At 67.3% G+C, this 45,126-nt stretch carries 50 protein-coding genes and 2 tRNA genes (1 of these 52 cut by a window edge); 27 read left to right on the forward strand and 25 right to left on the reverse strand.

From position 1 onward, the window contains the following. The 3 genes from AC1DGW_RS03635 to AC1DGW_RS03645 all read left to right on the forward strand — a co-directional run. Positions 1-301 carry the end of a LysR family transcriptional regulator gene (locus AC1DGW_RS03635; RefSeq protein ID WP_478019468.1) on the forward strand. Its footprint begins 605 nt before the window's first position, so 301 of the gene's 906 nt are visible here — the last part of the coding sequence; its start codon lies off the left edge, out of view; the stop codon is at positions 299-301. A 24-nt stretch (positions 302-325) separates the two neighbouring features. After that, positions 326-2,221 carry a ribosomal protection-like ABC-F family protein gene (gene abc-f, locus AC1DGW_RS03640; RefSeq protein WP_478019471.1) on the forward strand — a complete coding sequence of 632 codons (1,896 nt, stop codon included), beginning with the start codon at positions 326-328 and terminating at the stop codon, positions 2,219-2,221. Positions 2,222-2,408: 187 nt separating this feature from the next. Next, positions 2,409-2,846 (forward strand): VOC family protein, encoded by a 438-nt coding sequence (locus AC1DGW_RS03645; RefSeq protein WP_478019473.1) that lies wholly within the window; start codon positions 2,409-2,411, stop codon positions 2,844-2,846. Between the two features lie 7 nt (positions 2,847-2,853). On the opposite strand, the gene AC1DGW_RS03650 is transcribed toward AC1DGW_RS03645, so the two are convergent. After that, positions 2,854-3,300, reverse strand: a complete 447-nt coding sequence (locus AC1DGW_RS03650) for a barstar family protein (protein WP_478019475.1) — start codon at positions 3,298-3,300, stop codon at positions 2,854-2,856. Then, positions 3,297-3,755: a guanyl-specific ribonuclease gene (locus AC1DGW_RS03655; protein WP_478019477.1), complete on the reverse strand. Its 459-nt coding sequence runs from the start codon at positions 3,753-3,755 to the stop codon at positions 3,297-3,299. Before AC1DGW_RS03655 ends, AC1DGW_RS03650 begins: the two co-directional genes overlap by 4 nt. Positions 3,756-4,002: 247 nt before the next feature. Here AC1DGW_RS03655 and AC1DGW_RS03660 point away from each other — a divergent pair, with 247 nt between their 5' ends. Further along, the gene (locus AC1DGW_RS03660) at positions 4,003-4,614 is read left to right on the forward strand and encodes a superoxide dismutase (protein WP_478019480.1); all 612 of its coding nucleotides are present in this window, start codon (positions 4,003-4,005) and stop codon (positions 4,612-4,614) included. A gap of 91 nt (positions 4,615-4,705) precedes the next feature. Here the strand turns inward: AC1DGW_RS03660 and AC1DGW_RS03665 are convergent, their stop codons facing one another. Further along, positions 4,706-5,515 carry an endonuclease/exonuclease/phosphatase family protein gene (locus tag AC1DGW_RS03665; RefSeq protein WP_478019482.1) on the reverse strand — a complete coding sequence of 270 codons (810 nt, stop codon included), beginning with the start codon at positions 5,513-5,515 and terminating at the stop codon, positions 4,706-4,708. A gap of 148 nt (positions 5,516-5,663) precedes the next feature. Here AC1DGW_RS03665 and AC1DGW_RS03670 point away from each other — a divergent pair, with 148 nt between their 5' ends. Further along, the gene (locus AC1DGW_RS03670; protein WP_478019484.1) at positions 5,664-7,259 is read left to right on the forward strand and encodes a POT-type proton-dependent oligopeptide transporter; all 1,596 of its coding nucleotides are present in this window, start codon (positions 5,664-5,666) and stop codon (positions 7,257-7,259) included. 2 nt (positions 7,260-7,261) lie between these two features. Beyond that, positions 7,262-7,882 carry a rhomboid family intramembrane serine protease gene (locus AC1DGW_RS03675; RefSeq protein WP_478019486.1) on the forward strand — a complete coding sequence of 207 codons (621 nt, stop codon included), beginning with the start codon at positions 7,262-7,264 and terminating at the stop codon, positions 7,880-7,882. Between the two features lie 19 nt (positions 7,883-7,901). Here AC1DGW_RS03675 and AC1DGW_RS03680 read toward each other — a convergent pair whose 3' ends face one another. Then, on the reverse strand, positions 7,902-8,069 hold the full coding sequence (locus tag AC1DGW_RS03680) for a hypothetical protein (protein ID WP_478019491.1): 168 nt from the start codon (positions 8,067-8,069) through the stop codon (positions 7,902-7,904). A gap of 202 nt (positions 8,070-8,271) precedes the next feature. Between AC1DGW_RS03680 and AC1DGW_RS03685 the strand changes: the two genes are divergently transcribed. From AC1DGW_RS03685 to cfa, 3 genes are read left to right on the forward strand one after another with little or no spacing between them, the layout of a single operon-like run. Beyond that, entirely contained in the window at positions 8,272-8,565 is a 294-nt protein-coding gene (locus tag AC1DGW_RS03685) for a GNAT family N-acetyltransferase (RefSeq protein WP_478019494.1), read from the forward strand. Between the two features lie 57 nt (positions 8,566-8,622). Next, on the forward strand, positions 8,623-9,456 hold the full coding sequence (locus tag AC1DGW_RS03690) for a DUF3298 and DUF4163 domain-containing protein (RefSeq protein ID WP_478019496.1): 834 nt from the start codon (positions 8,623-8,625) through the stop codon (positions 9,454-9,456). A gap of 16 nt (positions 9,457-9,472) precedes the next feature. Then, positions 9,473-10,588 carry a cyclopropane fatty acyl phospholipid synthase gene (gene cfa / locus AC1DGW_RS03695; RefSeq protein WP_478019498.1) on the forward strand — a complete coding sequence of 372 codons (1,116 nt, stop codon included), beginning with the start codon at positions 9,473-9,475 and terminating at the stop codon, positions 10,586-10,588. Between the two features lie 137 nt (positions 10,589-10,725). On the opposite strand, the gene AC1DGW_RS03700 is transcribed toward cfa, so the two are convergent. Continuing rightward, entirely contained in the window at positions 10,726-12,894 is a 2,169-nt protein-coding gene (locus AC1DGW_RS03700; RefSeq protein WP_478019500.1) for a M3 family metallopeptidase, read from the reverse strand. A 153-nt stretch (positions 12,895-13,047) separates the two neighbouring features. Between AC1DGW_RS03700 and AC1DGW_RS03705 the strand changes: the two genes are divergently transcribed. Then, a complete protein-coding gene (locus AC1DGW_RS03705) occupies positions 13,048-13,530 on the forward strand; it encodes a glutathione peroxidase (RefSeq protein ID WP_478019502.1) in 483 nt (160 codons plus the stop codon). 1 nt (position 13,531) lies between these two features. On the opposite strand, the gene AC1DGW_RS03710 is transcribed toward AC1DGW_RS03705, so the two are convergent. From AC1DGW_RS03710 to AC1DGW_RS03750, 9 genes are all read right to left on the reverse strand, one after another. Further along, entirely contained in the window at positions 13,532-13,822 is a 291-nt protein-coding gene (locus tag AC1DGW_RS03710) for a HigA family addiction module antitoxin (RefSeq protein ID WP_478019504.1), read from the reverse strand. Next, positions 13,822-14,058 (reverse strand): type II toxin-antitoxin system RelE/ParE family toxin, encoded by a 237-nt coding sequence (locus AC1DGW_RS03715; RefSeq protein WP_478019506.1) that lies wholly within the window; start codon positions 14,056-14,058, stop codon positions 13,822-13,824. The genes AC1DGW_RS03710 and AC1DGW_RS03715 overlap by 1 nt, the downstream gene beginning before the upstream one ends. A 141-nt stretch (positions 14,059-14,199) precedes the next feature. After that, complete coding sequence (locus tag AC1DGW_RS03720) at positions 14,200-16,611, reverse strand: AAA family ATPase (RefSeq protein WP_478019508.1); 2,412 nt, start codon at positions 16,609-16,611, stop codon at positions 14,200-14,202. A 109-nt stretch (positions 16,612-16,720) separates the two neighbouring features. Then, positions 16,721-17,503, reverse strand: a complete 783-nt coding sequence (locus tag AC1DGW_RS03725) for a ferredoxin--NADP reductase (protein WP_478019510.1) — start codon at positions 17,501-17,503, stop codon at positions 16,721-16,723. A gap of 186 nt (positions 17,504-17,689) precedes the next feature. Continuing rightward, positions 17,690-19,561 (reverse strand): ABC transporter ATP-binding protein, encoded by a 1,872-nt coding sequence (locus AC1DGW_RS03730; protein ID WP_478019512.1) that lies wholly within the window; start codon positions 19,559-19,561, stop codon positions 17,690-17,692. Positions 19,562-19,610: 49 nt separating this feature from the next. Beyond that, positions 19,611-19,928, reverse strand: coding sequence for a BON domain-containing protein (locus AC1DGW_RS03735; RefSeq protein ID WP_478019514.1), 318 nt, complete (start codon positions 19,926-19,928; stop codon positions 19,611-19,613). Positions 19,929-19,989: 61 nt separating this feature from the next. After that, the gene (locus AC1DGW_RS03740; RefSeq protein ID WP_478019516.1) at positions 19,990-20,634 is read right to left on the reverse strand and encodes a trimeric intracellular cation channel family protein; all 645 of its coding nucleotides are present in this window, start codon (positions 20,632-20,634) and stop codon (positions 19,990-19,992) included. 92 nt (positions 20,635-20,726) lie between these two features. Further along, a complete protein-coding gene (locus AC1DGW_RS03745; RefSeq protein WP_478019518.1) occupies positions 20,727-21,173 on the reverse strand; it encodes a carboxymuconolactone decarboxylase family protein in 447 nt (148 codons plus the stop codon). 37 nt (positions 21,174-21,210) lie between these two features. Further along, positions 21,211-22,110 carry an RNA polymerase sigma-70 factor gene (locus tag AC1DGW_RS03750; RefSeq protein ID WP_478019520.1) on the reverse strand — a complete coding sequence of 300 codons (900 nt, stop codon included), beginning with the start codon at positions 22,108-22,110 and terminating at the stop codon, positions 21,211-21,213. Between the two features lie 229 nt (positions 22,111-22,339). On the opposite strand from AC1DGW_RS03750, the gene AC1DGW_RS03755 reads away from it, so the two are divergent. The 3 genes from AC1DGW_RS03755 (at position 22,340) to AC1DGW_RS03765 (ending at position 24,965) form a co-directional block, all read left to right on the forward strand. Next, on the forward strand, positions 22,340-23,857 hold the full coding sequence (locus tag AC1DGW_RS03755; protein ID WP_478019522.1) for a fumarate hydratase: 1,518 nt from the start codon (positions 22,340-22,342) through the stop codon (positions 23,855-23,857). Between the two features lie 75 nt (positions 23,858-23,932). Then, the gene (locus AC1DGW_RS03760; protein WP_478019524.1) at positions 23,933-24,253 is read left to right on the forward strand and encodes a hypothetical protein; all 321 of its coding nucleotides are present in this window, start codon (positions 23,933-23,935) and stop codon (positions 24,251-24,253) included. Positions 24,254-24,329: 76 nt separating this feature from the next. Next, on the forward strand, positions 24,330-24,965 hold the full coding sequence (locus tag AC1DGW_RS03765) for a glutathione S-transferase family protein (RefSeq protein WP_478019526.1): 636 nt from the start codon (positions 24,330-24,332) through the stop codon (positions 24,963-24,965). A 52-nt stretch (positions 24,966-25,017) separates the two neighbouring features. Here the strand turns inward: AC1DGW_RS03765 and AC1DGW_RS03770 are convergent, their stop codons facing one another. The 4 genes from AC1DGW_RS03770 to AC1DGW_RS03785 form a co-directional block, all read right to left on the reverse strand. Next, the gene (locus AC1DGW_RS03770; RefSeq protein WP_478019529.1) at positions 25,018-26,127 is read right to left on the reverse strand and encodes a sterol desaturase family protein; all 1,110 of its coding nucleotides are present in this window, start codon (positions 26,125-26,127) and stop codon (positions 25,018-25,020) included. Between the two features lie 165 nt (positions 26,128-26,292). Continuing rightward, positions 26,293-26,640, reverse strand: a complete 348-nt coding sequence (arsC, locus tag AC1DGW_RS03775; RefSeq protein WP_478019531.1) for an arsenate reductase (glutaredoxin) — start codon at positions 26,638-26,640, stop codon at positions 26,293-26,295. A gap of 5 nt (positions 26,641-26,645) precedes the next feature. After that, entirely contained in the window at positions 26,646-27,785 is a 1,140-nt protein-coding gene (locus AC1DGW_RS03780; protein WP_478019533.1) for a phospholipase A, read from the reverse strand. A 117-nt stretch (positions 27,786-27,902) separates the two neighbouring features. Then, complete coding sequence (locus tag AC1DGW_RS03785; protein ID WP_478019536.1) at positions 27,903-28,388, reverse strand: DUF456 domain-containing protein; 486 nt, start codon at positions 28,386-28,388, stop codon at positions 27,903-27,905. 232 nt (positions 28,389-28,620) lie between these two features. Between AC1DGW_RS03785 and AC1DGW_RS03790 the strand changes: the two genes are divergently transcribed. Further along, the gene (locus AC1DGW_RS03790; RefSeq protein WP_054665365.1) at positions 28,621-28,830 is read left to right on the forward strand and encodes a cold-shock protein; all 210 of its coding nucleotides are present in this window, start codon (positions 28,621-28,623) and stop codon (positions 28,828-28,830) included. 81 nt (positions 28,831-28,911) lie between these two features. On the opposite strand, the gene AC1DGW_RS03795 is transcribed toward AC1DGW_RS03790, so the two are convergent. After that, entirely contained in the window at positions 28,912-29,394 is a 483-nt protein-coding gene (locus AC1DGW_RS03795; RefSeq protein WP_478019538.1) for a glycine zipper 2TM domain-containing protein, read from the reverse strand. A 109-nt stretch (positions 29,395-29,503) separates the two neighbouring features. Continuing rightward, positions 29,504-29,935, reverse strand: coding sequence for a hypothetical protein (locus AC1DGW_RS03800; RefSeq protein ID WP_478019540.1), 432 nt, complete (start codon positions 29,933-29,935; stop codon positions 29,504-29,506). 72 nt (positions 29,936-30,007) lie between these two features. Here AC1DGW_RS03800 and AC1DGW_RS03805 point away from each other — a divergent pair, with 72 nt between their 5' ends. Then, a complete protein-coding gene (locus AC1DGW_RS03805; RefSeq protein ID WP_478019542.1) occupies positions 30,008-30,802 on the forward strand; it encodes a tRNA threonylcarbamoyladenosine dehydratase in 795 nt (264 codons plus the stop codon). A 106-nt stretch (positions 30,803-30,908) separates the two neighbouring features. Here AC1DGW_RS03805 and AC1DGW_RS03810 read toward each other — a convergent pair whose 3' ends face one another. Further along, positions 30,909-31,688 carry a TatD family hydrolase gene (locus AC1DGW_RS03810; RefSeq protein WP_478019544.1) on the reverse strand — a complete coding sequence of 260 codons (780 nt, stop codon included), beginning with the start codon at positions 31,686-31,688 and terminating at the stop codon, positions 30,909-30,911. A gap of 3 nt (positions 31,689-31,691) precedes the next feature. Then, positions 31,692-31,922 (reverse strand): DUF6116 family protein, encoded by a 231-nt coding sequence (locus AC1DGW_RS03815; protein ID WP_478019546.1) that lies wholly within the window; start codon positions 31,920-31,922, stop codon positions 31,692-31,694. Positions 31,923-32,079: 157 nt separating this feature from the next. Between AC1DGW_RS03815 and AC1DGW_RS03820 the strand changes: the two genes are divergently transcribed. Then, positions 32,080-32,910 (forward strand): glycine zipper 2TM domain-containing protein, encoded by an 831-nt coding sequence (locus AC1DGW_RS03820; protein WP_478019548.1) that lies wholly within the window; start codon positions 32,080-32,082, stop codon positions 32,908-32,910. Positions 32,911-33,110: 200 nt separating this feature from the next. Here AC1DGW_RS03820 and ppsA read toward each other — a convergent pair whose 3' ends face one another. After that, positions 33,111-35,489 (reverse strand): phosphoenolpyruvate synthase, encoded by a 2,379-nt coding sequence (gene ppsA / locus AC1DGW_RS03825; protein WP_478019550.1) that lies wholly within the window; start codon positions 35,487-35,489, stop codon positions 33,111-33,113. A gap of 194 nt (positions 35,490-35,683) precedes the next feature. Between ppsA and ppsR the strand changes: the two genes are divergently transcribed. The 10 genes from ppsR to AC1DGW_RS03875 all read left to right on the forward strand — a co-directional run bounded on the left by ppsR (position 35,684) and on the right by AC1DGW_RS03875 (position 44,191). Beyond that, the gene (gene ppsR, locus AC1DGW_RS03830; RefSeq protein WP_478019552.1) at positions 35,684-36,505 is read left to right on the forward strand and encodes a posphoenolpyruvate synthetase regulatory kinase/phosphorylase PpsR; all 822 of its coding nucleotides are present in this window, start codon (positions 35,684-35,686) and stop codon (positions 36,503-36,505) included. A 46-nt stretch (positions 36,506-36,551) separates the two neighbouring features. After that, the gene (locus tag AC1DGW_RS03835; protein ID WP_478019554.1) at positions 36,552-37,058 is read left to right on the forward strand and encodes a DUF1249 domain-containing protein; all 507 of its coding nucleotides are present in this window, start codon (positions 36,552-36,554) and stop codon (positions 37,056-37,058) included. Positions 37,059-37,113: 55 nt separating this feature from the next. Further along, entirely contained in the window at positions 37,114-37,602 is a 489-nt protein-coding gene (locus AC1DGW_RS03840) for an NUDIX hydrolase (protein WP_478019556.1), read from the forward strand. Between the two features lie 153 nt (positions 37,603-37,755). Beyond that, positions 37,756-38,370 carry a CDP-alcohol phosphatidyltransferase family protein gene (locus tag AC1DGW_RS03845; protein ID WP_055769224.1) on the forward strand — a complete coding sequence of 205 codons (615 nt, stop codon included), beginning with the start codon at positions 37,756-37,758 and terminating at the stop codon, positions 38,368-38,370. Between the two features lie 55 nt (positions 38,371-38,425). Further along, entirely contained in the window at positions 38,426-39,463 is a 1,038-nt protein-coding gene (gene phaE / locus AC1DGW_RS03850) for a class III poly(R)-hydroxyalkanoic acid synthase subunit PhaE (RefSeq protein ID WP_478019558.1), read from the forward strand. Beyond that, the gene (locus tag AC1DGW_RS03855) at positions 39,460-40,524 is read left to right on the forward strand and encodes a class III poly(R)-hydroxyalkanoic acid synthase subunit PhaC (RefSeq protein WP_478019560.1); all 1,065 of its coding nucleotides are present in this window, start codon (positions 39,460-39,462) and stop codon (positions 40,522-40,524) included. Before phaE ends, AC1DGW_RS03855 begins: the two co-directional genes overlap by 4 nt. After that, positions 40,521-40,889 (forward strand): YfeK family protein, encoded by a 369-nt coding sequence (locus AC1DGW_RS03860; RefSeq protein WP_478019562.1) that lies wholly within the window; start codon positions 40,521-40,523, stop codon positions 40,887-40,889. Before AC1DGW_RS03855 ends, AC1DGW_RS03860 begins: the two co-directional genes overlap by 4 nt. A 57-nt stretch (positions 40,890-40,946) precedes the next feature. Next, entirely contained in the window at positions 40,947-41,384 is a 438-nt protein-coding gene (locus AC1DGW_RS03865) for a hypothetical protein (RefSeq protein ID WP_478019638.1), read from the forward strand. Between the two features lie 133 nt (positions 41,385-41,517). Next, the gene (locus tag AC1DGW_RS03870; RefSeq protein ID WP_478019564.1) at positions 41,518-41,733 is read left to right on the forward strand and encodes a hypothetical protein; all 216 of its coding nucleotides are present in this window, start codon (positions 41,518-41,520) and stop codon (positions 41,731-41,733) included. A gap of 124 nt (positions 41,734-41,857) precedes the next feature. Further along, positions 41,858-44,191, forward strand: a complete 2,334-nt coding sequence (locus AC1DGW_RS03875; RefSeq protein WP_478019566.1) for a Tex family protein — start codon at positions 41,858-41,860, stop codon at positions 44,189-44,191. Between the two features lie 140 nt (positions 44,192-44,331). On the opposite strand, the gene AC1DGW_RS03880 is transcribed toward AC1DGW_RS03875, so the two are convergent. Then, a tRNA-Leu gene (locus AC1DGW_RS03880) sits at positions 44,332-44,418 on the reverse strand. 120 nt (positions 44,419-44,538) lie between these two features. On the opposite strand from AC1DGW_RS03880, the gene AC1DGW_RS03885 reads away from it, so the two are divergent. Beyond that, entirely contained in the window at positions 44,539-44,904 is a 366-nt protein-coding gene (locus AC1DGW_RS03885; protein ID WP_478019568.1) for a response regulator, read from the forward strand. A gap of 73 nt (positions 44,905-44,977) precedes the next feature. Here AC1DGW_RS03885 and AC1DGW_RS03890 read toward each other — a convergent pair. Beyond that, positions 44,978-45,053: transfer RNA gene (locus AC1DGW_RS03890), tRNA-Glu, on the reverse strand. Positions 45,054-45,126: the final 73 nt, after the last annotated feature.

Genomic DNA, 45,126 nt, shown 5'->3' on the forward strand with positions numbered 1-45,126 from the left:
TTCCGGCACCCGCGAAGCGGCCGAGCAGGCATTGCTGCCGCACCTGCACGGCTTCGCCGAAGTGCTGCAGCTTGGCGGTACCGAGGCGATCAAGCAGGGCGCCGTGGCCGGGCTCGGTCTGGCCTGCCTGTCGCGGCACGCGGTGGCCGACCTGGTCGCGCTGGGGCGGCTGCACGAACTGGTCACGCCATTGCCGCCGCTGCACCGCCACCTGTGGGTGGTGCGGCATCCGGGCAAGCGGGTGCCCGCCAGCCTGCGCCATCTGCTGGCGCTGGATGAGGACACGTTCGCCGACGCCTGAGCGTGGCTCCCGTACAATGCGCGCATGCCTTTGATCACCCTGCAGAACGTCGACTACAGCGTCGGCGGCCCGTTGTTGCTGGAAAAAGCCGAACTGTCGATCGAAAGCGGCGAGCGCATCGCCCTGATCGGCCGTAACGGCGCCGGCAAATCCACCCTCATGAAGCTGATGGCCGGCGAGTTGAAGCCGGACGACGGCGAAGTGCGCGTCCAGCAGGGCGTGCGCGTCACCCGCCTGGAGCAGGAGGTGCCGCATGGCGCCGCCGGCAGCGTGTTCGACGTGGTCGCCGACGGGCTGGGCGAGCTGGGCCACTGGCTGGCCGAGTTCCACCGCCTGAGCCATGCCGAAGTGTTCGATGGCGATGCCATGGGCAAGGTGCAGGCGAAGATCGACGCCGCCGATGGCTGGGCGCTGGACCAGCGCGTGTCCGAGACACTGACCAAGCTGGAACTGGACGGCGATGCCGAATTCGGCCGCCTGTCCGGCGGCATGAAGCGCCGCGTGCTGCTGGCGCGTGCGCTGGTCGCCAGCCCGGACGTGCTGCTGCTGGACGAGCCGACCAACCACCTGGACATCGAAGCCATCGATTGGCTGGAAACCTTCCTCAAGGGCTGGAATGGCTGCGTGGTGTTCGTCACCCACGACCGTCGCTTTCTGCGCGCGCTGGCCACCCGCATCGTCGAGATCGACCGCGGCCAGGTCACCAGCTGGCCGGGCGACTGGGACAACTATGAGCGCCGTCGCGAAGAGCGCCTCAACGCGCAGGCGCAGGAAAACGCCCGCTTCGACAAGCTGCTGGCGCAGGAGGAAGTGTGGATCCGCCAGGGCATCAAGGCCCGCCGCACCCGCGACGAAGGCCGCGTGCGCCGGCTCAAGGCAATGCGCAACGAGCGCAGCCAGCGCCGCGAACTCAGTGGCAACGTCAAGCTGGAAGCGGCCGGTGGCGAGAATTCCGGCAAGAAGGTCATCGACATCAAGAACATCTCCTTCGCCTTTGGCGAGCGGGTGATGGTCAAGGATTTCGAAACCACCATCCTGCGCGGCGACCGCATCGGCCTGATCGGCCCCAACGGCAGCGGCAAGACCACCCTGCTGAAGCTGCTGCTGGGCGAACTGCAGCCGGACAGCGGCGAGGTGCGCCAGGGTACCAACCTGCAGATCGCGTATTTCGACCAGTATCGCGCCACCCTGCGCGAAGACTGGAGCGCGATCGAGAACGTGGCCGAAGGCGCGGATTTCATCGACCTCAATGGCAAGCGCAAGCACGTGCATGCCTACCTGCAGGACTTCCTGTTCACCCCGGAGCGCGCGCGCGCGCCGATCACGCGGTTGTCCGGCGGCGAGCGCAACCGCCTGCTGCTGGCCAAGCTGTTCGCGCAGCCGTCCAACCTGCTGGTGATGGACGAACCGACCAACGACCTGGACGTGGAAACCCTGGAGCTGCTGGAAGAACTGCTGGGCGACTACACCGGCACCCTGCTGCTGGTCAGCCACGACCGCGACTTCCTCGACAACGTGGTCACCTCCACCCTGGTGCTGGAAGGCGCGGGCAAGGTGGGCGACTACGTCGGCGGTTACAGCGACTCGCTGCGCCAGCGCCCGGCGCCGGCGCAGAGCGCGATGGCCGTGGCCAAGGCGTCGGCCACCGCGGTGCCTGCCGCGCAGCCGGCGGCCGTGCCGGTCGCCGAGGCCGCGCCGGCCAAGCGCAAGCTCAGCTTCAAGGACGCGCGCGAACTGGAACAGCTGCCGGCGAAGATCGAGCAGCTGGAACGGGACGTGGAAGGCCTGACCGGCGCGATGAACGACCCTGCGTTCTATACCCGCTCCAGCGCCGAGGTCACCGCGCATACGCAGCAGTTGAGCAGGGTGCAGGCCGAACTGGACGCCGCTTACGTGCGCTGGGAAGAGCTCGACGGCTGACGCAGGCTTCCGTGGAACCCGTAGGAGCGCACTTCCGTGCGCGATGGGGCTTTGCCGGGAAGGCCGGTCGCGCACGGAAGTGCGCTCCTGCGCGCTGTCCTCCCGGCGCCCACCGGTCGGCTGTTGCTGTGTGACAATCCGAGCGCGGAAGAACCGCGCCGTCGGCCGCGTTTCCCCCGGTTTCTTCATGGAGCATGCGATGGACACGCCTTTCTCGGTGCAGCGCATCGACCACGTGGTTTTCCGCGTCCGCGACCTGCCGCGCAGCATTGCCTTCTACCGGGCCGTGCTCGGCTGCGAGGTGGTCCGGCAGCGCGACCATCTGGGCCTGGTCCATCTGCGCGCCGGCGCGTCGATGATCGATCTGGTGAGCGTGGACGGCACCCTGGGCGCCCGCGGCGGCGATGCGCCGGGCGAGGGCGCGCGCAATGTCGATCACCTGTGCCTGCGCGTCGAGCCGTTCGACGAGGCGGGCATCGTCGCGCATCTGCATCGCCATGGACTCGCCCCGCTGGGTGCGGCGGAGGTCAACTTCGGCGCAGAGGGCGACGGGCTTTCGCTCTATTTCACCGATCCCGACGGCAACATGATCGAGCTCAAGGGGCCGGCGGACGCCGCGGCCTGAGGCCGGCTCAGGTTTCGTCCGGGTCGGCAGCGTCCTCGCCACCGCCGGGCAGTTCGAAGAACGCCCAGAACGGCACATTGTCCTCGGCCCAGCTGGCCGCGGCTTCGGCGAGGATGTCCAGCAGCGTGTCGAAATCCCCGCGGTTGCCCTGGCGCAGGTCGCCGGCATCGCCGAACAGCAGCGCGTAACCGTTGGCGGGCAGCCAGGACAGGTCGCGCAGCGCGTCGGACAGCGCGTCCCAGTTGCGGCCCCGGCCCGCCGGGAAATCCAGCTGGGTGCCGATGCGCAGCAGCAGGGTGCGCTTGTCGGTGCAGGCCTCCAGGTCCACGCGCAGCACTTTCAGCCCGGCATCGCGCGCGGCGGCGGCCAGTCCGCCGAGATCGCCGTGGCCCACGCCATAGACGCCGGCCTGGCCGACATCCTCCAGGCCCATGTCGAATCCACTGTCGCTCATCGCGTGCCTCCGTTGGCCGGTACTTCGAAACCGCGGAAGGTCTCGTAGTGGTCGTCGGTGTAATACCAGACGTCGGGCGGATCGCCGCCGGTGATGATCCGACGCGCGCCGCGGTGGCCCACGGCCGGCGTACGCACCGTGTACTCGTGGTAATAGCCGCGCGGGCGCTGCGGCAGGCGCCGCTCGCGGTTGCCGAACACGGTGCCGTCCTGGCGGTGCGGGAACGGGCCGCCGCGCAGGATCAGCGCGATGGTGTCGTGCGCTTCCGCGGGCAGGAAGGCCGGCAGCGGGTCGGTCGCGCCGGGCCGGCGCGGTTCCTCGGTGACCGCTGGCGCCGCGGGTTCGCCCAGCGAGGGCGCGAACTGCGGGGGCGGCGGCTGCTGCAGCGTGCGCATGGCCCACAGGCCGGCCACCAGCAGGATCGTGGCGGTGAGCAGGAGCAGGGGTTTGCGCATGGGGCGTCGGCCTGTGTCGCGTGGAAAGGCCGATTATCGCGTCTGCGCGGGATTTTTCTTGAACGCGGGCCATCGCAGCGACAGGCGTTCGCTGCCTGCCGACCGTTTGTACTCACGGCAGGACGAAGTTTCCTTTACATCGGCCTTGGTAAGTTGCCGCTTCCTGCCTACCATTGCCGGTGCACCGTCCGGCAGGCGCCGGATAACGAAACAACGCCCCCAGGCATAAAACCCAAGGAGATCCCTCATGGCCTTTACCCTGCCCAAGCTGCCTTACGCCACCGACGCGCTGGAACCGTACATGGATGCGGCCACGGTGGAGATCCACCACGGCAAGCACCACCAGACCTACGTCAACAACCTCAACGCGCTGGTGGAAGGCACCGAGTACGCCGACCTGCCGATCGACGAGCTGCTGCGCAAGGTCAAGACCCTGCCGGAGAACCTGCAGCAGGGCGTACGCAACCAGGGCGGCGGCCATGGCAACCACTCGTTGTTCTGGGACGTGATCGGCCCGAACGCCGGCGGTACCCCGGGCGGCGCGCTGGGCAAGGCCATCGACGAGCAGCTCGGCGGCTTCGACAAGTTCAAGGAAGCCTTCACCAAGGCCGCGCTGACCCAGTTCGGTTCCGGCTGGGCCTGGCTGAGCGTGACCGCCGACAAGAAGCTGCTGGTCGAGAAGACCGGCAACCAGGAAAGCCCGCTGATGGACGGCCGCACCCCGGTGCTGACCATCGACGTGTGGGAGCACGCCTACTACCTGAAGTTCCAGAACCGCCGCGCCGAGTTCATCGAGACCTTCTACAGCCTGATCAACTGGAAGGAAGTGGAGCGCCGTTACGAGGAAGCCGTGGCCTGACGGGCGATGGCTGCCTGCGCGGGCGGGGCACGACCCGCCTGCCGGCAGAAGAGTGGAAGCGGAGCCGGGCGGAAACGCCCGGCTTCGTCGTTCAGGGGGCCGGCGCGTCCGCCGTCGCTCCGCCGATCAGGCGCAGGGTGGTCATCACGCCCAACGCCAGCGGCGCCGATTCCTGCCCGGCCGGCGCCAGTTCCACGGCCTGCTGGGCGACGTCGGCGAAACTGCGCACCTGGTAGAGCACGTCCAGCCCGTGCGGGCGGATGCCCGCCGCGCCGTTTGCCGTGGCGCGCCGTGCGGAAGGATTCCGGCGCGCCGGCTGGAAGCCCGGCAACTGCCTGACCAGTTCGTCGGTGGGCGCGGAGAACTCGCCCACGACCAGCGAAGGCTGGTCCGCGTCGGTCGCGCCGATCCAGGCGAGCAGGTCCGAGGCCTGCTGCGCGCGTACGTCCTGGTCGTTGCCGTCCGGCGCGATGCGCGCGATGTAGATGTTGACCACCTTGCGGTCCAATCGCGCGCGCTGCATGCCGGCGGCGGTCAGCTGGCCCTGGCCATGCAGCAGGGTGATGCCGTCCTCCAGCACGTCCAGGCCGGCCAGCACCGCGCTGCCGTGGCGCTGCGCATGGCTGGGCGGGTCGGCGGTGATGAAGTCGCAGCTGTATCTGAGCCGTGTGGCCAGCCAGCACGCGGGATTGGGCGCGTCGGGCGACTGCTGCACGTCCTGCACCGCGATCACGTCCGCGCGCAGGTCCGCCAGCAGGGCCAGTATCCGTTCGCGCTGCTGGTTCCATTGCGCGCTGTCCTGCGGCAGGCGGAGGCTGGCGATCCGCAGCACCGGCGTGGCGGGCTCGGCGGCCACGGCGAAGGACAAGGCGAGCAGCGCCAGACAGCCCCAGTGCTTCATTGCGACGACCAGTACGGACTGGCTGTCATGCTAGCGTGCGGCCCTGTCTAGGAGCCGTGCAGGCGCGGCGCCGACGCCGTGCTGCGGGCGCCGGGAGGGCCGCTTGCGTTACGCTTGCCCTCTTTGCACCCGCAGGACCGCCTTACAGATGACGAGCAACGACGTGGCAGCAGCGCCCGCCGGCAAGGCCGGCATGCCCCGCCAGATTCCCTACATCATCGGCAACGAAGCCTGCGAGCGCTTCAGCTTCTACGGGATGCGCAACATCCTGGTGCAGTTCCTGATCACCTCGTTGCTGCTGCAGGAGGTGACCGCCGGCGGCCGTGCCGGCGAGGCCAAGGACATCATGCACAGCTTCATGATCGGCGTGTATTTCTTCCCGCTGCTCGGCGGTTGGCTGGCCGACCGTTTCTTCGGCAAGTACCGCACCATCCTGTGGTTCAGCCTGATCTACTGCGTCGGCCACCTGTGCCTGGCGCTGTTCGAGGGCAGCCGGCAGGGCTTCTTCCTCGGCCTGGGCCTGATCGCGCTGGGCGCCGGCGGTATCAAGCCGCTGGTGGCCTCGTTCATGGGCGACCAGTTCGACCAGTCGAACAAGCACCTGGCCAAGGTCGTGTTCGACGCCTTCTACTGGATCATCAACTTCGGTTCGCTGTTCGCCTCGCTGCTGATCCCGCTGGCGCTGAAAAACCTGGGGCCGCAATGGGCCTTCGGCATTCCGGGCATCCTGATGTTCGTGGCCACGTTCGTGTTCTGGCTGGGACGCCGGCGCTACGTGCTGGTGCCGCTGCCGCCGAAGGACCCGCATTCGTTCGCCAACGTGGTGCGCACCGCGCTGCTGGCGCGCGCGCCGGGGCAGGGCAACGCCGGCCTGCTGGTGGCGCTGGCAGGTGCGGGGCTGGCGCTGTGGGCGCTGGCGCTGGCGGTGATGACCCTGGCCGGCGTGCGCGAAGGCGGGCTGGGCGTGGTGATCTACCTGTGCCTGGCGCTGGTGGCGCTGCTGGCTGGCATCGGCGGCGGCACCATGCTGCAGCTGGAACGCGCTCGTGGCGCGCACCCCGACGCCGCGGTGGAAGGCGTGCGCTCGGTGCTCAAGGTGCTGGTGATCTTCGCCCTGACCACGCCGTTTTTCTCGCTGTTCGACCAGAAGGCCTCGACCTGGGTGCTGCAGGGCCAGCAGATGGCGATGCCGACGTGGTTCACCGCGTCACAGATGCAGGCGATCAATCCGCTGCTGGTGATGATCCTGATTCCCTTCAACAACCTGGTGCTGTACCCGGCGCTGCGCCGCTTCGGCTTCGAGCCGACCGCGCTGCGACGCATGACCGCCGGCATCGCCTTCAGCGGCCTGGCCTGGGTGGTGGTGGGCAGCCTGCAGGTGGTGATGGACGGCGGCAATGCCATGTCCATCTTCTGGCAGATCCTGCCGTACGCGCTGCTCACCTTCGGCGAGGTGCTGGTATCGGCCACCGGCCTGGAGTTCGCCTACAGCCAGGCCCCGGCGTCGATGAAGGGCGTGGTCATGAGTTTCTGGAACCTGACCACCACCATCGGCAACCTGTGGGTGCTGCTGTCCAACGCGGCGGTGCGAAACGACGCGGTGACCGAACGCATCGCCGGCACCGGGCTGAGCGAGGCGGCGTTCCTGATGTTCTTCTTCGCCGGCTTCGCCTTCGTGGCGGCGCTGGCATTCGGCCTGTACGCGCGCCGCTACAGGATGGTCGACAACTACCGGGCAGCCTGAACATGCAAGGACCGATAACCCTGCTACTGATCGCCGTCACCAGCCTGGTCTCGTGGCTGGCCCTCAGCAACCGCAAGCTTGCCGACCGGCTGATCCTGTGGCCGCCGGCGGTCGACCGCCATCGCCAGTACGACCGGCTGGTGACCTACGGCTTCATCCACGCCGATTTCTCCCACCTGCTGTTCAACATGGTCACGCTGTTCTTCTTCGGACGGCTGATCGAGCAGATCATGCTGCGCGTGACCGGCAACTGGTGGACGTATCCGCTGTTCTACCTGTCGGCGCTGGTGGTCTCGATCCTGCCCAGCTACCTGAAGAACCAGAAGAATCCCAACTACCTGAGCCTGGGCGCGTCCGGTGCGGTGTCGGCGGTGCTGTTCGCCTTCATCCTGATCTCGCCGTGGTCGCTGATCTTCGTGTTCTTCATCCCGGCCCCGGCCATTCTTTATGGCGTGTTCTACGTGGGCTACAGCATCTGGATGGACAAGCGCGGCGGTGACAACGTCAACCACAGCGCGCACCTGGCCGGTGCCGCGTTCGGCGTGATGTTCATGCTGTTCATGGAGCCGCAGGTGATGCAGCTCTTCGTGGAGCAGCTGATGAACCCGCGTTTCGGGCGCTGAGGACGCGCGCGGCGGGCGCTCAGGCCGGATAGGCCTGCAACAGCCGCGCGTGGATTTCCTCGTCGATCTTCTCGAATTCCCAGCTCCGGGTTTCGCCGCTGAAGGCGAGCTGGAACAGCCCTTCCAACAGGATCGCATCGTGGTCGTCGGAGGGCGGTGGGCGCGAAGCGTCGAACGGTGCAGGCATGGCGCGGCGAGGAGGAAATGACCGGGCCATGCAGCAAGCCGCATGCCAGTGTGTCCTATCCCTTGGGCTGCATGGAGACAGGCGCTGTGGCGTACAGGGGCATGTCGGAAAGTGACGCCCTGCGGCGGCAGGGTCCGCCTTTCACGTCACACCGGCGTGCGGCCGCGGCACAATGGACGCATCCAGTCCGGGGAACCAGGCCATGCACCATGACGATTCCGCACTTCCGCCCGTCGCGCACGACGCGGCCGCGCATCGCTTCACCCTCGCCATCGACGGCCAGCAGGCGGTACTCGACTACCTGCGGCGCGACGGCGCGATGGTCATCACCCATACCGGCGTACCCGATGCCCTCGGCGGCCGCGGCATCGCCGCGCTGCTGACCCGCGCCGCGCTGGCGCATGCGCGCGCGGATGGCCTCAAGGTGGTTCCCGAATGCAGTTATGCGGCGGCCTTCATGCAGCGCCATGGAGAATACGCGGACCTGCTGGGATAATCCGCGCCGGACGCGGTTCCGGGTGGAACCGCGCGATCCATCGAGAAAGGAAAGGACATGAAAAGGTTGGGACAGGGAGCCTGTGCGGCGGCATTGATCGTGCTGGCGATGGCAGGATGCAGGAAGGACGATGCGCAGGCGCCGGTGGTGGCCACGGACGAGGCTCCGGCCGCCGAGGTGCCGGCCGACGCCGCGCCGGCGGCGGTGGAACTGCACGACGTGATCGAGACCAATGCCCGTTATGTGCTGGGCATCAGCTATCCGCCTGCCGCCAACAGGTACCCAGGCCTGGCCCAGGCACTGTCCGGCTATGCCGAGCACGCCAAGGCCGAACTGCTCAAGGCGGTGGACGAACTCGGCAACGACAAGCCCACGGCGCCGTATGAACTGTCGCTGGCCTTCGACATGGCCGTGGACACGCCGCGCGTGGTGGCGGTGTCGGCCGAGGGCAGCAGCTATACCGGCGGCGCGCATGGCCAGCCGCTGGTGGCGCGTTTTGTCTGGCTGCCGGAGAAGGCGCAGTTGCTGACCGCGCAGACCCTGATCGATTCGCCGAAGGGCTGGCAGGCGGTCAGCGACTACACCAGCGACAAGCTGTTGGAGCAGGCGATGGTCCGCGCGCAGGGCGAGGAGATGACGCCGGAGGAACAGCAGGCCCAGGTGCGCAACCTGTCGAAGATGATCGACGAGGGCACCGCGCCGGATGCCGCCAATTTCGCGCAGTTCCAGCCGGTGATGGACACCGCCGGCCATATCGCCGCGCTGCGCTTCGTATTCCCGCCGTACCAGGTCGGTCCGTATTCGGACGGCACGCAGACCGTGGACGTGCCGGCCGCCGTGCTGCTGCCGCACGTGGCCGCCGACTACCGGGAGCTGTTCGCACACCCTTGAACCGTGGAGGCCAGCGATGGATGCAGGGCTGCAACGACGCGTCGAAGCACTGCTGCACGAGGCGGGCATCACCCCTGGCGGGGAGCGCCCGCAGGACATCGACATCCTCGACCCGCGCTTCCATGCGCGGGTGCTGGCCGAAGGCTCGCTCGGCCTGGGCGAGAGCTACATGGACGGCTGGTGGCAGGCGCGTTCGCTCGATGCCTTCCTCACTCACCTGCTGGCGGCGCGGCTGGACGAGCGCGTGCACGGCGGCGGCGAAGTATGGGATGCGCTCAAGGCCAGGCTGTTCAACCTGCAGGCCGGGCAGGGCAGCTATGAAGTCGGCAAGCGCCATTACGATCTTGGCAACGACCTGTACCGGGCGATGCTCGGCAAGCGGCTGGTGTACAGCTGCGGCTACTGGCGCCAGGCCGGCAATCTGGATGACGCGCAGGAAGCCAAGCTCGACCTGATCTGCCGCAAGCTTGGGCTGCGCCCGGGCATGCGCGTGCTGGACATCGGCTGCGGCTGGGGCGAGGCATTGAAGTACGCCGCCGAACGCCATGGCGTGGAAGGCGTGGGCATCACCATCTCGCAGGAACAGGCCGATTTCGCGCGCGGGCTGTGCGCCGGCCTGCCGGTGGAAATCCGTCTGCAGGACTACCACGTGCTGGATGAGCCGTTCGACGCGATCCTGTCGGTGGGCATGTTCGAGCACGTCGGGGTCAAGAACTACCGCAGTTATTTCGAGGTGGCGCGGCGCTGCCTGCGTGGGGACGGACTGTTCCTGCTGCACAGCATCGGCGGCAACGTCAGCCGCGACCGTACCGATCCCTGGATCGCCCGCTACATCTTCCCCAACTCGATGCTGCCCTCGGCCGCGCAGATCACCGCGGCGATGGAAGGCCTGTTCGTGCTGGAGGATTGGCACAACTTCGGCACCGACTACGACCGCACGCTGCAGGCGTGGCGGACCAACGTGGAAGCGGCCTGGGAGCGGCTGGATCCTCGCTACGACGAGCGCTTCCGGCGCATGTGGCGTTTCTACCTGGCCGCCTCGATGGCGAGCTTCCGCACCCGTCACGCGCAGCTCTGGCAATTGGTGCTGTCGCCGCGCGGCGTGGCAGGCGGCTACATCGCGCCGCGCTAGTACGGAGGGATGGGAGACCGCCGACGGCGGTTTCGACGTCGCCCGCATGGGGCCCGAAGGGCCACGGCCATGGATTGCGGCAGCAAAAAAGCCGCCCGGCGAACCGGGCGGCTTCAGGCTGGCGGCGAGGCGGAGGCTTACTTGCCTTCGGCGCCGGTCAGGCCACGCTTCTCCAGCAGCGGCTCGATCTGCGGATCGTGGCCGGCGAAGTTGCGGAACAGCTCCATCGCATCGACGCTGCCGCCGCGCGACAGCAGGGTCTTGCGGAAGTGGTCGCCATTGGCGCGCGACAGGCCGCCGTGGTCGCGGAACCACTTCTGGGTGTTGGCGTCGAGCACCTCGGACCAGATATAGGCGTAGTAGCCGGCCGAGTAGCCGCCCATGATGTGGCTGAAGTAGGTGGTGCGGTAACGCGGCGGCACCGGCGCGTAGTAGATGCCGTCCTTGACCAGCGCCTCATGCTCGAACTTGACCACGTCCTGCGGGGCCGGAACCTGGCCGACGCCGATCTGGTGCCAGCTCTGGTCCAGCATCGCCGCGCCGAGGTACTCGGTGGTGGCGAAGCCCTGGTTGAACTTGGACGCGGCGATCACCTTGTCCAGCAGCGCCTGCGGCATCGCCGAGCCGTTCTGGTAGTGCCTGGCGTAGTTGGCCAGGATGGTTGGCTCGTCGGACCACATCTCGTTGACCTGCGAGGGGAACTCGACGAAGTCGCGCGGCACCGCGGTACCCGAGAAATAGGGGTACTTCACGTTCGAGAACATGCCGTGCAGGGCGTGGCCGAATTCGTGGAACGTGGTGTTGACCTCGTCCCAGGTCAGCAGGGTCGGCTGGCCGGCCGGCGGCTTGGGAATATTGAGATGGTTGGCGACCACCGGCTTGTTGCCGGTCAGCGCCGACTGCGACACATAGGAGTTCATCCACGCGCCACCGCGCTTGGACTCGCGCGCGTACGGATCGAAGATGAAGATCGCCAGCTGGCTGCCGTCGGCATCGAACACGTCGTAGACGGTGACGTCGTCGTGGTACACCGGCAGGTCGGTGCGCTGCTTGAAGCTCAGGCCGTATTCCTTGCCGGCGGCGTAGAACACGCCGTTCTCCAGCACGTTCTTCAGTTCGAAATAGGGCTTGAGCTGCGATTCGTCGAAGTCGTACTTGGCCTGGCGCACCTTCTCGCTGTAGAAGGCCCAGTCCCACGGCTGCAGCTCGAAGGTCGCCTTGCCGGCGGCCTTCTGCTCGCGGTCGATCATGGCCTGCAGGTCGGCCGCCTCGCGCCTGGCGTTGGCCACCGCAGCGGGGGCCAGCTGGCCAAGCATGGCGTTGACTGCTTCCGGGGTCTTGGCGGTCTGGTTGCCCAAGCCATAGGCGGCGTAGTTCGCAAAGCCCATCAGTGCGGCCTTCTGCGCGCGCAGGGTCATGATGCGCGAGACCAGCGCGGTGTTGTCGTACTCGCCGCCCTTGCTGCCGCGCGAGATCGAGGCTTCGTGGATCTTCTGGCGCAGCGCGCGGTTGGTGAGGTTGGTCAGCGCCGGCTGGCCGGTGGTGTTGAGCAGGGCGATGACGTACTTGCCGTCCAGCTTGCGCGCCTTGGCAGCTTCCGCGGCGGCGGCGATCTGGCCGGCCGACAGGCCGTCCAGCTGCTTCACGTCGTCGACCACGATGTACGAGGCGTTGACCTCGGCCAGCACGTTCTGGCTGAACCTGGTGCCCAGGTTGGCCAATTCGGCATTGATGTCCTTGAGCTTGGCCTTGTCGGCGTCGGACAGCCTGGCGCCGGCGCGGACGAAGTTGTCGTGGTACTTCTCGACCAGGCGCACGCCTTCGGCGTCCAGGCCCAGCGTGTCGCGCTTGTCGTACAGGGCCTTGATGCGTTCGAACAGCTTGCCGTTGAGGTTGATGGCGTCGCTGTGGGCGGCGAAGCGGGCCGAATAGTCGGCCTGCAGCTTCTTGCGTGCGTCGTTGGTGTCGGCACCGATCAGCGAGAAGAACACGGTGGTGGCGCGGTCGAGGACGGCGCCGCTCTTCTCCAGCGCGATCAGGGTGTTGTCGAAGGTCGGGGCGGCCGGATTGTTGGCGATCGCTTCCACTTCCTTGAGCTGCTGCGCCATGCCGGCGTCGAAGGCCGGCGCGAAGTCGGTGTCCTTGATCCTGTCGAACTGCGGGAAATGCAGCGGCAGAGGGCTCTCGGCGAAGAACGGGTTGGCCTGCCGGGCCTGCTGGCCGGTGGCGGCGTTCGCGGTCAGGCTGTAGGCCGGCAGGGCTACGCCCAGGGACACGGCCAGGGCGAGAGCAAGACGGGTGTTCAAGTCGGAAACTCCGGAAAATACTGAACCTTCAGGGTAACCCGCGGGCCTCGGCCGACGGGTGTGTCGAATGGCATGGTTGCGGCCCGAAGCCGCTTGTTGCAGGCCGTTGCCGCCCCGATGGCGTAGGCTGGCAGGCCCGCCTGGAGCCTCGCCATGAGCAGTGTTTTCGATTTCGAACTGACGGCGCTGGATGGCCGGCCGATGCCGCTGGCGGCGTTCGACGGCCGGGTGCTGCTGATCGTCAACACCGCCTCGAAGTGCGGTTTCACCCCGCAATACGAGGGGCTGGAACGGCTGTGGCGCGAGTATGGGCCGCGCGGGCTGGTCGTGCTGGGTTGCCCCTGCGACCAGTTCGGCCACCAGGAGCCGGGCGACGCGGCCGAGATCGGCGCGTTCTGCAGCCTCACCTACGGCGTCGGTTTCCCGATGTCGGCCAAGCTGCGGGTCAATGGCGTCGATGCCCACCCGCTATGGCGCTGGCTGCAGCGCGAGAAGCGCGGCGCGCTCGGGATTGCCGCGATCAAGTGGAATTTCAGCAAGTTCCTGGTCGGGCGCGACGGGCGGGTGATCGCCCGCTATGCGCCGACTGCACGCCCGGAATCGCTGGAAGGCGATATCCGGGTAGCGCTGGGCTGAGTCAGGCCGCCAGTTTCAGCCGGCGGACGTTCTTCAGGTCGACATGCTGGCGGGCGACCCACAGGTCATGGGCGTCCTGCATCGCCAGCCAGCTTTCCGGGCTGCGGCCCAGGGCCTTGGACAGGCGCAGCGCCATTTCCGGGCTGATCCGGCTGCTGCCATTGAGCACGCGGCTGAGAGTGGAGGCCGCAACCGCCAGCTTTTCGGCCAGTTCCCGGCCGCTGATGCCGTTGGGTTCAAGATAGACAGCGGTGATGAACTCACCGGGATGCGGGGGATTGTGCATGTTCATCAGTGGTAATCCTCATAGTCCAGCACGTAGGCATTGCCGTCCTTGAACTCGAAGGTGATGCGCCAGTTGCCGTTGACGGCAATGGACCAGCACCCTTTCATTCCGCCTTTCAGCGAATGCAGGCGAAACCCGGGGATGTCCATATCCTCGATGCTCTGTGCGGTATCAAGCGCGGCCAGCTGCATGCGCAGCCGCTTGGCATGATCGGCCTGCACGCCGTCTCGAAGAGTCTGCACAGTCCCTTGTGCTGGAACGACGTGATCATGCGGCCGATCATGGCATGTTGCGCATCGCGCAACATGCGGGCGTCGCGGGTGGCGGGCCGATGCGGCCGCAGGAGGAGGGCCCGGTACGCATGCGCACCGGGCCATGGCGCATCAGGCCGGCGTCGAACTGCCGACTTCTTCCAGCAGGTCCTGCGGCTGCAGCCGGGTGCGGGTCGGGTCGCCGTCCTGCGTCATCGCCCGTTGCAGGGCGCGGCGGGTGGCGGCAGTGACCAGCGATTGCAGGTCGCGGCCGGACTTGCCTTCGGTGGCCGCGGCCAGTCCGTTCAGCACGTCCTCGATTGCGAAGTCCAGCGGCTTGCCGGCCAGCTGCAGGCGCAGGATGGCAGCGCGCGCGTCGGCGTCGGGCAGGCCGATCCGGATCTTGCGCTCCAGGCGCGAGAGCAGGGCGCTGTCGATGGCGTCGGGATGGTTGCTGGCAGCCAGCAGGAACACCTGTCCCTGGCGGGTGCTGATGCCGTCCAGCTCCTGCAGCAGCTGGGCGACGATTTCGGCGTTGAGTTTGTCCGAGTTGCCGCTGCCGCGGGGCGGGGCGATGGTGTCGATCTCGTCCAGGAACACGATGCAAGGCGCCTGCGCGCGCGCCTTTTCGAACAACTGCTTGACCCGCGCGCCGCCGTCGCCGATGAACTGCCCCTTCACGTCGGTGGAGGACGCGGCGATGAACGACAGTCCGGACTGGCTGGCCAGCACGCGCGCGATCTGGGTCTTGCCCGTGCCCGGTGGGCCGTAGAGCAGGATGCCGCGCGGCACCGGGATGTTCATCCGCGCCAGTTCCTCGGCATGCAGCAGCTCCTTGCCCAGGCTCTCGAATTCGGCGCGGGTGGACGCCGGCAGGATCACGTCGTCCCAGCCCAGCACCTGCACCGAAGTCGAGCTCTTGCCGCGCAGGCGGGCGATGGCGGTACTGAAGTCCGCCGCCGCCGGGCGCCCGGCCGGATGGGTGGAAACCACGCTGGTCACCAGCGTGGACAGGTCGCGACCGGACATGCCTGCGGTCTCGCGCACCAGTGCGTCGGTCACCGGCAGGGCCAGCTGCGCCTTGCCGAATTCGGCCAGCAGGATGCGTTCGCGCGCGGCGGCGTCCGGCGCCGGCAGTTCGATGGAAACGGTGAAGCGCGACAGCACGGCGTCGTCGATCAGTTCGCGGCGGTTGGTCGCGCCGATCACCAGCACGTTGCCGCCGCCCTGGTTGAAACCGTCCCACTCGGCGATGAAGGTCTGCACCAGTTCGTTGCCGAAATTGTCGGTATCGCGGCTGCCGCGGCGGGCGAACGCGCTTTCGCACTCGTCCACGAACAGGATCGTGGGGGCCTTGCTGCGCGCCTGTTCCCACAGCTTCTTGACCTTGGGGCCGGTGTGGCCGATGTGCTCGCCCTTCAGGTCGGCGATGGTCACGGCGATGAAGTTGCAGTCCACGTGCTGGGCCAGCTTGCGTGCGATCAGGGTCTTGCCGGTGCCGGGTGGACCCCACAGCAGCATGCCCTTGGGCAGCGGCGGCTGGCCGGCGGCGAAGCGGTCGACCAGCTTGACCACCTGCTCCAGCGTGGTCTCGGGAACGGCCACGTCCTGCCAGTTGGCTTCCATCTTGTCCAGCGAGGCCAGGCGGGTGAGCAGCGATTGCAGCACCTGCTGCTCGCGCTCGTGCGGGGCGCTGAGCTGCTGCAGTTCGACGATGGCCGGCGCGAACGGCGCCAGCTGCGGCGCCAGCGCGGCGGCCAGCGGCTCCCAGGTGGCGCGGTGCCCGTCGACCTCGGCGCGGACCCGCACGAAGCCGCCCGGATGGCCGTTGAGCGGCAGGCGGATGAAGATGTCCGGATCCTTGTCGGCAGGAATGTCGGTGCTCAGGCCGACCATCACCGCGTTGGAATTGTCGTGCTTGTCGGCCAGCTGCCAGCTGATGCCGAGCTTGTCCGCCGACGGCGCCGGTGCGCGCACCACCGGATAGGGATGGGAGCGGCCGTCCTCGTGCTTCCTGCCGAACGCATTCAACTGCAGTTGGCGCTTGCCCAGTTCATCGATCGAGGCGAGCGTGGCGGCGGCATTGCGCCGGCCCAGGCGGCGCCGGCCCAGCCAGACCAGGAAGGCATACAGCGGCAGCGCCGGTGGCACGAGCGCGAACGGCACCAGCAGCAGGTCGAGCGGGAACGGCAGCGCATAGCGGAGGTGATAGATCAGGCCGCCGATCTGGGCATACAGCAGCAGGCTGCCGAGCAGCAGGAGCCAGCCCAGGGTGCGTGCGGTGCCGGTGCCAAGGGTTGCGGCCAGGGTCAGCGCAGGCCGCAAGGCGCGCTTGCGCGCTTCGGTGATGGCCTGGTGGCGGGCCTGCGCCAGCCCCTGCTCGAACACCGGGCGCATGGCCTGCGTCGCCTGGCAGGCGGCAGGGTAGGCGGTGGCGAGCGCCTGCCTGGCGCTGTCCAGGCGCTGCCGGCACTGGGCCAGTTCTTCAAGCAGCACGGTGCGCTGGTTGTCGATGAAACTGCTGCGTGAAGCGCCTGGACCCATGAATGTTTTTCCTGGAATGAAAACGGCCGGATCTTCGTGATCCGGCCGGTACGTTAAACGATCGACATGGCGCTTCAAAGGCGCCCCCTGTAGGTGAATTCCCTACAGCTCATTTTTCGACGAAGGCGCGCTCGAACACGTAATGCCCTGGCGAGCCGATGCGTGGCGAAACCTCGAAGCCGCGCGCGTCCAGCACCCCGCGCAGGTCGGCCAGCATCTGCGGGCTGCCGCAGATCATGAAGCGGTCGTTGGCCGGGTCGAACGGCGGCAGACCGAGGGTCTGCGGCATTTCGCCGGTTTCCATCAGCGTGGTCAGGCGGCCGTGGTTGCGGAACGGTTCGCGGGTGACCGCGGGGTAGTACAGCAGCTTGTCGCGGACGATATCGCCGAGGATTTCGTCCTCGAACAGTTCCTTCTCGAAGTAATCGCGGTAGGCCAGGTCGCGCTCGAAGCGCACGCCGTGGCAGACGATGACCTTGTCGAAACGCTCGTAGGTCTCCGGATCCTTGACGATGCTCAGCCACGGCGCCAGGCCGGTGCCGGTACCCAGCAGGTACAGGTGCCTGCCCGGATGCAGATCGGAGATCAGCAGGGTGCCGGTGGGCTTCCTGCCGACCAGGATCGTGTCGCCGGGCTTGAGATGCTGCAGGCGCGAGGTCAGTGGACCATCCTGCACCTTGATGCTGAAGAAGTGCAGCTGCTCTTCCCAGTTGGCGCTGGCGATGGAATAGGCGCGCATCAAGGGGCGGGCGCCCTCGTTTTCCAGGCCGATCATCACGAACTGGCCGTTCTCGAAGCGGAAGCCGTTGTCGCGGGTCGTGGAGAAGCTGAAGTAGGCGTCCGTCCAGTGACGGACTTCAAGCACCGTCTCGGTGCCGTAAGCGGAAGACATGCCGGGATTCGTGGGGTGGGATAAACCCGCGCATTCTAGCAAAGCCGGCCATGCGGGCCCGGATGCGACGGTTTGTCGCGGGTGCCAGCGGGATGCGCTGGGGCTCCACGGCGTCTTCCATGATGCGTGGGCTGTTGTCCAAGGATCGGCATGAAGTGCGCTCCTGCCGAAAGCTTCTGCCGCGATTCAGCGATAGCCGGCGGCCTGCAGCTCGAACAGTTCGGCGTAGCGGCCGCCTTCGGTCATCAGCTGTTCGTGGGTGCCGCTGGCCTCGATGCGGCCGTCGGCCAGCACCAGGATGCGGTCGGCCATACGCACGGACGAGAACCGGTGCGAGATCAGCACCGCGGTGCGCTGCTCGGAAAGCTCCTTGAAGCGCTGGAACACTTCGAACTCGGCGCGTGCGTCCAGTGCGGCGGTGGGTTCGTCGAGGATCATCACCTGCGCATCGCGCATGTAGGCGCGGGCGATGGCGATCTTCTGCCACTGGCCGCCGGACAGGTCCACGCCGCTCTTGAAGCGGCGCCCGATCAGCTGTTCGTAGCCTTCGGGCAGGGCGTCGATCACCTCGTCGGCCAGCGCGCGACGTGCGGCACCGCGGATGCGCGTGGCGTCGGACATCGCATCGACCTGGCCGACGCCGATGTTCTCGCCGGCCGACAGGTGGTAGCGCACGAAGTCCTGGAAGATCACGCCCATGTTGGCGCGCAGGTCGTCCAGGTCGTAGTCGCGCAGGTCGCGGCCGTCGAGCAGGATGCGGCCCTCGTCCGGGTCGTAGAGCCGCGCCAGCAGCTTGACCAGGGTGGTCTTGCCGGCGCCGTTCTCACCGACCAGGGCGATCACCTCGCCGGCGCGCAGCTGGAAGTCGAGGTGGCGCACGGCCCAGCGCCCGGCGTCGGGGTAGCGGAAGCCGACGTTCTCGAACACGAAGCCCTCGCGGATCGGACGCGGCACCGGCACCGCGTCCGGACGCGAGCGGATCTCCGGTTCGATGGCGAAGAACGAGAACAGGTCGTCCAGGTACAACGCCTGCCCGGCGACCTGCGAGAAGCCGGTCAGCAGGCCTTCCAGCAGCTGGCGCAGGCGCAGGAAGCTGCCAGACAGGAAGGTCAGGTCGCCGATGCTGAAATCGCCGCGGATCGTGCGCCAGGCGATATAGGCATAGGCGGCGTAATAGCCCAGCGTGCCCAGCGCCGCCAGCAGGGCGCCCCAGAACGCGCGCTTGCGCGCCAGCGTGCGGTTGGCGCGGTAGAAGCGCTCGGCCAGCAGTCGGTAGCGGTCGATCAGGAACCGGTGGAGGTTGAAGATCTTCACCTCCTTGGCGGTTTCCACGCTGGCGCCGACCTGGCGCAGGTAGTCGAGCTGGCGCCGTTCCGGGGTCCAGCTGTAGTTGAGCGAATAGCCCAGCGTGTTGAAGTGCGACTCGCCGAGGAAGGCCGGCACCAGCGCCACCGCCAGCAGGGCGATCAGCCAGGGCGCATAGGCGACCAGGCCGGCGGCGAAACTGATCACGGTGACCGCGTCCTGCGCCTGTCCGAGCAGCTGGCTCATCAGGTTCATGCGGCCCATGGTCTGGCGCCGGGCGCGGTCGAGCTTGTCCTGCAGCTCCGGGTCCTCGAAATCCTCCAGGTCCAGTTCGGCGGCATGCTCCATCAAGCGCACGCTGGTGGCATTGGTGAACAGCTCGGACAACAGCGTGTCGGCGTAATTGACCACCCGCCCCAGCAGGTCCGAGCCGACGGCGATGCTCAGCTCCAGCGCCAGCAGTTCCAGCAGCAGATCGAGGTGGCCGCTGGCCAGCGCCTCGCCCAGCGGTGGCATGGCGCCGGCCCCGGCCAGGCGCACGGCCTCGTCGATGATCAGCTTGCCCACGTACAGCATCGCCACCGGCAGCAGCGCACGCAGCAGGCGCAGGCACAGGCTGGCCAGGGTAAGGACGGGGCTGGTCTGCCATATCTGGCGCAGGAACGGCGGCAGGTTGCGCATGGCGTTCATGCGCTCGCGGAAACTGGGGCGCTTGCCGGTGGCGGAAACAGGAGTGGACGGCGCGTGCGGCATGCGGGACTCGGGCGGTGGGGCCGGGTCAGGTTAACCGTTGCCCATCGGTTCAGCCGTTTTCGTCCAGGTCGATGTCGCCCATGTGCGCGTCGTCGCTGCCATCGGGATTGTCGCGTACGGCGCGACCGCGCGGGCCGAACGAGTGGCTGCCGCTGTCGATGTTGAGGCGGCTGTGGACGCCGCGCACGCCTTCGATGGCGGCCACCCGTGCTTCCACCTGCTGTTTCGTCGTAGCGTCCGGTACATCGCCGGACAGGGTGACGTGGCCATCCCTGACCTGCACCAGCACCTGCGAGGAGCGGCCCTGCGCGCCAAGCGTGCGCACCACATCGTCGCCGATCAACGTATCGGAACGTTCCACGGCCATGGCCGTCTCCTGCGGGAAGGGAGTTGCACCATGGCGCAGGCGCCGTGAGCGCCCCGTCACCTCAGCGGCGCGGGCCTTCCGGCGGTGGCGGATCGGAGGACTGCAGCGCCACCGGCAGGTGCCAGCCGAAGTGCATCGCCATCATCCGCAGCCCGAAACACAGCCCGGCGCCGGCGAGCGCGCAGGGCAGGGCGGGCAATCCCATCCAGTGGCCAAGCGCCACCACCGCCGCACCGGCCAGCGCGGCCACGGCATACAACTCGGCCTGCAGCACCAGCGGCACCTGCGCCAGCAGCACGTCGCGGGCGATGCCGCCGCCGATGCCGGTGAGCATGCCCAGCGCGGCGGCCATCGGCGGGGCGATGCCGAACGCCAGCGCCTTCTGCGTGCCGGCCACGGCGAACAGCGCCAGGCCCATCGCGTCGAACATGCGCACCGGGTACTGCAGGCGTTCGATCAGCGGCGCCCAGTAGAAAGTGACGACGCCGGCGGCCAGGGTGATGGCCGGATAGCGCCAGTCGCTGATCGCGGCCACCGGCGTGGCGCCGATCAGCAGATCGCGGGTGATGCCGCCGGCCAGCGCGGCGGCGAAGGACAGCACCAGTACGCCGAAGACGTCCAGCCGCCGGCGCACGCCCATCGTCGCGCCGGACAGTGCGAAGACGAAGGTGCCGATGAGGTCGAGGATCAGTACCAGGGTTCCCATGCGGCCGTATTGTGCGGCCTGCCGCCGGCGGCGGCCATCGGCGCGGACCGGCGGGAACGCCGCTTCCGCGGTGGGAAGCGGCGTCGGGCCGGTCAGGGCAGCGGCGGCAGCAGGCCGGCGCCGAGGCGGTTCCAGGCGTTGATGACCGCCACCGCCATGCTCAGGTCGCTGATGCCTTTGGGGTCGAAGTGCGGTGCCAGCGCGTCGAACGCCGCCTGCGACGGTGCGCCGTCGGGCAGGCGGGTCAGGGCTTCGGCCCAGCCCAGCGCGGCGCGCTCGCGTTCGTCGAAGAAGCAGCTCTCGTGCCAGGCCGGCAGGGTATCCAGCTTGCGCGGCTCGATCCCGGCCTTGCGCAGCGAGGTGGCGTGCATGTCCATGCAGTAACCGCAGCCGTTGATCTGCGAGACGCGCAGGAACACCAGTTCCAGCAGGTCATGCTCCAGCGACGCCGAATGCACGGCCTGGCTGGTTGCCAGCAGGCCCTTGAACGCATCGGCGGCCAGGCGGGTATAGGGAACGCGGGGGGAGTTGCTGCTCATCGGAAAGGCTCCAGTTGGCGGCCGGCAGTGGCCGCCTTCATTGCAAGGACGCGCCGGCGTCGTCGGCCGTGACAAGGGCGCGCAGTTTCTGTGGGTTGAGCACGCTGTAGATGCGCGCGATGCGGTCGCCATCGACCACGATGGTGGTGACCGAGTGCAGGTGGTCGCCATCGAAGCGCAGGATCGCCGGTTCGCCGTTGACGCTGCCCAGCCGCGCCGGATGGGTACCGCCGCGCCGCGCGATGGCCCAGAACAACTGGCCGATGCGCTCGGCGCCGAGCAGCGGCCGGATCGCCGCGGTGACCACGCCGCCGCCATCGGAGATCAGCTGCGCGTTGGCGTGCAGCAAGGCCTGGAGCGTGGCGTTGTCGCCCTGCTGCGAAGCCTCCATGAACCGCGCCAGCAACCGCCGGTGCTGGCCGGCATCGGCGGCGAAGCGCGGCCGCCCTTCCTGCAGACGCTTGCGTGCACGATGTACCAGCTGGCGGCAGTTGGCTTCGCTATGGCCGAGCAGGCCGGCGATGACCGCATAGTCGTGGTCGAAGGCCTCCTTGAGCAGGAAGGCGGCGCGTTCCTCCGGGCCGAGCTGTTCGAGCAGGGCCAGGAAGGCCAGCGAAACATCCTCGGCCAGGGCGTGGACCTGCGCGGGATCGGGCGCGGGCGGCAGCTCCGCGGCGATGTGCAGCGGCTCGGGCAGCCAGGGCCCCACGTAGTCCAGGCGCTGGCGCGTGGCCGCGCGCAGCCGGTCCAGGCCGAGCCGGGTGGTGGCGGTGACCAGCCAGGCCTCCGGATCGGCAATGGCCGAGGTATCGGTGCCGGCCCAGCGCAGCCAGGCGTCCTGGACCACATCCTCGGCGTCGGCGCGGCTGCCGAGCAGGCGATAGGCCAGCACCAGCAGGCGCGGGCGGTGGTGCTGGAAGGTGTCGGTCATGTCCATGCAGGAAGGACGCGGCAGCGCGTGCCGGCGTGACAACGGGGAGCCGCTACTTTGCCCCACCGGCCGGCGGCCGGGGACAGTGCGTTGCAGCCCCGCCATGGATGGCAGGGCGGACAGGAAACCGCCGGGAGCGGTTTCCAACATCGCGCAGCGATGGCCCGCAGGGCGCCCGCCATGGATGGCAGGGCGTAAAATGCCCGGCTCAACCCCCGCCAGCCTCGAGCAAGCCGTGACATCGATCAAGCAGGAAGACCTCATCCAGTCCATCGCCGACGCGCTGCAGTACATCTCGTACTACCACCCGGTCGACTACATCAAGAGCCTCGCCGCCGCCTATGAGCGCGAGGAGTCGCCGGCGGCCAGGGAGGCGATGGCCCAGATCCTGATCAACTCGCGGATGTGCGCCGAGGGCCACCGCCCGATCTGCCAGGACACCGGCATCGTCACCGTGTTCCTGGAAATCGGCATGAACGTGCGCTGGGACGACGCCACCATGGGAGTGGAGGACATGGCCAACGAAGGCATCCGCCGCGCCTATGCCTACCCGGACAACAAGCTGCGCGCCTCGGTGCTGGCCGATCCGGCCGGCAAGCGCACCAACACGAAGGACAACACCCCGGGCGTGGTCAACGTGAAGGTGGTGCAGGGCGACACCGTCGAGGTGATCGTCGCCGCTAAGGGCGGCGGTTCGGAGGCCAAGAGCAAGTTCGCCATGCTCAACCCGTCCGACTCCATCGTCGACTGGGTGCTCAGGACCGTGCCGACCATGGGCGCGGGCTGGTGCCCGCCGGGCATGCTCGGCATCGGCATCGGCGGCACCGCCGAGAAGGCGATGCTGCTGGCCAAGGAAGCGTTGATGGAGCCGATCGACATCAACGACCTCAAGGCCCGCGGCGCTTCCAATCGCGCCGAGGAACTGCGCCTGGAGCTGTACGACAAGGTCAACGCGCTGGGCATCGGCGCGCAGGGCCTGGGAGGCCTGACCACGGTGCTGGATATCAAGGTCAAGGATTACCCGACCCACGCCGCCAACCTGCCGGTGGCGATGATCCCCAACTGCGCAGCCACCCGCCACGCGCACTTCACCCTGGATGGCAGCGGCCCGGTGATGCTGGACCCGCCGTCGCTGGAAGACTGGCCGCAGATCACCTACGACGCCTCCAAGGGCACCCGCGTCGACCTGGACACCATCACCCCGGAGGAAGTGGCCAGCTGGAAGCCGGGCCAGACGCTGCTGCTCAACGGCAAGCTGCTGACCGGCCGCGATGCCGCGCACAAGCGCATGGTGGATATGCTCAACAAGGGCGAGCCGCTGCCGGTCGACCTGAAGGGCCGCTTCATCTATTACGTCGGCCCGGTCGATCCGGTGCGCGACGAGGTGGTGGGCCCGGCCGGCCCGACCACTGCCACCCGCATGGACAAGTTCACCCGCCAGATCCTGGAGCAGACCGGCCTGCTGGGCATGGTCGGCAAGGCCGAGCGCGGCCCGGCGGCGATCGAGGCGATCCGCGACAACAAGTCGGCTTACCTGATGGCCGTCGGTGGCTCCGCCTACCTGGTGTCCAAGGCGATCAAGGCGTCCAAGGTGGTCGGCTTCGCCGACCTGGGCATGGAAGCGATCTACGAGTTCACCGTGCAGGACATGCCGGTGACCGTGGCCGTGGATTCCACCGGCGAGTCGGTGCACACCACCGGCCCGCGCGAGTGGCAGGCCCGCATCGGCAAGATTCCGGTGGTCGTGGAATAAGGCGCTGCCGCGTCCACGCTGGCATCGAAGCAGCCCGGGCGTATGCTCGGGCTGTTTCCTTATGGAGCGGTGGACATGCGTACAGCACTGTGGGCGGGTCTGGTCGGCGTATCGCTGCTGTTGGCGGGGTGCTCCAGTGAGGGGGGCTGGCGCGATGCGCCACGCAACGACCCGGCCGCCTGCGTGAGCTATTGCCAGAAGGCCTATGACCTCTGCAGCGCCAACCCGCGCGGCTATGGCGATTGCGGCGAGGCGAACCGCGACAACCAGTGCGACAAGATCACCAATCCCGAACTGCGCGGGGCCTGCCAGACCTCGCAGGCGTTCTGCCAGAACCGCTCGGCGGCCGCAGTCTGCGGTGAGAGGTTGAACAGCTGCATGTCCAGCTGCAATTGAGCCGGCTCGGCTTCGCCGGGTCATGAAGGGCCCGCTCCAGCGGTAAGATGCGGCACCGCCTGCCAGGGAGAGCCCCATGTCTGTCGTCCTGTACGGATCGCAAAGCACCGCCTCGCTGGTCGTGCACTGGCTGCTGATCGAGCTGGGCATCGAGCACGAACTGCACCAGCTCGATTTCGAGCGGGGAGAGCAGAAGTCTCCCGGTTATCTCGCGATCAATCCGGCCGGGCGCGTACCGACGCTGCTGATAGACGGTCAGGTGCTTACCGAATCGGCGGCCATCGCCATGCACCTGGCCGACCTGCATCCGCAGGCCGGGTTGGCACCGGCACCGGGGACGCCGGCGCGCGGCGACTATTACCGCTGGATGTGCTTCTGCGTCTATACCCTGATGCCGGCCTACCGCGCGTGGTTCTATCCGCACGAGCCGGCCGGCGAGGCCGGCATCGACGCGGTGAAGGAGCGCGCCCGCGTGCAATTGGAGGCAGCCTGGCAGCAGGTGGCCGGTCACCTGCAGGACGAGGGGCCGTACATGCTGGGCGCGCAGGTATCGGCGGTGGACTTCATATTGACCATGCTGATGCGCTGGTCGCGCAACATGCCGTGCCCGACCGACGCCTGGCCGGTACTGGCCGCGCATGCGCGACGGATGAAGGACCGACCCGCGCTGGCGGAGGTCTACCGCCGCGAAGGCATCGGCGACTGGACGTAAGGCGCGGCGCCAGCCCCTCCGGGCGGAGAAGCCGGTGCGCCCCGCAAGCCGTTCAATCCACGTAGTCGTCGAACTTGCGCCCGCCCTGAAACGGCATCACGTGCTGCCGCAGGATGCCTTTGGGCACGGTCTCCAGTTTCATCACGCCGTATTCCTGCGGCCACTGCGCCTGGTCGCGCGGCAGCTTGAACGTGCCCATCAGCATGTCCACCACCGGCAGGTGGATGGCGTAGTTCACGTCGATGTATTCCTTCTGCCGGGCGTGGTGCCAGTGGTGGTAGCGCGGCAGCACCACCAGGTATTCCAGCCAGCCGAAGCGGATGCCGAGGTTGGCGTGGGCCAGCACCGCCTGCAGGCCGACCAGGATCACGTAGGCGTTCACCGCCGGGGTCGAGAAGCCAAGGACCAGCAGCGGCAGCAGCACTGCGCTGCGGGTCATCACGATCTCGATGAAATGGATGCGCGAGCCGGCCAGCCAGTCCATGTGCCGGCTGGAATGGTGCACGGCGTGGAAGCGCCACAGCCACGGAATGTTGTGGTACGCGCGGTGCAGCAGCGCCTGCGCCATGTCGGCGACGAACACCGCGATCAGGAACTGCGCCCAGACCGGCAGAGACTGGATCGCGGCCTTGAGCGACGGGAACGCGGCCAGCCCGGCGATGGTGGAGGTGGAGGCGGTGACCAGGATCAGGATGAACTGCACCAGCACGTGGCTCATGAAGAAATAGGCCACGTCGGTGCGCCAGCCCGGGCGCAGCGGCGACAGCGCGCGCTTGCCCAGGTAGCGCTCCAGCGGAACGAACACCAGCGCCGAAAAGAACAGCGACAGCACGAACCAGTCCAGCCCCAGCGAATAGGGCGTCTTGCCGATGGCGTCGAACTGCACGTTGGTGCCGCCCAGCAGCACCGCCAGGGTCGCGCTGCCGACGCCGATCGTGGCGATGCGCTTGTTGCGGTCGCGCAGGATGGCCAGCGTGCCGAGGATGAAGGCGGCGGCCAGCCCGACCAGCAGCAGGTGGCGGGCGAACTGCTCGTTGTAGACGGCGCGGAACTCGCGGCTGGTCAGCAGTTCGGGGAAGTGGAAGCAGGCCACCGCCATCAGGCTCAACAGCCCCAGCAGCGCGGAGGCATAGGCGAAGAAGGAACGGTGCGGTCGGGCCATGCGGGACTTCCTGTCGGGGGACGACTGGATTCTGCCTGCAGGCGGCAAAGATCGACAAGCGTGTCATGCAGGAGCGCACCTCGGTGCGCGATAGGGCTTGCACGCAGATGCCACTGTATCTGTGCGGGACACCGGGAAAGCCTCATCGCGCACCGAGGTGCGCTCCTACAACAACGTGCGCACCGTCTCCGGCGGGCGGCACAGCGCGGTGCCCTTGGGCGTGCGTACGATCGGGCGGTTGATCAGCGCCGGGTGCATGGCCATCGCCTCGACCAGCACGGCTTCGTCGTCGAGCCTGTCGGCCAGTCCCAGCTCGGCATAGGCGGCCTCCTTGCTGCGCAGCAGGTCGCGCGCGGGCATGCCCATCTCGTCCAGCAGCTGGCGCAGGGTCGCCGGATCGGGCGGGGCGGCGAGGTAGTCGATGACCTCGATATCGGCGCCGGCCTCCTGCAGCAGGGCCAGGGCGCCGCGGGAGTTCGAACAGCGGTGGTTGTGCCAGATCGTTGCTTTCATTGCCTTCAGAACCATTCCAACAGCGAGATGCCGACGCCGACATAGGTGGCGCGGTGGTTGTAGTCGATCATGCTTTCGCCATAGCCGTCGAACACCTGCACATGCCCGCGCAGCAGCCGGTTGAGCGGGAAACCGTAGTCCACCTGCACCGAGCCGTGCGAACGGTCGCCGCCGCGCAGCGAATGGCGCGCGGTCACCGAGAACTCATGGCCGTTGCGGTTGTAGACCAGGGTGGCGTCGCCGCGGCCGGTGTAGTCCTCGATGTCCGGGTTGTTGTCGTCCCTGTTCTTTTCCGGGACGCGATACCAGGGGCGCAGCATGATCGCCCAGTTGTCGCGGTCCAGGCCGACATTCAGGATCACCCGGTTCCAGCTGCGCGAGAGCGGATCGCTGCGGCCGTTGGACTGGTGGTTGAGGCTGATGCCGGTCATGCGGCCGTTCCAGCCGAACAGCGAATAGCCATTGCGGAAGACGAGCATGGCTTCCGGCTCGTAGTTGGTCTCGCGGAACGGGCGCGAGATCTCGCCGTTGTAGGCCTGCCAGTGCGAGCTCTGGGTATAGCCGACCCAGATGTCGCCGTTGTCGCCGAACAGGTTCTCGGCGACCTTGGTCTTGAAGCTGAGCTGGAACTTCAGCTCGGTGTTGTCCAGTTCCTCGGCCTCGGTGACGGTATTGGCCGGGTTGGGTGAATGCGGCATCCGGTTCGGCTTGTCGGTCCAGAACGCGGGCAGCAGGTACACCGGCTTGTAGGCGCGCAGCTGGAACAGGCCGAGCTTGGAGTCCTTGGCCAGCTCCCAGCGGCTGTCCAGCATCGACCCGCGACCTGCGTTGGCCACCACCGAGGCGAGGTCGTCGTGGGCGAAGAGCTCGTTGCGTGGCGGCAGCGGCTGGTCCAGTTCCTTCGCGCTGGCCCTGGCCTCCTTGAGCGTCTGCTGCGCGGCGCTGGCTGCGGCGTCCGCGGCGCGGGTGTCGGCCGGAGTGCGGCCCAGGGCGCGGTCGTAGCAGCTCAGACGGGCTGCGTCGGAATCCAGGGCGAAGCAGGCCTGCGGCGAGGCCGGCGTGGTGATCGACTCCTGCGCCAGGGCGGCGGCGGAGCAGCCCGACAGGGCGAGCAGCAGGACAGGGCGGGCGCGGGACATAGGCATGCGGGAGCGGTCCATCCGGACGATAGAGAAAGGCGCCCTGGGTTCAGGGCATGGTCCATCTGCGGAATTGTCGGTCATTGCCGTGTGCAGCGGGAGTCATGGGCGCGCGGGTCCGGTTCAGACGAACCAGGCGATGGCGAACACCCCGAGCATCGCCACCGCCAGTCCGAGCTTGAGGGCCACGCCCAGCACGATGCCCAGCCAGGTGCCGATGCCGACCTTGGTGGCCTGGCCCAGCTGGCGGCCATGCAGATACTCGCCGAGCAGCGCGCCGAGGAAAGGGCCGGCGAACAGGCCGATCGGCATGAAAAACAGCCCGGCCACGGTTCCCACCAGCGACCCGACCAGTGCCAGCCGGCTGGCGCCGAGCCGTTGCGCACCAAAGGTGGTGGAGAGCACGTCGACCACGATGGAGATCGCGGTCAGCACCCCCAGGACCACCAGTGGCAGCCAGCCCACATGGGTGAAGCCATCGGTCCAGGCCGCGACCAGCAGGCCGGCGAAAACCAGCGGGATGCCGGGTAGCGCGGGCAGGATCACGCCGGCGATGCCGACGATCACCAGCAGGGCCGCTAGCAGATACAATATGAATGAATAGTCCATGCAGGTTCCGGGGGGCTTCCAAAAGGGGTTGACAAGATTGTCTTTACCCGATTGATTTTTGGTTATGGTCGGGTTAAGTTTCAGCCGCTGAGCTTGGCAAGGTCACCGTGAATCGTGGCCTGATGGGTAGATCGCATGATTTGCTGCATCGTTGCACCTCGCTTCCTCCTTGCAGTCAGCCGCCTTCCGGGGCGTATCCATCACACGAGAGAGCAACAGGGAGTTAGTCGAGATGTCCGATCGCGAAACCGGCATTGTCAAGTGGTTCAATGACGCCAAGGGCTTCGGCTTCATCAGCCGCGAGAATGGCGAAGACGTGTTTGTGCACTTCCGCGCCATCCAGACCCAGGGCTTCAAGAGCCTGAAGGAAGGCCAGAAGGTCACCTTCACCGTGGTGCAGGGGCAGAAGGGTCTGCAGGCTGACGCCGTGCAGCCGGTCTGATACAGCCCGCGGAACAGGAAAAAGAAAAGGCCCGCGCAAGCGGGCCTTTTCCATGCCGTGCATTCGCGGACGGGGCCGGCGTCAGCGCAGCACCACGCGGCCGTTGACCACGCGCACGTAGGTGTTTTCGCGGATCCCGCCCAGGTCCTTCTGGTTGACCACGATCACGCGGCCATCGTCCATCCGCACCTGGATGTCGTACGAATCGCCGGTGACGTTCTGCTGGATCTTGTTGCCGGCCAAGGCGCCGGCCGCGGCACCAGCCACGGCGGCAATGTTCTGGTTGCCCTTGCTGCCGCCGGTGTGATCGGAGATCTCATGGCCGGCCACGGCGCCGACGATGCCGCCGAGGATGGCGCCGGTAGCCGACGGCGCGGTACGGCCCGAAGCCACCGTATCGATGCGGGTAACGATGCCGCAATCGGCGCAGCGGGCGTTGTTGTAGCCGCCGTTGTTGTAACCGCCGTTGTTGTAGCCACCGCCGCTGCTGTAACCCGGGGAAGTGGCGCAGCCGGCCAAGGCCAGGCTGGCGATGGCGCCCGCAGCGATCAACTGGATCTTCATGGTGATTCTCCTTGCCAGATGGGTAGCGGGTATGACCATACCCGGCAGCGTGAATCCTCCCTTTTCACGCGTGAATGGCGGGCCAACCACGCGTGAAACGGAAGTCGATTCACCTGAAATCCTGGTGGCAGGCCTTGCAGTCGTTTCCAAGCTGTTCAGTGACGGCGGCCAGCGCGGTGCAATCGGCCGGCGGCGAGGCCAGGGCCTCGTTCAAGGTGGCGCGGAAGCGGCTGGCGTGCTGCTGGAAGCGGGTGTCGTCGCGCAGGCCCGGGAAGGCCAGGTCCAGATCGTTGGTCAGCGAGCGCAGGGTCTGCAGGCGTGGGGTGGAGTCATTGATGCTGCAGCGGTTCTGCTTGCGGCTGTCGCCCAGCAACTGCGCCTGGCGCGCCATGACGTTCATCAGGCTGTGCGGGAACGGATCCTGCCGGGCCTGGATGGCGCGCATCGCCATGACGGTGGCGACGATGCCGATCAGCAGGCCGGCGATCAGCACGAACAGGTAGCGGGATGCGTTGGACGGGGTACGGCTGGGTTCGGTCATGGCCCGGGCTCCTTGGGGATGCGCCGATGGTACGACGCACGGTGCGTTTCCGGCCACGGTTAAAATGCGCGCATGAAAGAACAACTGCGCGAACGTTTCGCCGGCATCGACCGGCTGTATGGGGCCGGCGCCATCGAGCGGCTGTCCGGCTGCCGGGTGGCCGTGGTGGGCATGGGCGGCGTCGGCTCGTGGGTGGTCGAGGCGCTGGTGCGTTCGGCGGTCGGGCACCTGACCCTGATCGATGCCGATGACATCTGCGTCTCCAACACCAACCGGCAGCTGCCGGCGATGGCGGGCCAGTATGGGCGCAACAAGGCGGTGGCGATGGCCGAGCGCTGCCTGGCGATCAACCCCGACGCCGAAGTCGAGGCGGTGGAAGCGTTTCTGACCGGCTCCAACATGACCGAGCTGCTGGATCGCGGTTTCGACCTGGTCGTCGATGCCTGCGACAGTTTCCGGGTGAAGGTCGAGACCATCGCCTGGTGCCGCCGCCGCAAGCTGCCCTTGATCACCGTGGGCGCGGCCGGCGGGCGTACCGATCCGACCCTGGTGCGCGTGCGCGACGTGTCGCGGACCGAACACGACGCAATGCTGGCGCTGATCCGCAGGAAGCTCCGCAGCGAGTTCAATTTCCCCAAGAACCCGCAGCGCTATTTCGGCGTGCCGGCGGTGTATTCGCTGGAGAACGTGAAGTATCCGCAGGCCGATGGCAGCGTCTGTGGGCTGCGGCCCAACCTCGGTGCCGATGCGGCGCTCAAGCTCGATTGCGGCGCCGGCCTGGGCGCGGCCACCCATATCACCGGCGCGTTCGCTTTCGCCGCGGTCGGCAAGGCGTTGGAGATGCTGCTCAAGCCCAAGGCGCGTTGAGCGCTCCTTCCGCGGGAGCGGCTTCCGTCGCGACCGGGCTTTCCCGCCATGGCCCCTCGCACGCTGCGTGCGCTGGCGCATGGCCCCATCGCGACTGAAGCGGCTCCTACAGGGATGGCGGAGCGGACAGGTCGAACAGGCGCCGTGCGTTGGCGGTGGTCTGCGAGGCGATCTCCTCCACCGCCTGTCCGCGCAGCGCGGCGATGGTCGCGGCGATGACGGCAAGACGCGCGGGTTCGTTGCGCTGGCCGCGGATGTCCGCATCGGGCTGGTCGGGCGCATCGGTTTCCAGCAGCAGGAACTCCAGTGGCATCGTCGCCACCAGCGTGCGCAGGCGGTTGGCGCGCGGGTAGGTGACCGGCCCGCCCAGGCCGATCAGGAAGCCCATGTCCCACAGTTGCCGGGCCTGTTCCGGGCTGCCGGAGAAGCTGTGGATGACGCCGCGCAGGCCGCCGATGCGGCGCAGGGTCTGGATCACTTCCTCCACCGCGCGGCGGGCGTGCACGATCACCGGCAGTTCGAATTCCCGTGCCAGTTGCAGCTGCATTTCGAAGTAATGGCGCTGTGCGGTGGGGTCGAGGCCTTCCACGAAGAAGTCCAGTCCGCATTCGCCCACGGCGCAGGGCTTCTCACGCTCCAGCCAGGACCGCAGTTCGTCCAGATGGGTGGGACGGTGTTCAGCCAGGAACATCGGGTGGAGGCCATAGGCCGGATGCAGCGCAGCGTCGCTGGCGCAGGCCTGGCGCAGGTCCGGCCAGCTCGCCGCGGTTATCGCCGGAACCACCATCGCGGCCACCCCCGCCGCCTTGGCGCGGGCGAGCATCGCGTCACGGTCGCCATCGAATTCCGGGGCGTCCAGGTGGCAATGGCTGTCTACCAGACGCACGGGTCAGCGCTTGCGCGGAAGCGCGGGAGGCTCGACTCCGGCAACCGGATCCTTGCGGCGCTTCCAGTTGGCCAGCAGCAGGGTGCCCAGGCCGAACAGGATCTCGTCGATGAAGGGCACCGGATCGGGCAGGAGCATGCTCAGCACGAACAGGGTGGCCGTGATCTTGAACAGCGTCGGGTAGCGCAGCTTGCGGGCCCATTCCATGAAGGGCAACAGCATGGGGCTGGACATGGTGGAATCCTGGGAGTGATGGTGGAACGACGGGGCCAATATTGCGACAGCCGGCCGGCTTTTCACGAGAGGGACGGAGCGATGGATGGCTCCGTTCAGGTTTATCGTGCTGGAATTGCCCCAGGTCAACAGGCGGGCGTCCCGCTGGGAGCAGACGATGAAGAGCAATACGACCACCGTTCTGGTAGCGGCCGGTGCCTTGCTGGTGGGAGGCATCGCCACCGCGGCGTTCATGAGTGCCCGCGACAAGAATGCGCCCCTGCCGGCGACGCAGGCCGAGCAGCCGGTGCTGGACACCACGCCGCTGGCCGACGATGCGGCGGCCGGCAATGCGCTCGCCCCGCGCGAAGCGACGCTGGAATACGCCGACGTGCTCAAGGTCGAGCCGGTCAGCCGCAGCGAGCCGGCCTATGCCACCGTGATCGGCACCGAGCCGGTCCGCGAAACGTCTACTACGACGGTGCCGCGCGAGGTGTGCGAGGACGTGGTGGTGCAGGAGCGCCTGCCCGAGCGCGACGGCAACGTCGGCGGCACGGTTGCCGGCGCGGTCATCGGTGGCCTGCTGGGCAACCAGGTGGGCAAGGGCAACGGCCGCAAGGCGGCGACCGCCGCCGGCGCCGTGGCCGGTGGCGTGATCGGCAACCAGGTCGACAAGCGCCATGTCGGCGGCCGCGTCGTGCAGCGCACCGAGCGCCAGTGCCACACCGAGCAGACCGCTTCGGAGTCGTCGCGCGTCACCGGCTACAACGTCACCTACCGCAAGGCCGACGGCAGCACCGGCACCATGCGCATGGACAAGCAGCCGGGCAACCGCGTCGCCCTCGGCAACGCCAGCCGGACCGTCGGTTACGACGTCACCTACCGTTTCAACGGCCAGGAAAAGAAGGTGCGCATGGATGACAAGCCGGCCAGCGATCGCCTGCCGGTCATCGACGGCCAGGTGGTGACGCAGACGGCGGCGGTGGATACGGCATCCACCCGGCATTGATTCGTTGCGGGAGGGGCTGAGCTTTCCGCACAAGACGCTGTTCCAGACAACGCCCCATATCGGGGCGTTGTTTTTTTCGCGGATACCGGAACGGTGGATGCGTCGTTGCCGGCGATGTGCATAGCTTGCTGCCGGTAAAAAAACAGGCCCCGGTTTCCCGGGGCCTGGTCTGGATCAGCTTGTCGCCTCGCGTACAGGCGTCAGGACGCGGCCTTGCTCCTGGCAAGACGCAGCCAGGTGTCGACCACGGTATCCGGGTTCAGCGACACCGACTCGATGCCCTCCTGCATCAGCCACTCGGCCAGATCTGGATGGTCGGATGGGCCCTGGCCGCAGATGCCGACGTACTTGCCCTTGGCACGGGCGGCCTTGATCGCCATCGACAGCAGCTTCTTCACCGCCGGGTTCCGCTCGTCGAACAGGTGGGCGACGATCGACGAGTCGCGGTCCAGGCCGAGCGAGAGCTGGGTGAGATCGTTGGAGCCGATCGAGAAGCCGTCGAAGATCTCCAGGAACTCATCGGCAAGCAGCGCGTTGGACGGTACTTCGCACATCATGATGATCTTCAGGCCGTTCTCGCCCTGGCGCAGGCCGTTCTGGGCCAGCACCTCGACCACCTTGCGGCCTTCTTCCAGGGTGCGCACGAACGGGATCATGACCCACAGGTTGTCCAGGCCCATTTCATTGCGCACGCGCAGCACGGCCTTGCACTCCAGTGCGAAGGCGGCCGAGAAGCTCGGATCGACATAACGGCTGGCGCCGCGGAAGCCGATCATCGGGTTCTCTTCGTGCGGTTCGTAGTTGTTGCCGCCGATCAGGTTGGCGTACTCGTTGGACTTGAAATCCGACAGGCGCACGATCACCGGGTTCGGGGCGACCGAGGCGGTGAGGGTGGCGATGCCCTCTGCCAGGCGGTCCACGTAGAAGCTCACGGGGTCCTTGTAGCCGGCGATCTTCTCGTCGATCTTCTTCTTCGTCGCCGCGTCCTGGCGGTCGTACTCCAGCAGTGCGTTCGGGTGCACGCCGATGTGGCTGGCGATGATCATTTCCAGGCGTGCCAGGCCGATGCCGGCGTTCGGCAGCTGGCCGAAATCGAAGGCGCGCTCCGGGTTGGCCACGTTCATCATGATCTTCAGCGGCGCCGGCGGCATGTTGCCCAGGTCGGTGGTGGTGCGGTCAAAGGCCAGCTTGCCGGCGTAGATGAAGCCGGTGTCGCCTTCGGCGCAGCTGACGGTCACTTCCTGGCCGTCTTCGATCAGCTGGGTCGCATTGCCCGAGCCGACCACGGCCGGAACGCCCAGCTCACGCGCGATGATAGCGGCGTGGCAGGTGCGGCCGCCGCGGTTGGTGACGATGGCCGAGGCGCGCTTCATCACCGGCTCCCAGTCGGGGTCGGTCATGTCGGCGATCAGCACGTCGCCCGGCTGCACGCGGTTCATGTCGTCCAAGGTCCTGACCACGCGGGCCACGCCGGCGCCGATCTTGGCGCCGACGGCACGGCCTTCGGCCAGCACGGTGCCGCCCTTTTCGGTCAGCGCGAAGCGCTCGATCTGGGTGGCGTGGCTGCGTGACTTCACCGTCTCCGGGCGCGCCTGCACGATGAACAGCTTGCCGCTGACGCCGTCCTTGGCCCACTCGATATCCATCGGGCGGCCGTAGTGCTTCTCGATGGTCAGCGCCTGGCGCGACAGCTCGGCCACGTCTTCGTCGCTGATCGAGAAGGTGCTGCGCAGTTCGACCGGAGTGTCCTCGATCCTGACGCGCTCGCCGGGGACGTCCGAATACACCATGCGGATCGCCTTGCTGCCAAGCGCACGGCGCAGGATCGCCGGCTTGCCGGCCTGCAGGGTGGGCTTGTAGACGTAGAACTCGTCCGGGTTGACCGCACCCTGCACGACCATCTCGCCCAGGCCGAAGGACGAGGTGACGAACACCACGTCGCGGAAGCCGGATTCGGTATCCAGGGTGAACAGCACGCCGGAGGAGCCCACGCCCGAACGCACCATCAGCTGCACGCCGGCGGACAGGAACACGTCCTCGTGCTTGAAACCGTGGTGCACGCGGTAGGCGATGGCGCGGTCGTTGTACAGCGAGGCGAATACTTCCTTGACCTTGCGCACGACGTCCTCGGCGCCGGTGACGTTGAGGAAGGTTTCCTGCTGGCCGGCAAACGAGGCGTCCGGCAGGTCCTCGGCGGTGGCCGAGGAGCGCACCGCCACGGCCACGTCGCCGCCGCCGTTGTCGGCGCACAGTCTGGCGTAGGCGTTGCGGATGTCGGTGTCCAGCGCCGGCTGCAGCGGGGCGTCGATCACCCAGCCGCGGATTTCCCCGCCGGCGGCAGTCAGTGCGTTGACGTCTTCCACGTCCAGCGTGGCCAGGCGGTCGAAGATGCGCTTGGACAGGTCGTTGTGGGCAATGAAGTCCTTGAACGCTTCGGCGGTGGTGGCATAGCCGCCAGGCACCGAGACACCCAGGCCGGCAAGGTTGCCGATCATCTCGCCGAGCGAGGAATTCTTGCCACCCACGCGGGCCAGGTCGGCCAGGCGCAGCTCATGCAACCACAGGATGTTCTCGTTCAAGCGCGATGCTCCGTTGAGGCCATCGCCCGAGGCGGGCTGGTATGGCCACGTCCGTAGGAAGAAGCCAATATGATGCAGTGCACACCTAAGCGGCACAAGCTTGTGACATTACTTTGTCTTGTGCTTGTCTTTCCCGGGACAGGGGCGGGTCATCCGGCTGGCCCCGGTACCATCAATCATCCAAGGAGTCCTGCATGACGGCGATCCGGCCAGTGTTCTACGTCTCGGACGGTACCGGCATTACTGCCGAAACCGTGGGCCACAGCCTGCTGACCCAGTTCTCCGGCTTCAGTTTCGTGACCGATCGCATGTCGTTCGTGGACGATGTGGACAAGGCGCACGATGCCGCGCGCCGCATCCGTGCCGCCGGGGAGCGCTACCAGGTCCGGCCGATCGTGATCAGTTCCTGCGTGGACTCGGCGCTGGCGCGGATCCTGGAGGAGAGCGGGGCGCTGGTGCTGGACGTGTTCGTGCCGTTCATCGGCCCGCTGGAACAGGAGCTGGATGCGGCCCGCCACTCCAAGATCGGCCAGGCCCACGGCATGGTGGATTTCGACACTTACCACCGCCGCATCAACGCCATGAACTTCGCCCTGAGCCACGACGACGGCATCGCGGTGAACTACGACGAGGCCGACGTGGTGCTGGTGGCCGTGTCCCGCGCCGGCAAGACGCCGACCTGCATCTACCTGGCGCTGCACTACGGCATCCGCGCGGCCAACTACCCGTTGACCGAGGAGGATCTGGAAAGCGACCGCCTGCCGCCGCGCCTGCGCCCCTACCGCAACAAGCTGTTCGGTCTGACCATCGACCCGGAGCGGCTGCAGCAGATCCGCCAGGAACGCCGGCCGAACTCCCGCTATGCCAGCGCCGACGTCTGCCGTCGCGAAGTGGCTGCCGCCGAAACCATGTTCAGGATGGAGCGCATCCCGACCCTGAGCACCACGCATACCTCGATCGAGGAGATTTCCAGCAAGGTGCTGGGCACGCTGGGACTGCAGCGGGAGATGTTCTGAAGCCTCGCCGCATGCCGCGGCGAGGCCGGCCGTGTACGATCACGCCATGACTCAGGCTCTTTCCCGCGTCGATCGCATCCCCCGGCTCAGCCGCCTCGGCTGGCTGATGGGGTTGTACGCGGAGAACTACCTGCACCTGGTGCGGCTGTTCGCGCCGGACCATCTCCATGAGGGGCGCTACGCCTCGTCCATCGGCGACGGGCTGGACCTGTACCTGGACGTGATCGAGTGCCACCGCTATACGGTCGAGCTGCGCATGACCTACGGCATCCTCGACCCGCTGACCGGTGAGCCCGATCCTTCGGCCTACGTGCGCCTGTACCGCGATGCGCGGCAGGTGGAGACCACGCACTGCTATGTCGGGCGGCGCTGGCAGGACGTGGTGGGCATGTACCCGCCGGCCGACGAACTGGTCAGTCACCGCCTGCGCATGAACACCTTCCTCGGCAAGTGGCTGGAATACCTGGCCGAGCGCGGGCACGGCGTGGCGACGCTGCGCCGCATCGGCGACACGATGGCGCCCGGTCCGGCGCCGTTGACGCTGGAGCACTGAGAAGGCGCAGACGATCGGTCATACTGCGCGCTTTCGCCGCGCGATCCCGATTCCGATGCCCTATACCCCGATTCTCGCCACCCTGGGTTACGTGCTGTCCAAGGACGGTACCCAGGCCCTGATGATCCATCGCAATACCCGTCCCGGCGACCTGCACCTGGGCAAGTACAACGGGCTGGGCGGCAAGATGGAGACGGACGAGGACGTGCTGGCCTGCATGCACCGCGAGATCCGCGAGGAAGCCGGCATCGAATGCGGCACCACGCGCCTGCGAGGCACCATCAGCTGGCCGGGCTTCGGCAAGCAGGGCGAGGACTGGTTCGCCTTCGTGTTCGTAATCGACGACTGGACCGGCACGCCGCTGCAGTCGAATCCGGAAGGCACGCTGGAATGGGTGCCGGTGGACCAGCTCGAATCGCTGCCGCTGTGGGAGGGCGACCGCCATTTCCTGCCGCTGGTGTTCGATGCCGATCCGCGCCCCTTCCACGGCGTGATGCCCTACCGCGACGGGCGCATGCAGTCATGGAACTACACGCGGTTGTGAGGGATGGCCAGGCGCCGCCGCGCGGCTTCAGGCGGGGACAGCAGGCGAAGCTCGCACAGCCTCACCCGGCCGCACGCACGCCGTGCGTGTCCGACATGGCCGTATTCACGGCAATCGCGCTAGGCTGACGCGGCCATGATCCGGAAACCCGACATGAAACGTCACTTCTCCATGCTGCGCGAGTTCCGGCTCGCCGACTGGTTCACCCTGGGCAACGCCTTCTGCGGAACCGGTGCGGTGTTCGCGGCGATGCGCTTCCTGCAGGATGGCCAGCGCGGCTTCCTGCTGTTCGGCATGGCGCTGATTCCGCTGGCGTTCGTGTTCGATGCGCTGGACGGGCGGATCGCACGCTGGCGGCAGTCCTCCTCGACCCTGGGGCGCGAACTGGATTCGCTGGCCGATGTGATCTCCTTCGGCGTCGCGCCTGCTGCGCTGGCCTACGCCTGCGGCATGCAGGGCGGATGGGACTGGCTGGTGCTGAGCTACTTCGTCTGCTGCGGCGTGAGCCGGCTGGCGCGCTACAACGTCACCGCCGAGGAAATCGCCGGCGACTCGGACAAGGTCCCGTACTTTGAGGGCACGCCGATCCCCACCAGCCTGGCGCTGGTGATCCTGCTGGCCGTTGCTGCGCATTTCGAGGCGATCGGCGCGACCCTGTGGGGGGGCGTCTGGCAACTGGGGCCGTGGCAGCTGCATCCGCTGGTGCTGCTGTTCGCGCTGTCCGGTTCGCTGATGATCAGCAAGACCCTGCATATTCCCAAGCCCTGACCGCTGGAACGCGGCCGCGTTGCTATCATCGCCGCGACAACGGCGAAGCAGGGCGATGGCAGTGGCGGACGACAACGACAGTACGGGTTTCGACGCCGGCCTGAAGCGCTCCTGGGAAGCCTGGTTGCAGGCCATGGGCCAGGGCGACGGCATGTCCCCCGGCGCCTTTCCATGGCGGGAAGGCATCGAGCAGTGGACCCGGCTGGCCAGTGCCGGTGCCGCACCGCAGGTGCAGGAGCTTGGCGCCCGTTTCCAGCAGCAGGCCGGCGACTGGCTGGGCATGATGCAGCAGGTTGCGGCCCGGTTCGCCGGCCGCGACAGCAGCGCCGGCGAAGTTGCCGGCGCCTGGCGCGAAGCCGTCGAGGGGCAGGGCGATGCGATGGTGCGCTGGATGCTCGACGCGGCCCGCGGCGGCAACGCATTGGGCGACCAGCCCTGGGTGCGCAACTTCGTCCACGCGCTGCAATCCGGTTTCGGCGAGGCGGACTGGCTGAACGCGCCGGCCTTCGGCCCGGCCCGCGAGCACCAGGCGCGTTGGCAGGCGCTGCTGCGCGCGCAGCGCGAGCACCAGGCGCGCATGGAGGCCTATGTCGAGTCGATCCGCGGCGTGCTGGACGATGCGTTCCGGCGCTTCGAGGCGAAGCTGGCCGAGCACGAGGCGCCTGGCAGTCAGTTGACCAGCACCCGCGCGATGTTCGACCTGTGGATCGATGCGGCCGAAGAGGCCTATGCCACGGTCGCCATGTCCGAGGATTTCCAGCGCATCTATGCCGACCTGGCCAATACCCAGATGCGCCTGCGCGCCGCGACCCGGCAGGAACTGGAGCGTGCCTGCGAGCTGATGGGCGTGCCGACGCGCACCGAGATGGATGCGGCCCATCGCCGCATCGCCGAGCTGGAGCGCTGGATGCGGCGCATTGCCGCGGGCAGGGCCGAGCCTGCTCCTGCGCCGGTCAAACCCACCAGCGATCCCGCGAAAAAGAAGAAACCCGCTTCCGCAACGAAGACAAGGACGGCGGCCAAACCCGCCAAAGCCACCGGGAAGAAGGCCGCATCCCGCCCCGCTGCCCCGGGCCGGGGAGGCAAGGCATGAAAGGGCCGCTGGGATTCGGCATGGACGATCTGCTGCAGGAAACCCTGCAGTTGCAGCGCAAGCTGGCCGACGGGCTGAAACTGCTGCCGGGTGTGGAGGATGTCGGCTACGGCGCCACCGAGCGCGAGGAAGTCTGGAGCGACGGCAAGGTCAAGCTGTACCGCTTCGTCGGCGCGCAACCGCCCTCGGGGCAGCCGCCGCTGCTGATCGTCTACGCGCTGGTCAACCGTCCCTACATGGTGGATCTGCAGGATGGCCGCTCGCTGGTGCAGAAACTGCTGGCCGCCGGCCAGGAGGTGTACGTGCTGGACTGGGGTTACCCCGACCGTTCCGAGCGCTACCTGACGCTGGAGGACTACCTGCTGCGTTACGTCGATGGCGCTGTCGATTACCTGCGCGTGCAACATGGTGGGGCGCCCAACCTGCTCGGCATCTGCCAGGGCGGTGTGTTCTCGCTGTGCTACGCCGCGCTGCGCCCGCACAAGGTGCGCAACCTCATTACCATGGTCACCCCGGTGGATTTCCACACCCCGGACAACATGCTTTCGCACTGGGCACGGCACGTGGACGTGGACCTGTTCGTCGATACGCTGGGCAATGTCCCGGCCGACCTGATGAACGCCAGCTACCTGATGCTCAAGCCGTTCCGGCTCAATGTGCAGAAATACGTGGGGCTGGTGGACATCCTCGATGACAGGCAGGCGCTGGAGGATTTCCTGCGCATGGAGAAGTGGATATTCGACTCGCCGGACCTCGCCGGCGAGGCGTTCCGCGAGTTCGTCAAGCAGTTCTACCAGGCCAATGGCCTCATGCGCGGCGGCATCCGCATCGGCGACGAGACAGTGGACCTGGCGCAACTGCGGATGCCGGTACTCAACATCTACGCCGAGCAGGATCATCTTGTTCCGCCGGCAGCCTCGAAGGCGTTGCGCGGACGGATCGGAACCACCGACTACACGGAACTGGGGTTCCGTGGCGGCCATATCGGCATCTACGTTTCGGCGCGCGCGCAGCGCGAAGTGCCGAGCGCCATCCACGACTGGCTGAGCGAGCGCACATGACCCAACGCATCGTCCTTCCTGCAATCCTGATCCTGGCCGCCGCTTCCGCAACGGCCGATGCCGCGCCGAGTGCCACCGCCCAGCGTGAGATCAGCGGATTGATGCAGGCACTGGAAAACTCCGGTTGCCGCTTCCAGCGCAACGGCAGCTGGTATGCCGCCGGCGATGCGCGCAGTCATCTGCAACGCAAATACGACTACCTGCTCAAGCGTGACCTGGCCGATACCGCCGAGCAGTTCATCGACCGTGCCGCCAGCCGCAGCAGCATGAGCGGCAAGCCCTACCGGGTGTCGTGCCCCGGGCAGGCCGAGCAGGATGCGGCGCCGTGGTTCCAGCAGCAGCTGGCCCGGCTGCGCGGCCACTGACCCTTCCGATGCAGCGGCATTGCAGCAGCGGGGCAGGGCATGCGTGAATCCGCCGCAATGTGGGGCTTTCACCTGGCGCGCGCAATCGGCGCGCTGTGGACATCCCCCAACACCGTGATCGGCCTGTTGGCCGGATTGGCGGGAATGCCGGCCGGTGCACGCCCGCATTGGAATCGGCGCGACTGCGCGCTGGTATTCCATCGCTGGCCGTGGGGGCCAGGCGGCGCGATCACCCTCGGCATGGTGATCCTGCATACCGGCGATACGCTGGATGCATCCTGCACGACCTACGAACATCGCGCCGGTCGCTGCGAGCATCCGCGGATCCGTCTCGGCGACCATGAACGCGCGCACGTGTTCCAATACATGGTGCTGGGACCGCTGTTCCTGCCGGTCTACCTGCTGTGCGGCGGCGTCAGCGTCCGCAACCCTTTCGAACGCGCGGCTGATCGCTATGCGATGCAGGGCCGTGGCTGGTGGCCGGGCCTTTCCTGAATCGCGCTTGCCCGGGTCTGGTCTTCAAAGCGCAACTGGCCGGTCATGGCGCATCAACCTTTTTTGTACATCCTGGTAACGCCCCTCCACCTAGAGTGGACCCGTTACAGACGCAACAGGAGTACCGGTCACCATGGCAGTCGTTCTTTATATCGGTGGCAGCAAGGATGGCGAGAAGGGCGTGGTGCCCTATGGTTTCAGCAAGACCCGCATGGATACCGACGATGGTCCGGAAATCTATGTGGAGCGGGTGATGGACGTAAGCGGCAAGGGCCGCATGCGGGTGATGGTGCTGGAAACCCTGCGCGATGACATCGCGTTCCAGCGGCTGAGCCGGCATATGGGGTAGGGGCTGGGGTTTCCCGCCGGCCGGCTGTGCGAAGCAATCCCGCGGCTGACTGTCAATGGGTTTCCCCTCCCGGGACGCGCTGCCAGAATGCAGGCTTCCCGAGTAGCGGTAGCCCCTGGAATCCATGCAAGACAGCAAGCTCGCGCAGCAGATCGCGCAGACCATCGCCGACGAGATCGGCGCACAGCCCGCACAAGCCAGGGCCGCCATAGCGCTGCTCGACGAAGGCGCCAGCGTTCCGTTCATCGCGCGCTACCGCAAGGAAGTCACCGGCGGCCTGGACGACACCCAGCTACGCAATCTGGAAGTGCGCCTGACCTATCTGCGCGAGCTGGAAGACCGCCGCGCCGCGGTGCTGGCCAGCATCGCCGAACAGGGCAAGCTGAGCGACGAACTGCGCAACGACATCCTGGCCGCCGACACCAAGTCGCGGCTGGAAGACCTGTACCTGCCGTACAAGCCCAAGCGCCGTACCCGCGCGCAGATCGCCCGCGAAGCCGGGCTGGAACCGCTGGCCGATGGCCTGCTTGCCGATCCCACGCAGGACCCGCAGGCCTTCGCCGCCCGTTTCGTCGATGCCGAAAAGGGAGTGGCCGACGCCAAGGCCGCGCTGGAAGGCGCGCGCGCGATCCTGATGGAGCGCTGGGGCGAGGATGCTGCGCTGGTTGGCGAACTGCGCCAGTGGCTGGGCGAGGTCGGGGTGATCCGCGCCCGCGTCGCCGAGGGCAAGGAAACCGAAGGCACGAAGTACCGCGACTACTTCGAGCATGCCGAGTCGCTGGCGAAGATCCCCTCGCACCGCCTGCTGGCGCTGTTCCGCGCGCGCCGCGAGGAAATCCTGTTCCTCGAACTGGACCCGGGCAATGAAGCCGAGGCCGGCCACCAGTATGCGGAAGGCCGCGTCGCATGGAAGGCGGGCATCGCCGACCAGGGCCGTGCGGCGGACCGCTGGCTGCTCGATGCGTGCCGCCTGACCTGGCGCGCCAAGCTGCACATGCACCTGCTGCTGGACCTGTTCAACCAGGCGCGCGAGAAGGCCGAAGCCGAGGCCATCGCCGTGTTCGGCGACAACCTCAAGGATCTGCTGCTGGCAGCGCCGGCCGGCCCGAAGACCGTTCTCGGCCTGGACCCGGGCATCCGCACTGGCTGCAAGGTCGCCGTGGTCGATGCCACCGGCAAGCTGCTGGCCACCGAGACGATCTATCCGCACGAACCCCGGCGGCAGTGGGAGCAATCGCTGCAGACGCTCAGACACCTGTGCGCCAAGCATGACGTGGAGCTGATCGCCATCGGCAACGGCACCGCCAGCCGCGAGACCGACAAGCTGGCCGGCGATGTCATGCAGGCTTGCGGCAATCCGAAACTGCAGAAGATCGTGGTCAGTGAAGCGGGTGCTTCGGTGTACTCGGCGTCCGAATTCGCGGCGAAGGAATTCCCGAACCTCGACGTGTCGCTGCGCGGCGCGGTGTCGATCGCGCGACGCCTGCAGGATCCGCTGGCTGAACTGGTCAAGATCGAGCCCAAGGCGATTGGTGTCGGCCAGTACCAGCACGACGTGGATCAGTTCCGGCTGGCCAAGGCACTGGACGCGCGCGTGGAGGACTGCGTCAACGCGGTCGGCGTGTTCGTCAACACCGCATCGGCTGCCCTGTTGTCGCGCGTGTCGGGCCTGTCGTCGACCGTGGCCGAGAACATTGTCCGCCACCGCGACGACAACGGCCCGTTCAAGCGCCGCCGCGACCTGCTCAAGGTGCCGCGCCTGGGCGACAAGACCTTCGAACAGTGCGCGGGCTTCCTGCGCATCGCCGATGGCGACGAGCCGCTGGACGCATCGGCCGTGCATCCTGAAGCCTATCCGGTGGTCGAGCGCATCGTCGCCACGGCGCAACGACCGATCAAGACGCTGCTCGGCGACGGCAGCTTCCTGCGCGGCCTGAAGGCCGAACAGTTCACCGACGAAACGTTCGGTGTGCCGACGGTGCGCGACATTCTCAAGGAACTGGAAAAGCCCGGCCGCGATCCGCGCCCCGAGTTCAAGGCGGCACGCTTCGCCGACGGCGTGGAAGACATCAAGGACCTGCGCGAGGGCATGGTGCTGGAGGGCGTGGTCAGCAACGTGGCCGCCTTCGGCGCGTTCGTCGACATCGGCGTGCACCAGGACGGGCTGATCCACATCTCCGCGCTGTCCGACACTTTCGTCAAGGACCCGCGCGACGTGGTCAAGGCCGGCGACATCGTCAAGGTGAAGGTGTTGGAGGTCGATGTGGCCCGCAAGCGCATCGCGCTGACCCGGCGGTTGGACGACAGCCCGGTGCCCGCCAAGCGTGCCGACAAGAGCGCAGGGCAGGGCAATGCCGCCCGCCGCGGCGAGCCGTCGCGTGGCGCGCGTCCCGGCAGTTCCGCACCGCCGGCGAACAACGCCCTGGCCGAAGCGTTCGCGCGCGCGCGCCGGAGTTGATGCGCTGACCGCCTCATGCGGATGACAGGAAGGCTCCGGTATCCGGGGCCTTCTTTTTCTTCGGCAATGAAGAGTGCCGGCATGCCACCATGGCGGCGGATGCAAAAAAGCCAGGCATCGCTGCCTGGCCTTTGCTGTGCTGGTGCCGAAGGTGGGACTCGAACCCACACGCTTTTAAGGGCGGCGGATTTTGAGTCCGCTGCGTCTACCGATTCCGCCACTTCGGCTGGCAGGCGCGAAGTATAACGGACGGCTCTGGGGTTGGGCAGGCCTCAGCGGGTGTTTTTCGCAAAGTGCCGGAGAGCGCGGGTGGCTATACTCCGGCCAACCGGAACCAGGGGATTGCGATGGATTCGCTGCACGCCATGCGCGTGATGATCGTGGAGAACGACGACCTGAATGCAACGCTGCTGCAGTTGCAGCTGGAGCGTGAGGGGCTGCAGGTCGTGGGTGTCGCCGATACCGTGCAGTCCGCTCTGGGCATGATCGATGAACTGCATCCGCAGCTCGCTTTCCTGGACTTCTGCCTGGCCGGCAACGAGGACAGCACGCCGGTTGCAGAAGTGCTCGCCGCGCGCGGGATTCCTTTCCTCGTCGCGACGGGGATGGAGGCCGGGCGGTTGCCTGCGATATTCGATATGGGTGTGAAGCTGGCCAAGCCCTACACGGGAAGCGATCTGCGCAAGGCCCTGCTCAGGGTGCTGCAGCCGTAGTGAAGTGGGCCATGCAGGTCCGCCTTTATTTCAGGCAACAAAAAAGCCCTGCCTGGGCAGAGCTTCCTTGAATTGGCGTCCCCACGGGGATTCGAACCCCGGTCGCCACCGTGAAAGGGTGATGTCCTAGGCCTCTAGACGATGGGGACGCGTAACTTCATCAAGTTTTTTTCGGCTATCCGGACGGCCTAATGTCCGGATTTGGTGGAGCCAAGCGGGATC

Source organism: Stenotrophomonas sp. 05N423, assembly GCF_056397145.1.

Bases quoted from the DNA above. Each gene is read 5' to 3' on its own strand.
- abc-f (WP_478019471.1), top strand. From the start codon at position 326: ATGCCTTTGATCACCCTGCAGAACGTCGACTACAGCGTCGGCGGCCCG.
- AC1DGW_RS03645 (WP_478019473.1), top strand. From the start codon at position 2,409: ATGGAGCATGCGATGGACACGCCTTTCTCGGTGCAGCGCATCGACCAC.
- AC1DGW_RS03650 (WP_478019475.1), bottom strand. From the start codon at position 3,300: ATGAGCGACAGTGGATTCGACATGGGCCTGGAGGATGTCGGCCAGGCC.
- AC1DGW_RS03655 (WP_478019477.1), bottom strand. From the start codon at position 3,755: ATGCGCAAACCCCTGCTCCTGCTCACCGCCACGATCCTGCTGGTGGCC.
- AC1DGW_RS03660 (WP_478019480.1), top strand. From the start codon at position 4,003: ATGGCCTTTACCCTGCCCAAGCTGCCTTACGCCACCGACGCGCTGGAA.
- AC1DGW_RS03665 (WP_478019482.1), bottom strand. From the start codon at position 5,515: ATGAAGCACTGGGGCTGTCTGGCGCTGCTCGCCTTGTCCTTCGCCGTG.
- AC1DGW_RS03670 (WP_478019484.1), top strand. From the start codon at position 5,664: ATGACGAGCAACGACGTGGCAGCAGCGCCCGCCGGCAAGGCCGGCATG.
- AC1DGW_RS03675 (WP_478019486.1), top strand. From the start codon at position 7,262: ATGCAAGGACCGATAACCCTGCTACTGATCGCCGTCACCAGCCTGGTC.
- AC1DGW_RS03680 (WP_478019491.1), bottom strand. From the start codon at position 8,069: ATGCCTGCACCGTTCGACGCTTCGCGCCCACCGCCCTCCGACGACCAC.
- AC1DGW_RS03685 (WP_478019494.1), top strand. From the start codon at position 8,272: ATGCACCATGACGATTCCGCACTTCCGCCCGTCGCGCACGACGCGGCC.
- AC1DGW_RS03690 (WP_478019496.1), top strand. From the start codon at position 8,623: ATGAAAAGGTTGGGACAGGGAGCCTGTGCGGCGGCATTGATCGTGCTG.
- cfa (WP_478019498.1), top strand. From the start codon at position 9,473: ATGGATGCAGGGCTGCAACGACGCGTCGAAGCACTGCTGCACGAGGCG.
- AC1DGW_RS03705 (WP_478019502.1), top strand. From the start codon at position 13,048: ATGAGCAGTGTTTTCGATTTCGAACTGACGGCGCTGGATGGCCGGCCG.
- AC1DGW_RS03710 (WP_478019504.1), bottom strand. From the start codon at position 13,822: ATGAACATGCACAATCCCCCGCATCCCGGTGAGTTCATCACCGCTGTC.
- AC1DGW_RS03720 (WP_478019508.1), bottom strand. From the start codon at position 16,611: ATGGGTCCAGGCGCTTCACGCAGCAGTTTCATCGACAACCAGCGCACC.
- AC1DGW_RS03725 (WP_478019510.1), bottom strand. From the start codon at position 17,503: ATGTCTTCCGCTTACGGCACCGAGACGGTGCTTGAAGTCCGTCACTGG.
- AC1DGW_RS03730 (WP_478019512.1), bottom strand. From the start codon at position 19,561: ATGCCGCACGCGCCGTCCACTCCTGTTTCCGCCACCGGCAAGCGCCCC.
- AC1DGW_RS03735 (WP_478019514.1), bottom strand. From the start codon at position 19,928: ATGGCCGTGGAACGTTCCGATACGTTGATCGGCGACGATGTGGTGCGC.
- AC1DGW_RS03740 (WP_478019516.1), bottom strand. From the start codon at position 20,634: ATGGGAACCCTGGTACTGATCCTCGACCTCATCGGCACCTTCGTCTTC.
- AC1DGW_RS03745 (WP_478019518.1), bottom strand. From the start codon at position 21,173: ATGAGCAGCAACTCCCCCCGCGTTCCCTATACCCGCCTGGCCGCCGAT.
- AC1DGW_RS03750 (WP_478019520.1), bottom strand. From the start codon at position 22,110: ATGGACATGACCGACACCTTCCAGCACCACCGCCCGCGCCTGCTGGTG.
- AC1DGW_RS03760 (WP_478019524.1), top strand. From the start codon at position 23,933: ATGCGTACAGCACTGTGGGCGGGTCTGGTCGGCGTATCGCTGCTGTTG.
- AC1DGW_RS03765 (WP_478019526.1), top strand. From the start codon at position 24,330: ATGTCTGTCGTCCTGTACGGATCGCAAAGCACCGCCTCGCTGGTCGTG.
- AC1DGW_RS03770 (WP_478019529.1), bottom strand. From the start codon at position 26,127: ATGGCCCGACCGCACCGTTCCTTCTTCGCCTATGCCTCCGCGCTGCTG.
- arsC (WP_478019531.1), bottom strand. From the start codon at position 26,640: ATGAAAGCAACGATCTGGCACAACCACCGCTGTTCGAACTCCCGCGGC.
- AC1DGW_RS03780 (WP_478019533.1), bottom strand. From the start codon at position 27,785: ATGCCTATGTCCCGCGCCCGCCCTGTCCTGCTGCTCGCCCTGTCGGGC.
- AC1DGW_RS03785 (WP_478019536.1), bottom strand. From the start codon at position 28,388: ATGGACTATTCATTCATATTGTATCTGCTAGCGGCCCTGCTGGTGATC.
- AC1DGW_RS03790 (WP_054665365.1), top strand. From the start codon at position 28,621: ATGTCCGATCGCGAAACCGGCATTGTCAAGTGGTTCAATGACGCCAAG.
- AC1DGW_RS03795 (WP_478019538.1), bottom strand. From the start codon at position 29,394: ATGAAGATCCAGTTGATCGCTGCGGGCGCCATCGCCAGCCTGGCCTTG.
- AC1DGW_RS03800 (WP_478019540.1), bottom strand. From the start codon at position 29,935: ATGACCGAACCCAGCCGTACCCCGTCCAACGCATCCCGCTACCTGTTC.
- AC1DGW_RS03805 (WP_478019542.1), top strand. From the start codon at position 30,008: ATGAAAGAACAACTGCGCGAACGTTTCGCCGGCATCGACCGGCTGTAT.
- AC1DGW_RS03815 (WP_478019546.1), bottom strand. From the start codon at position 31,922: ATGTCCAGCCCCATGCTGTTGCCCTTCATGGAATGGGCCCGCAAGCTG.
- AC1DGW_RS03820 (WP_478019548.1), top strand. From the start codon at position 32,080: ATGAAGAGCAATACGACCACCGTTCTGGTAGCGGCCGGTGCCTTGCTG.
- ppsR (WP_478019552.1), top strand. From the start codon at position 35,684: ATGACGGCGATCCGGCCAGTGTTCTACGTCTCGGACGGTACCGGCATT.
- AC1DGW_RS03835 (WP_478019554.1), top strand. From the start codon at position 36,552: ATGACTCAGGCTCTTTCCCGCGTCGATCGCATCCCCCGGCTCAGCCGC.
- AC1DGW_RS03840 (WP_478019556.1), top strand. From the start codon at position 37,114: ATGCCCTATACCCCGATTCTCGCCACCCTGGGTTACGTGCTGTCCAAG.
- AC1DGW_RS03845 (WP_055769224.1), top strand. From the start codon at position 37,756: ATGAAACGTCACTTCTCCATGCTGCGCGAGTTCCGGCTCGCCGACTGG.
- phaE (WP_478019558.1), top strand. From the start codon at position 38,426: ATGGCAGTGGCGGACGACAACGACAGTACGGGTTTCGACGCCGGCCTG.
- AC1DGW_RS03855 (WP_478019560.1), top strand. From the start codon at position 39,460: ATGAAAGGGCCGCTGGGATTCGGCATGGACGATCTGCTGCAGGAAACC.
- AC1DGW_RS03860 (WP_478019562.1), top strand. From the start codon at position 40,521: ATGACCCAACGCATCGTCCTTCCTGCAATCCTGATCCTGGCCGCCGCT.
- AC1DGW_RS03865 (WP_478019638.1), top strand. From the start codon at position 40,947: ATGTGGGGCTTTCACCTGGCGCGCGCAATCGGCGCGCTGTGGACATCC.
- AC1DGW_RS03870 (WP_478019564.1), top strand. From the start codon at position 41,518: ATGGCAGTCGTTCTTTATATCGGTGGCAGCAAGGATGGCGAGAAGGGC.
- AC1DGW_RS03875 (WP_478019566.1), top strand. From the start codon at position 41,858: ATGCAAGACAGCAAGCTCGCGCAGCAGATCGCGCAGACCATCGCCGAC.
- AC1DGW_RS03885 (WP_478019568.1), top strand. From the start codon at position 44,539: ATGGATTCGCTGCACGCCATGCGCGTGATGATCGTGGAGAACGACGAC.